This window comes from Mycobacterium simulans, assembly GCF_900232995.1.
GTDB lineage: Bacteria > Actinomycetota > Actinomycetes > Mycobacteriales > Mycobacteriaceae > Mycobacterium > Mycobacterium simulans.
The window spans coordinates 2292898-2349094 of the sequence record NZ_OCVX01000003.1 but is presented as its reverse complement, the minus strand read 5'-3'; the positions used below and the strand labels follow the sequence as shown (position 1 = coordinate 2349094).

Annotated in this window: 59 protein-coding genes and 1 pseudogene (1 of these 60 cut by a window edge); 35 read left to right on the top strand and 25 right to left on the bottom strand. The window is 63.3% G+C overall.

All coding sequences use genetic code 11. The features are described from left to right. Positions 1-942 carry the 5' portion of an acyl-CoA dehydrogenase family protein gene (locus MSIMFI_RS11395; protein ID WP_191497278.1) on the bottom strand. Its footprint begins 69 nt before the window's first position, so 942 of the gene's 1011 nt are visible here — the first part of the coding sequence; it begins with the start codon at positions 940-942; its stop codon lies off the left edge, out of view. A 112-nt stretch (positions 943-1054) separates the two neighbouring features. Here MSIMFI_RS11395 and MSIMFI_RS11390 point away from each other — a divergent pair, with 112 nt between their 5' ends. The 12 genes from MSIMFI_RS11390 to MSIMFI_RS11335 all read left to right on the top strand — a co-directional run bounded on the left by MSIMFI_RS11390 (position 1055) and on the right by MSIMFI_RS11335 (position 10827). After that, positions 1055-1552 (top strand): nuclear transport factor 2 family protein, encoded by a 498-nt coding sequence (locus MSIMFI_RS11390; RefSeq protein ID WP_191498145.1) that lies wholly within the window; start codon positions 1055-1057, stop codon positions 1550-1552. Then, positions 1549-2643: an NAD-dependent epimerase/dehydratase family protein gene (locus tag MSIMFI_RS11385; RefSeq protein WP_191497277.1), complete on the top strand. Its 1095-nt coding sequence runs from the start codon at positions 1549-1551 to the stop codon at positions 2641-2643. Before MSIMFI_RS11390 ends, MSIMFI_RS11385 begins: the two co-directional genes overlap by 4 nt. Beyond that, positions 2640-3635: an NAD-dependent epimerase/dehydratase family protein gene (locus MSIMFI_RS11380; protein WP_191497276.1), complete on the top strand. Its 996-nt coding sequence runs from the start codon at positions 2640-2642 to the stop codon at positions 3633-3635. The genes MSIMFI_RS11385 and MSIMFI_RS11380 overlap by 4 nt, the downstream gene beginning before the upstream one ends. Positions 3636-3812: 177 nt before the next feature. After that, positions 3813-4265: a DUF4189 domain-containing protein gene (locus tag MSIMFI_RS11375; protein ID WP_191498144.1), complete on the top strand. Its 453-nt coding sequence runs from the start codon at positions 3813-3815 to the stop codon at positions 4263-4265. 341 nt (positions 4266-4606) lie between these two features. Continuing rightward, positions 4607-4780 carry a hypothetical protein gene (locus MSIMFI_RS11370; protein WP_191497275.1) on the top strand — a complete coding sequence of 58 codons (174 nt, stop codon included), beginning with the start codon at positions 4607-4609 and terminating at the stop codon, positions 4778-4780. A 166-nt stretch (positions 4781-4946) separates the two neighbouring features. Further along, positions 4947-5354, top strand: coding sequence for a hypothetical protein (locus tag MSIMFI_RS11365; RefSeq protein WP_224770155.1), 408 nt, complete (start codon positions 4947-4949; stop codon positions 5352-5354). Positions 5355-5505: 151 nt separating this feature from the next. Beyond that, complete coding sequence (locus MSIMFI_RS11360; RefSeq protein WP_191497274.1) at positions 5506-5991, top strand: hypothetical protein; 486 nt, start codon at positions 5506-5508, stop codon at positions 5989-5991. A 154-nt stretch (positions 5992-6145) separates the two neighbouring features. Next, positions 6146-7042, top strand: a complete 897-nt coding sequence (locus MSIMFI_RS11355; RefSeq protein WP_191498142.1) for an aminoglycoside phosphotransferase family protein — start codon at positions 6146-6148, stop codon at positions 7040-7042. A gap of 255 nt (positions 7043-7297) precedes the next feature. Beyond that, entirely contained in the window at positions 7298-8389 is a 1092-nt protein-coding gene (locus MSIMFI_RS11350; RefSeq protein WP_191497273.1) for an amidohydrolase family protein, read from the top strand. Positions 8390-8422: 33 nt separating this feature from the next. Further along, positions 8423-9568: an amidohydrolase family protein gene (locus tag MSIMFI_RS11345; RefSeq protein WP_191497272.1), complete on the top strand. Its 1146-nt coding sequence runs from the start codon at positions 8423-8425 to the stop codon at positions 9566-9568. Further along, positions 9569-9961 (top strand): Rieske (2Fe-2S) protein, encoded by a 393-nt coding sequence (locus MSIMFI_RS11340; RefSeq protein ID WP_186244670.1) that lies wholly within the window; start codon positions 9569-9571, stop codon positions 9959-9961. It begins immediately after the preceding gene. Further along, complete coding sequence (locus MSIMFI_RS11335) at positions 9958-10827, top strand: alpha/beta fold hydrolase (protein ID WP_191497271.1); 870 nt, start codon at positions 9958-9960, stop codon at positions 10825-10827. The genes MSIMFI_RS11340 and MSIMFI_RS11335 overlap by 4 nt, the downstream gene beginning before the upstream one ends. 14 nt (positions 10828-10841) lie before the next feature. Here the strand turns inward: MSIMFI_RS11335 and MSIMFI_RS11330 are convergent, their stop codons facing one another. Next, positions 10842-11297: a hypothetical protein gene (locus tag MSIMFI_RS11330; protein WP_191497270.1), complete on the bottom strand. Its 456-nt coding sequence runs from the start codon at positions 11295-11297 to the stop codon at positions 10842-10844. 37 nt (positions 11298-11334) lie between these two features. Between MSIMFI_RS11330 and MSIMFI_RS11325 the strand changes: the two genes are divergently transcribed. The 4 genes from MSIMFI_RS11325 to MSIMFI_RS11310 are packed head-to-tail and all read left to right on the top strand — an operon-like array spanning position 11335 to position 14682. Then, positions 11335-12642 (top strand): NADH-ubiquinone oxidoreductase-F iron-sulfur binding region domain-containing protein, encoded by a 1308-nt coding sequence (locus tag MSIMFI_RS11325; RefSeq protein WP_191497269.1) that lies wholly within the window; start codon positions 11335-11337, stop codon positions 12640-12642. Next, positions 12639-12941 (top strand): ferredoxin, encoded by a 303-nt coding sequence (locus MSIMFI_RS11320; protein ID WP_191497268.1) that lies wholly within the window; start codon positions 12639-12641, stop codon positions 12939-12941. The genes MSIMFI_RS11325 and MSIMFI_RS11320 overlap by 4 nt, the downstream gene beginning before the upstream one ends. Positions 12942-12967: 26 nt before the next feature. Next, the gene (locus tag MSIMFI_RS11315; RefSeq protein WP_191498141.1) at positions 12968-13723 is read left to right on the top strand and encodes an SDR family NAD(P)-dependent oxidoreductase; all 756 of its coding nucleotides are present in this window, start codon (positions 12968-12970) and stop codon (positions 13721-13723) included. After that, positions 13711-14682: a phosphotransferase family protein gene (locus MSIMFI_RS11310; protein WP_191497267.1), complete on the top strand. Its 972-nt coding sequence runs from the start codon at positions 13711-13713 to the stop codon at positions 14680-14682. The genes MSIMFI_RS11315 and MSIMFI_RS11310 overlap by 13 nt, the downstream gene beginning before the upstream one ends. Here the strand turns inward: MSIMFI_RS11310 and MSIMFI_RS11305 are convergent. Further along, positions 14679-15974, bottom strand: a complete 1296-nt coding sequence (locus tag MSIMFI_RS11305) for an acyl-CoA dehydrogenase family protein (protein WP_191497266.1) — start codon at positions 15972-15974, stop codon at positions 14679-14681. The two genes, MSIMFI_RS11310 and MSIMFI_RS11305, sit on opposite strands and share 4 nt — an antisense overlap. A gap of 87 nt (positions 15975-16061) precedes the next feature. Then, complete coding sequence (locus tag MSIMFI_RS11300) at positions 16062-16838, bottom strand: enoyl-CoA hydratase/isomerase family protein (protein WP_191498140.1); 777 nt, start codon at positions 16836-16838, stop codon at positions 16062-16064. A 95-nt stretch (positions 16839-16933) separates the two neighbouring features. Here MSIMFI_RS11300 and MSIMFI_RS11295 point away from each other — a divergent pair, with 95 nt between their 5' ends. The 4 genes from MSIMFI_RS11295 (at position 16934) to MSIMFI_RS11280 (ending at position 21301) form a co-directional block, all read left to right on the top strand. After that, positions 16934-18589: a thiolase C-terminal domain-containing protein gene (locus MSIMFI_RS11295; protein ID WP_191497265.1), complete on the top strand. Its 1656-nt coding sequence runs from the start codon at positions 16934-16936 to the stop codon at positions 18587-18589. Between the two features lie 102 nt (positions 18590-18691). Further along, positions 18692-19588 (top strand): alpha/beta hydrolase, encoded by an 897-nt coding sequence (locus tag MSIMFI_RS11290; RefSeq protein ID WP_191497264.1) that lies wholly within the window; start codon positions 18692-18694, stop codon positions 19586-19588. Then, positions 19588-19989, top strand: coding sequence for an NAD-binding protein (locus tag MSIMFI_RS11285; protein WP_191497263.1), 402 nt, complete (start codon positions 19588-19590; stop codon positions 19987-19989). The genes MSIMFI_RS11290 and MSIMFI_RS11285 overlap by 1 nt, the downstream gene beginning before the upstream one ends. Positions 19990-20095: 106 nt before the next feature. Further along, positions 20096-21301, top strand: a complete 1206-nt coding sequence (locus tag MSIMFI_RS11280; protein WP_191497262.1) for a cytochrome P450 — start codon at positions 20096-20098, stop codon at positions 21299-21301. A gap of 15 nt (positions 21302-21316) precedes the next feature. On the opposite strand, the gene MSIMFI_RS11275 is transcribed toward MSIMFI_RS11280, so the two are convergent. The 5 genes from MSIMFI_RS11275 to MSIMFI_RS11255 form a co-directional block, all read right to left on the bottom strand. Next, positions 21317-21505, bottom strand: coding sequence for a ferredoxin (locus MSIMFI_RS11275; protein ID WP_191497261.1), 189 nt, complete (start codon positions 21503-21505; stop codon positions 21317-21319). After that, the gene (locus MSIMFI_RS11270) at positions 21502-22782 is read right to left on the bottom strand and encodes a cytochrome P450 (protein WP_191497260.1); all 1281 of its coding nucleotides are present in this window, start codon (positions 22780-22782) and stop codon (positions 21502-21504) included. Before MSIMFI_RS11270 ends, MSIMFI_RS11275 begins: the two co-directional genes overlap by 4 nt. Positions 22783-22919: 137 nt before the next feature. Beyond that, a complete protein-coding gene (locus tag MSIMFI_RS11265; protein ID WP_191497259.1) occupies positions 22920-23423 on the bottom strand; it encodes a hypothetical protein in 504 nt (167 codons plus the stop codon). After that, positions 23420-24034 (bottom strand): TetR/AcrR family transcriptional regulator, encoded by a 615-nt coding sequence (locus MSIMFI_RS11260; RefSeq protein ID WP_191497258.1) that lies wholly within the window; start codon positions 24032-24034, stop codon positions 23420-23422. The genes MSIMFI_RS11265 and MSIMFI_RS11260 overlap by 4 nt, the downstream gene beginning before the upstream one ends. Positions 24035-24120: 86 nt before the next feature. Beyond that, the gene (locus MSIMFI_RS11255; protein WP_191497257.1) at positions 24121-25278 is read right to left on the bottom strand and encodes a thiolase family protein; all 1158 of its coding nucleotides are present in this window, start codon (positions 25276-25278) and stop codon (positions 24121-24123) included. A gap of 175 nt (positions 25279-25453) precedes the next feature. Between MSIMFI_RS11255 and MSIMFI_RS11250 the strand changes: the two are divergent. Further along, positions 25454-25972 (top strand): annotated as a pseudogene (locus MSIMFI_RS11250) (PPE family protein); the annotation flags it as partial. A gap of 27 nt (positions 25973-25999) precedes the next feature. On the opposite strand, the gene MSIMFI_RS11245 reads toward MSIMFI_RS11250, so the two are convergent. Further along, a complete protein-coding gene (locus MSIMFI_RS11245; protein ID WP_191497255.1) occupies positions 26000-27166 on the bottom strand; it encodes an acyl-CoA dehydrogenase family protein in 1167 nt (388 codons plus the stop codon). 94 nt (positions 27167-27260) lie between these two features. Further along, entirely contained in the window at positions 27261-28559 is a 1299-nt protein-coding gene (locus tag MSIMFI_RS11240) for an amidohydrolase family protein (RefSeq protein WP_191497254.1), read from the bottom strand. A gap of 371 nt (positions 28560-28930) precedes the next feature. On the opposite strand from MSIMFI_RS11240, the gene MSIMFI_RS11235 reads away from it, so the two are divergent. Genes MSIMFI_RS11235 through MSIMFI_RS11205 form a run of 7 tightly spaced genes read left to right on the top strand, consistent with a single transcriptional unit; the run spans position 28931 to position 34600 of the window. Next, entirely contained in the window at positions 28931-29470 is a 540-nt protein-coding gene (locus MSIMFI_RS11235) for a carboxymuconolactone decarboxylase family protein (RefSeq protein ID WP_191497253.1), read from the top strand. A 17-nt stretch (positions 29471-29487) separates the two neighbouring features. Then, positions 29488-30768 carry an aromatic ring-hydroxylating oxygenase subunit alpha gene (locus MSIMFI_RS11230; protein WP_191497252.1) on the top strand — a complete coding sequence of 427 codons (1281 nt, stop codon included), beginning with the start codon at positions 29488-29490 and terminating at the stop codon, positions 30766-30768. Continuing rightward, positions 30752-31075: a hypothetical protein gene (locus MSIMFI_RS11225; RefSeq protein ID WP_191497251.1), complete on the top strand. Its 324-nt coding sequence runs from the start codon at positions 30752-30754 to the stop codon at positions 31073-31075. Before MSIMFI_RS11230 ends, MSIMFI_RS11225 begins: the two co-directional genes overlap by 17 nt. A 3-nt stretch (positions 31076-31078) precedes the next feature. Further along, positions 31079-32293, top strand: a complete 1215-nt coding sequence (locus MSIMFI_RS11220) for a metal-dependent hydrolase family protein (RefSeq protein ID WP_191497250.1) — start codon at positions 31079-31081, stop codon at positions 32291-32293. Then, positions 32277-32696 carry a nuclear transport factor 2 family protein gene (locus MSIMFI_RS11215; protein WP_186244691.1) on the top strand — a complete coding sequence of 140 codons (420 nt, stop codon included), beginning with the start codon at positions 32277-32279 and terminating at the stop codon, positions 32694-32696. Before MSIMFI_RS11220 ends, MSIMFI_RS11215 begins: the two co-directional genes overlap by 17 nt. Further along, entirely contained in the window at positions 32693-33793 is a 1101-nt protein-coding gene (locus MSIMFI_RS11210; RefSeq protein WP_191497249.1) for an acyl-CoA dehydrogenase family protein, read from the top strand. Before MSIMFI_RS11215 ends, MSIMFI_RS11210 begins: the two co-directional genes overlap by 4 nt. Positions 33794-33799: 6 nt before the next feature. Further along, positions 33800-34600 carry an acyl-CoA dehydrogenase family protein gene (locus MSIMFI_RS11205; protein WP_191497248.1) on the top strand — a complete coding sequence of 267 codons (801 nt, stop codon included), beginning with the start codon at positions 33800-33802 and terminating at the stop codon, positions 34598-34600. Between the two features lie 8 nt (positions 34601-34608). Here the strand turns inward: MSIMFI_RS11205 and MSIMFI_RS11200 are convergent, their stop codons facing one another. Further along, the gene (locus tag MSIMFI_RS11200; protein ID WP_191497247.1) at positions 34609-35784 is read right to left on the bottom strand and encodes an acyl-CoA dehydrogenase family protein; all 1176 of its coding nucleotides are present in this window, start codon (positions 35782-35784) and stop codon (positions 34609-34611) included. Positions 35785-35973: 189 nt separating this feature from the next. Between MSIMFI_RS11200 and MSIMFI_RS11195 the strand changes: the two genes are divergently transcribed. From MSIMFI_RS11195 to MSIMFI_RS11180, 4 genes are all read left to right on the top strand, one after another. Continuing rightward, a complete protein-coding gene (locus MSIMFI_RS11195) occupies positions 35974-36633 on the top strand; it encodes a TetR/AcrR family transcriptional regulator (RefSeq protein ID WP_191497246.1) in 660 nt (219 codons plus the stop codon). 179 nt (positions 36634-36812) lie between these two features. After that, the gene (locus MSIMFI_RS11190; RefSeq protein WP_191497245.1) at positions 36813-38015 is read left to right on the top strand and encodes a cytochrome P450; all 1203 of its coding nucleotides are present in this window, start codon (positions 36813-36815) and stop codon (positions 38013-38015) included. Positions 38016-38046: 31 nt separating this feature from the next. Continuing rightward, positions 38047-38886, top strand: a complete 840-nt coding sequence (locus MSIMFI_RS11185) for a mycofactocin-coupled SDR family oxidoreductase (RefSeq protein ID WP_186244697.1) — start codon at positions 38047-38049, stop codon at positions 38884-38886. A 12-nt stretch (positions 38887-38898) separates the two neighbouring features. Beyond that, positions 38899-39735 carry an SDR family NAD(P)-dependent oxidoreductase gene (locus MSIMFI_RS11180; RefSeq protein ID WP_191497244.1) on the top strand — a complete coding sequence of 279 codons (837 nt, stop codon included), beginning with the start codon at positions 38899-38901 and terminating at the stop codon, positions 39733-39735. A gap of 36 nt (positions 39736-39771) precedes the next feature. Here MSIMFI_RS11180 and MSIMFI_RS11175 read toward each other — a convergent pair whose 3' ends face one another. Both MSIMFI_RS11175 and MSIMFI_RS11170 read right to left on the bottom strand, forming a co-directional pair. Further along, positions 39772-43041 carry an SIR2 family protein gene (locus MSIMFI_RS11175; RefSeq protein ID WP_191497243.1) on the bottom strand — a complete coding sequence of 1090 codons (3270 nt, stop codon included), beginning with the start codon at positions 43039-43041 and terminating at the stop codon, positions 39772-39774. A 69-nt stretch (positions 43042-43110) separates the two neighbouring features. Then, on the bottom strand, positions 43111-43455 hold the full coding sequence (locus MSIMFI_RS11170; protein WP_191497242.1) for a hypothetical protein: 345 nt from the start codon (positions 43453-43455) through the stop codon (positions 43111-43113). Positions 43456-43669: 214 nt separating this feature from the next. Between MSIMFI_RS11170 and MSIMFI_RS11165 the strand changes: the two genes are divergently transcribed. The 3 genes from MSIMFI_RS11165 (at position 43670) to MSIMFI_RS11155 (ending at position 44773) form a co-directional block, all read left to right on the top strand. Further along, positions 43670-43906, top strand: a complete 237-nt coding sequence (locus tag MSIMFI_RS11165) for an antitoxin (RefSeq protein ID WP_186244701.1) — start codon at positions 43670-43672, stop codon at positions 43904-43906. Then, entirely contained in the window at positions 43899-44249 is a 351-nt protein-coding gene (locus MSIMFI_RS11160) for a type II toxin-antitoxin system PemK/MazF family toxin (protein ID WP_186244702.1), read from the top strand. Before MSIMFI_RS11165 ends, MSIMFI_RS11160 begins: the two co-directional genes overlap by 8 nt. 83 nt (positions 44250-44332) lie before the next feature. Beyond that, entirely contained in the window at positions 44333-44773 is a 441-nt protein-coding gene (locus MSIMFI_RS11155; protein ID WP_186244703.1) for a DUF5990 family protein, read from the top strand. Positions 44774-44930: 157 nt separating this feature from the next. On the opposite strand, the gene MSIMFI_RS11150 is transcribed toward MSIMFI_RS11155, so the two are convergent. The 11 genes from MSIMFI_RS11150 to MSIMFI_RS11105 all read right to left on the bottom strand — a co-directional run bounded on the left by MSIMFI_RS11150 (position 44931) and on the right by MSIMFI_RS11105 (position 55992). Then, positions 44931-45830 (bottom strand): PE family protein, encoded by a 900-nt coding sequence (locus MSIMFI_RS11150; protein ID WP_191497241.1) that lies wholly within the window; start codon positions 45828-45830, stop codon positions 44931-44933. A gap of 241 nt (positions 45831-46071) precedes the next feature. Continuing rightward, complete coding sequence (locus tag MSIMFI_RS11145) at positions 46072-46878, bottom strand: SDR family NAD(P)-dependent oxidoreductase (RefSeq protein WP_191497240.1); 807 nt, start codon at positions 46876-46878, stop codon at positions 46072-46074. A 4-nt stretch (positions 46879-46882) separates the two neighbouring features. Beyond that, a complete protein-coding gene (locus MSIMFI_RS11140) occupies positions 46883-49294 on the bottom strand; it encodes a CaiB/BaiF CoA-transferase family protein (protein ID WP_224770154.1) in 2412 nt (803 codons plus the stop codon). Further along, a complete protein-coding gene (locus tag MSIMFI_RS28915) occupies positions 49294-49422 on the bottom strand; it encodes a hypothetical protein (protein ID WP_263597419.1) in 129 nt (42 codons plus the stop codon). The genes MSIMFI_RS11140 and MSIMFI_RS28915 overlap by 1 nt, the downstream gene beginning before the upstream one ends. Positions 49423-49424: 2 nt before the next feature. After that, positions 49425-50549 (bottom strand): M24 family metallopeptidase, encoded by a 1125-nt coding sequence (locus MSIMFI_RS11135; protein ID WP_191497238.1) that lies wholly within the window; start codon positions 50547-50549, stop codon positions 49425-49427. After that, complete coding sequence (locus tag MSIMFI_RS11130) at positions 50539-51708, bottom strand: M24 family metallopeptidase (protein ID WP_191498139.1); 1170 nt, start codon at positions 51706-51708, stop codon at positions 50539-50541. The genes MSIMFI_RS11135 and MSIMFI_RS11130 overlap by 11 nt, the downstream gene beginning before the upstream one ends. Positions 51709-51752: 44 nt before the next feature. After that, the gene (locus MSIMFI_RS11125; protein ID WP_191498138.1) at positions 51753-52814 is read right to left on the bottom strand and encodes an amidohydrolase family protein; all 1062 of its coding nucleotides are present in this window, start codon (positions 52812-52814) and stop codon (positions 51753-51755) included. Positions 52815-52957: 143 nt separating this feature from the next. Further along, a complete protein-coding gene (locus tag MSIMFI_RS11120; protein WP_191498137.1) occupies positions 52958-54151 on the bottom strand; it encodes a cytochrome P450 in 1194 nt (397 codons plus the stop codon). A 62-nt stretch (positions 54152-54213) separates the two neighbouring features. Next, positions 54214-54411: a ferredoxin gene (locus tag MSIMFI_RS11115; protein WP_191497237.1), complete on the bottom strand. Its 198-nt coding sequence runs from the start codon at positions 54409-54411 to the stop codon at positions 54214-54216. 10 nt (positions 54412-54421) lie between these two features. Further along, the gene (locus MSIMFI_RS11110; RefSeq protein WP_191497236.1) at positions 54422-55078 is read right to left on the bottom strand and encodes a TetR/AcrR family transcriptional regulator; all 657 of its coding nucleotides are present in this window, start codon (positions 55076-55078) and stop codon (positions 54422-54424) included. Positions 55079-55164: 86 nt separating this feature from the next. Then, positions 55165-55992, bottom strand: a complete 828-nt coding sequence (locus MSIMFI_RS11105) for an SDR family NAD(P)-dependent oxidoreductase (protein WP_191497235.1) — start codon at positions 55990-55992, stop codon at positions 55165-55167. Between the last annotated feature and the right edge of the window lie 205 nt (positions 55993-56197).

Here is a 56197-nt window from a genome sequence, read left to right as displayed (position 1 = left end):
CTCGCCCGCTTTGGCTCTCTTCAGCGCGAATTGCAGGTCGTTCTCCCACGTGAATCCCATTGCGCCGTGCAGTTGTAAGCCATGACGAAACACCAGCGACTGGCACTCCCCCGCCGATGCCTTGGCCATCGCGGCCGCCAGCCGGCGCCGGGGGTCGTCGGCCGCGATGGTCAACGCGGCGAAGTACGCGAGTGCCCGAGCGCGTTCCACCGCGACGTGCATATCAGCAGCCTTGTGTTGGACCGCTTGGAATGAGCCGATCGGTACCCCGAATTGATGACGGCTGCGGACATGCTCGAGCACCAGATCGAGGATGCGTTGGCAGGCGCCGACCATCGTCATGGCCATGCCCGTCAGCGCGATCTGACGCGCCCGCTCGCGGTCCACGGTCACCCGGGCACTGTCGGGCACCCGCACCTCGCCGAACGTCAAGTCGGCGACATGCAACACCGGGTCGAAAATGGATTCGCGCCGCTTGAAAACCGCACCGGCCACCTGACTGGCTTCGACGAGGAAAACCCCGGCCTCCGTTGCCACCGCCAGCCGGTCCGCACGATCGCCGTCGAGGACATGGCGGGCCGTCCCGTCCAACACCCAACCGTCGGCGTCCCGGCGCGCGGTCACCCCGCCGTAGACGGCGGTACCCGACACGTGCGGGTCGAATCGATCCCCGGCCAACGGCGCGAACTGGCTCATCGTGGCTAGGAACGGCGTGGGATCGGTCGCGTGACCCAGCTCTTCGAGTACGATTGCCAACTCCACCGCACGGGCTGGGTCGTTCAGCTCGGTCCAGCCAAGGTCCAGATAGACCTTCCATAGCGGGCTCGGGTCGACGCCATTCTCGGCCACACCTCGCACCAACGACGGCGGACATTGCTTAGCGACCACATCGCGAACCGTTTGCTGCCATAGCCGCTGATCAGCATCGAACTCCAACAACATCGCAGGCTGCCTCCCGTCGTCACCGTTCTCAGCGAGAATAACATTCTCTATAGCGGAAGTAGTAATCTCTCAATCTGGCTATGAGGTGCAGATTGACCATGAAGGGACCGCGATGCTGGATGCCGCCACACTGTGTGAGATCGAGGCGATCAAGCAGCTCAAGGCCCGATACTGCCGCTACCTGGACACCAAACGGTGGGACGACTGGCGGCAGCTATTCACCGACGATTTCGTGAGCGATACCTCGCCGTCCGGCGGGCAACTCATCCGCGGCGCCGACGAGTTTGTGTCCTATGTGCGCAACGCCCTGGGGAAGCCATCACAACCGACGGTGCATCAGGTGCACGCGCCCGAGATCGAGCTGACGTCCGCGACGACCGCGACCGGGATCTGGGCGCTGCAGGACGTGGTGCGCTTGGCACCGGGCGTCAACCTCAACGGGCAAGGTCACTACCACGAGACCTACGAGAAGGTCGACGGTCGCTGGCTGATCAAGACCTCCACGCTGACCCGGTTACGTGAGGACATCTTCAATCCTCTTTTCTCGGTGCGCATTTCGCCGCGGCTGCGTGACGCGGGTGCCGCCCTGACGCGCAGGTTGGGTCGATGACAGGGCACACGATTCTTGTCACCGGCGCTTTCGGCCAGGTGGGCAAGCTGTGCACCGAGATCCTGCTGCGCCGGGGCCACACCGTGATCGCGATGGACGTAACCAACGACAATTCGGCTGCGATCGTCACGTGCCCCGGCGCGCTGATACCGACGCACACCGATCTCACGGACGCTGACGCCGTCGTCACCGTGGTGGCCCGCCATCAACCGGTCGCGATCGTTCACCTGGCGGCGATCGTCGCGCCTCCCTCATATCGCAATCCCGGGTTGGCACGCAGAGTTAACGTGGACGGAACCCGAAACCTGGTGAAGGCGGCGCAAACATTAGGCGATCCACCGTTTGTCGTGTTCGCCTCCAGCGCCGCGGTCTACGGCGCCCGTAACCCGCACCGCTATCCCGAACGCATCACCGGTGATACCCCAGTGAATCCGATCGATCAGTACGGTGAGGACAAGATTCTGGCCGAGGCCGCCATCGCGGAAATCGGTCTGCCGCATGCCATATTGCGGCTGGGTGCGATCGTCTCGCCCGACGGCGCTGCCAATCTGGACGCCGACTACCTGCTGCTGGTGCGGGCTACCCCAACAGACAACCGCATGCACGCCGTCGATGCCCGCGATGTCGCGCTGGCCTTCGCCAACGCCGTCGACCGTCGGGCCATCATCGATGGGAAGGTGCTCGTGGTTGCCGGCAATGAAACCTACGTCCAGCTGATGAGCGACCTGCAGGACGACATGATGGCCGCCGTCGGCATTGGCCGCCTCGGCCCGTCGGCCGGGCTGCCCGGTGATCCCGACGACGACCGCGGTTGGGCCTTCGCCGGCTGGTTCGATACCGCCGAATCCCAAGCACTACTTGGCTATCAGGAACATGACTGGCCAGGCACCGTCGCCTGGATCACGGAATCGATGGGCCGGCGCCGCATTCTGCTCAAGGCGCTCGGCCCGGTGGTCCGCCCGACGATGCGCGCACTACTGCTCCTACAACGCCGGCTCGAACATCGCGGTCCTTACGCCGACCCGTGGACCCTCATTGGCAACAAGTTTGGCCCTGAAGCGCTCGCACCCACGACCCGCGAACGTCAATGACCACTGCACGGGCGAAGAAGCTGGTCATCGGCGCCAGCGGCTTCCTGGGTTCGCATGTCACCCGCCAACTCGTGGCGGCCGGCGAAGACGTGCGGGTCATGGTGCGGCACACCAGTTCTACCAAGGGCATCGACGACCTCGACGTCGAACGCTGCTACGGCGACATCTTCGACGATGCGGCGCTGCGTGCTGCGATGGCAGGCTGCGACGTCGTCTACTACTGCGTGCTCGACGCACGGATGTGGCTGCGCGACCCCACCCCCTTGTTTCGCACCAACGTCGAAGGCCTCCGGCATGTGCTCGATGCGGCGGTTGCCGCTGATCTACGAAAGTTTGTATTCACCAGCAGCACAGGCACACTGGCGATCAACGACCATCGCGCTGTTACCGAAGACGATCCACATAACTGGACCGACGGCGGTGCCTACATCGAATCACGGGTTCTGGCTGAGGATTTGGTCATGCGTTACGCCCGGGACGAAGGGCTTCCAACGGTCGCCCTGTGTGTCTCGACCACCTACGGGCCCCGGGATTGGGCGCCGACGCCACACGGGTCGCTCATCGCCCGAGTCGCCACCGGACGGTTCCCGTTCTATCTCGGGTTCTCCTCCGAGGTCGTCGGCATCGAAGATGCTGCCCGCGCAATGCTTCTCGCGGCCGATCGGGGTCGCGACGGTCACCGCTATATCATCTCCGATCGCTACATGAGCACCCGCGAGATCCACGCCATAACGGCTCGCGCCGTCGGTCGACGCCCGCCGCGCATCCCGATTCCACTGTCCGTTTTGCGTGCCGTAGCGCGCCTCAACGATCTCGCCGCCCGGGTGTTACGTCGCGACCTGCCGTTTGCTTATGTCGGCATCCGCATGGCGGAACTGATGTCGCCGCTCGACCACGGCAAGGCCGAACGCGAACTCGGCTGGACACCCGAGCCCGTCGAAGAATCCATCCGTAAGGCCGCCCGGTTCTTCGCCGCGCGCCCAGCCGAGTAGCGCTTCGCCCGACTGGTCCCAGACCGCGAGTCAATCACCGGACGCCCAAACCTCACGGGGGCGCTCGTGGACTTAGAAGCCGGTAATATAGAAGATGATTTTTTCGAACACGTAAATATTGGGTTTCGTGCGGCTTCGCCCCACATCCATCGGCGGATCGAACATGAGGCAATGAAGATGTTGAGGTTGTACAGGGGTCATCACACGACAACAAAGCTTCGGCATCGCGTCGCGCTTGCGGTCGCCGCCCTAGCCGGTGCCGGCTTGGTCCTGCCATTGCATTCGGCGGAGGCCCACACCCACAAACCAGTCGCGCATGCGGACAAGGGTTCGATCGCCGTTGTGCGGCCTGTCCCTCCGTCCACCCGTTACGGCGCGATTGCCGTTGCCGATAACGGCGCAATAGGCAAAGCGTGGCGCCATCGAAGCCGCGCAGATGCGGATCAAGCCGCATTGAGACAATGTGGCAGCCCTGGCTGCAAGGTGGTCAGCAGGTTCATCGGCTGCGGCGCCGTCGCGCACGACGGTTCGCTCTACCACGGTGGAATCGGCCCGACCCGTCCGTCCGCAGAACAGAACGCCATGACCAGGCTCGGCGGCGGGTGGATCGTCACCTGGGCGTGCAACTAAACGTCTTTGCTCCTGCATCGCCGACCCGCGGGCCGACGCGCCGCCGGGACATGTTGTTCTGATGCTACGAACGGAAGTTGGTCCAGGATGCCAGCTCCCCGCAATCTTCCGTGCGGGCACCACGAGCCGAAGGGGCGTCAAGGCCGGCCTGAATCCCAGCGTGCTGATCGACGTGCTCGACGCGAGTTTGAGCGGGACAAGCACAAGCCGCGACAAGTGCTGCAGACGATTCGGTCACGCACGTTCGAATACGGCTTTACCGCCGGACTGTTGGTCAACATTTACGGTTCTGCGTCGAGGAAGCTAAACGCTTGGCTCACAATCGAAGTCGCTGGACATTGATGACTCCAACGACCACCGGTCTGAAGGCGGTGCGCAGCAGCGGATGCTCCAACACCGGCGGGCTATCGGTCTGGGCGCAATACTGCACCTACATCGCTGGCTGCGGCAACTCGGGTAAGGGCGGTCTGATTCAGCACAATGTGTTCGCCGAATCGGCTACGCGAGCGCACTGAGCAACGACATTGAGCTGCTCAGCAACACTGTGCACCACGCATTCCTGGCCACCATTCGAGACACGCGCTAAAGACGACCAGGGAAGGCGGGATCATCTCGACGCCCTAATGCGCTGAGGCCTTACTCCACATCAGCAACGGGTCAGGGGCGGCTTAACATCACAACATGCCTCAGACTGAAGGGCAGCCAGTGGACAGTCCTGCGATTGACAGGAGTACGCGGCCACATTGGTTGCGGACTGGATACAAGTTTTTTCCTTTTGCCGCGCCGCAGTCCGGTCAGTGGTGGGTGCTGCGAATTAACCACGGATTCCCGGAGCACGACCTGTACACCTTGTTCGTCGACGGTAGGCCCGTTGCCGACGTCACGGGCAAACCCGACGACCGATCCCCATTGGTCTCCAGCGTGGCGGCACTTAAGCCGTACAACCACACGGCCGCCGAGCCGGCGCTTGATGCCGATATGGCGGCAGCGGTGGTGAGTACCGTCTCGCGCTACGCCAACTACGGCAGCGAATACGACGAACCGTGCATCTTCTGCTCCGATAACTACGACGGAATGGCCCGCATCTAGGCGAGAATCGTCGTCAATATCAACGAGGGCCGGCTTAGCGTCCCTGACGGGGGACAGAAGGGCCTTATATCGATGTATCCCCGCCAAGGAGGGAGCGGAGTGGTCGTACTCGGACCCGACTGGACCTGGACGCCGCCCTGGGTGAATAACTATGTCCCCATCAACTGAGCCCACCGAATCCCAGCGCGAATTCGCTGCCGATGTGCTGCAAAACCTCTTGCGGCGCATAGCAGAGAACAACAACGGCGGCCGTTATACGTTCCTGGTCTCGCACGCCTGGGCTGAAGGTTCGACGATATTTCTCGTGTACACGGCACCGCCATCAGACATCACCTGGGGACTCGTGCGTGACACCAGAGAATCCCTCATCGACCCCGGCCCGTGGAACGCCGCCGACGATCCTGCCCTGTACTACTACCTTCTCGACCTTGAAGGCATCCAGCCGACCGGGTCCTCGTCCCACCCGGGAGAGCCGGACACTATCGCGTGGCTCGGCGATCAACGCGAAGGTCTCCCAGAGCGCTTGTCGGACATTCCCGAGTCCTACCGGCACACACCGCCGCCGATATCCGCGGCGGAAACACGGCAGGAAACCCCGCCGGTTATCGAACCCCGCTGGTACGCGAACCCCCTATAGGCGCCCACCGTCTACGCCCAACCGGCTGAGACAGAATCCGGTCACTCCTGAATCTCTAGGAACCAAACATCTTCTCGGAGCGAGATTGTCGGATCCTGGCCCTGAAATCCAGTTGTCCGGTAAGCCTGGGCGTGTAACGCTGCGGATCGTGCAGATGCATCCCGGCCAGTTGTCCGTTCGAATCCTGACGGTTCGCACGCTGGTCGCTGAGCAGTTCCCCCAATGGCGGCATCTGCGTGTTCACGCTGTACAGAGTCCGGGCACGGTAAACGCGATCTTCCGCGTTGGCGATCAGATGGTGGCGCGCTTTTCGCTGGAACCCGATGACGTGGCAACCACACGCGAACGACTTCAGCTTGAGGCGGCAGCCGCCGAGGAACTATTCAACCGGTCACCATTCCCCACACCGCGACCGATCGCCATCGGTGAACCTGGTGTCGGCTACCCACTGCCGTGGTCGATCTTCACCTGGCTTCCCGGTGATACCGCGACTGCCGACAATTGTCGTGAATCCGCTACGTTCGCAATTGATTTGGGCAGGTTCATCTCTGCCGTGCGGGCAATAGACACGCGCCAGCGAGCCTATGACGGCAAGGGGCGCGGCGGCGACCTGCTCTCCCACGACGAATGGATGCAGGAATGCTTGACCCGTAGTGAAGGCCTACTCGACGTCGCTACGTTTCGAGCAATCTGGACCGAGATGTGCAGCATTCCCCGCGGCGACAACCCGGACCTCATGAACCACGGCGACCTCATTCCCCCGAACATATTGACGGCTGGCGGGCACATTATTGGCGTGCTCGATGTCGGGGGCCTTCGAGCAGCCGATCCCGCACTCGATTTGGTGAGCGCCTGGCATCTCCTGGACACCAGACGCCGCCATCTGCTTAGGGACTACCTCGGCTGCGACGACGCGGAATGGCAGCGGGGACGAGCCTGGGCCTTCGAGCAGGCGATGGGCGCGGTCTGGTACTACGTCGAAACCAATCCAACTATGAGCATGGGCTGCCGGCGCACCCTTGAACGCATCGTCACCGATATGCGGGCCTGAGCCCGCGCCGCTACTCGCTCGAGGTGCCGGTCGGCGTCGCGAACCAGTCATCAGCTCTATCGGTTGACGAGTAGGAGAATGATATTATACCTATTGAAGAACAACACTTGCGAATGTGCCGGCGCTAGCCGCGCCTAGCAGGACAAATGGTTAACCGAAATGCTTAGCGTTGATCGGCGGACTGGAAATGTCAGGTGATCTATTAGTTGATCGGGCGAGGCTCGCCATAGCTGCCAACGCCGGAGGATCCCCGTCGTGATCGAACATGCAGACGGAACGCGTACGCCAGTCATCGACGCCAGCGTGCACATCTTCTTTCCGTCCAACAAAGACTTGCGCTCCTTCCTGCGGGAGCCGTTCAAGAGCCGCGGCTTCCCCGACTATGAGATGGATTGGTACGGAGCACCGGGCAGCGAGTACGCGCCGAACACCGAGGGACCAAACCGCCGCTACCCCGGTTCGGACCCGGAATTCGTTGGCAATGAACTGTTTTCGAAGCGCGGCGTCGACGTGGCGATCCTGCATCCGATGGGACGCGGCATCATGCCGGACCGTCACCTCGGCAGCGCACTGCATGCCGCGCACAACGAGATGATGGTTTCGCGTTGGCTGGAACACGACGAACTCGGCGACCGGTTCCGCGGCACCATCCGAGTGAACCCCGACGACATTGCTGGCGCGCTGCGCGAAGTCGCGAAGTGGCGTGAGCATCCGCGGGTGGTCCAAATCGGCGTCCCGCTGCAGTCCCGCGAGCTCTACGGCAAACCCCAGTTCTGGCCACTATGGGAAGCAGCCGCCGCCGCGAACCTGCCGGTGGCGGTACACATCGAGTCGGGTGAAGGCATCGGATTTCCCCCGACGCCGTCCGGGCACACCTTGACGTATGAGCAATACGTCAGCTTCATGGCGCTGAACTACCTGTACCACCTCATGAACATGATTGCCGAAGGAGTATTTGAACGGTTTCCCACGCTGAAGTTCGTCTGGGCCGACGGCGCGGCGGACTTCGTGACGCCATTCATCTGGCGGATGGACGTTTTTGGACGGCCACACCTCGAACAGACACCCTGGGCGCCGCGGATACCCAGTGACTATTTGCCCGGCCACGTGTATTTCGTGCAGGGCGCAATGGACGGTCCCGGCGACGTCGAGTTCGCCGGGGAGTGGTTCGGCTTCACCGGCAAGGACGACATGGTGATGTACGGCTCCAGCTATCCGCACTGGCAGTGCGGTGATATCAGCAAACTGCCCAGAGCGCTGTCGACCGAGCAGCGCGAGAAGGTGTGCTGGCGTAACGCGGCTCAGCTCTACGGGATCGACATTTCTGTCGACCTGGCAAGTGGGTAGTCGCAGAATGGACTGTGAACAAGGGAGATCACGATGACGTTGACACACACGCAGGAACGTGTTCCTGCCGTCGAGCGCATAGCTGTCCGGTGCGTCGACTCAGATGTCCACCCGGTGCCCAAGCGCGGCGAGATTACCCAGTACATCCCAGAACCGTGGCGTAGCAAGTTCTTCCTCGACCACAAGGTCGGCGAGCTGATCTACTACGACGCCCCCGACTACGCGCACAGCTTCGCGATGCGCGTGGATACCTTCCCAGCCGACGGCGAATTCCCAGGCAGCGACCCGGATATGGCGTTCCGCCAGGCGATCCTGGAAGCTGGCTCGGACATCGCAATCCTGGAGCCCGGCGGTCGCACGCCGCGTCTGGGCGAAGCGCACCAGGCGTACTCGTCGGCACTTAACCAGTGGCAGGCCAATCACTGGCTGGACAGCCACAACAACTGGCACCAGCGCTGGCGAGGATCGATCTGCGCGGCCGTCGAAGATCCCGACGGCGCCGCACGCGAGATTGAAAAGTGGGCCGGACACCCATATATGGCACAGGTTCTGATCAAGGCCGAGCCGCGGCCATCATGGGGCCACCCGAAGTACGACCCGGTATGGGCGGCAGCCACCAAGCACGACATCACCGTGAGCTGTCACCTGTCGCGCAGCAATTACGAGATGTTGCCAACACCGCCGGTCGGCTTCCCCAGCTACAACCACGACTTCATGGTGACGTACTCGCTGCTGGCCGCAAACCAGGTGATGAGCCTGATCTTCGATGGCGTTTTCGACCGGTTCCCGACCCTGCGGATCGTGTTCGTCGAGCACGCGTTCACCTGGATCCTGCCGCTGATGTGGCGTATGGACGCGATTTACGAAGCACGTAAGTCCCGGATGGATATCAAGCGCAAGCCGTCGGAGTACGTCAAGGAACACATCAAGTTCACCACGCAACCGCTGGACTACCCGGAAGACAAGACCGAGTTGACTCGCGCGCTGGAGTGGATGGAGTGCGACAAGATCCTGCTCTACTCGTCGGACTACCCGCATTGGACTTTCGACAACCCGCGGTGGTTGGTCAAGCACCTTCCCAAGGCAGCGAGAGAAGCCGTGATGTTCAAGAACGGCATCGCGACCTATCACCTGCCGGAGACGGTTCCGGTCCTCGAGGGTCAAACCCGGGTGTTCTAAATGCCGAAGGAGACTACGCGACCCCGCCTCGCCCAGGGCCGCGAGCATATCGTCGCGACAGTGGACGAAATTCCGCCCGGCACACACAAGCTGGTGCCGATCGGACGCCACGGCGTTGGCGTCTACAACGTCAACGGCACGTTTTACGCGATCGCGAATTACTGTCCGCACCAGGGCGGCCCGCTGTGCTCCGGGCGTGCCCGCGGTCGCACCATCGTGGACGAAAGCGCCGCTGGAGACGCCGTCATGGTGCGCGATTTGGAGTACATCTACTGCCCATGGCATCAATGGGGTTTCGAGTTGGCGACCGGCACCACCGCGGTCAAGCCGGAGTGGAGCATTCGCACCTATCCGGTGCGGGTGGTTGGTAAAGACGTGCTGGTGATGGCATGACACCCGTTATCGAGGTGAACGGCGGCAACGTCGTCTACGAAATCCTCGGCGAATCAGGCGATCTCATCGTGCTGACACCGGGCGGCAGGTTCAGCAAGGATGTCCCCGGCCTGCGTCCGCTGGCTGAGGCACTCGTTGACGGCGGCTACCGCGTGCTGCTGTGGGACCGGCCAAATTGCGGCGCATCCGATGTGCAGTTCTACGGGCAAAGCGAGTCGCACATGCGCGCCGAAACCTTGCACGGACTGCTGAGCGCACTTGGTGTCGAGCGGTGCATCCTCGCCGGCGGCTCTGGTGGAGCAAGGGATTCCATGCTGACCACCATGCTCTATCCAGAGCTGGTCACCAAGCTAGTGGTCTGGAACATCGTGGGCGGCATCTACGGCACGTTCGTGTTGGGTTCCTACTATGTGGTGCCGAGCATCCTCGCGGTGCGCGGAACGGGAATCGAGGGACTGCTCAAGGTCCCCGAGTGGCGCGAGCGTATTGAGGAGAACCCGAACAACAAGCAACGATTCCTCGACCTCGACCGCGACGAGTTCCTCAAGGTGATGTTGCGCTGGCTCAACGCATTTGTGTCGAAGCCTGGTCAGACCATCCCCGGCGTCGAGGACGAAATGTTCGAACGCATCACGGTGCCCACCCTCATCATCCGTGGCGGTGAGAACGACTGGGATCACCCCAAACGCACGTCGCTAGAAGTGAGCTGCTTGATCAAAGGATCATCGCTCATTGACCCACCCTGGCCCGAGGATGCGTGGGAGCGAGCGGCGGAGGAGCGGGCAGCCGGCAAAGTGAAGCACTTCAACATGTTCGACACCTGGGTGCAGGCGGCACCGGCGATACTGGAATTCCTGGACTCATGATGACTCAACATGCACTACTCAGTGCGAATGTGGACCTCGCAGTTCAGCGACGCCTCAAGCGCCGTGTGGATGCGGCTTTCCGGGACGCGTTCGAGGTCGGCTTCGCGCAACGTCACGTAGACGACGTCAAATCCATCGTCGCCAGGAACGCGGACAATCTCGCCGCTGAGCCCAAATGCGGACAACACACCGCGGGCATCGTCGTCAGTTCCCCTGCTGACGAAGGTGACCACGCCGGCCACCGGGGAGGTATTGAACGCGTTGCTGCACAAGTCAATTGCGGCCTGCTTGGCCGCATCGGCATTGTCACACTCGATGAGCAGTTGCACGTCGCGGCCACGGTCGCTTTCGACGACGTTGGCGCCAGTTTCTCCGGTGAGCCCAAGGAGCGCAGCCATGCCCTCGCGTAACTGTGCCGGGGTGAGCACACCGGTCGGGTCGACGTTGACGCGCACCACCGCAGTCCGCATGCCGGCTAGCCTAACTGCTAGGACCGCGGGATAGCCCATGGAGACCACGGCACCAGTCCTCACCGTCGCCGCGTGGCCGGGGTGCACACCCCGACTACTGGGCGTGGCCGGTCACGGGCGGGAAGACTTCGCGGCGTATCGGGCGCTCGGTGGTTACCACCCGTTGGCTAGCGTCAAGGACTTGCTTGACGAAGTCGAAACCAGTGGACTGCTCGGCCGCGGCGGCGCCGGCTTTCCGCTGGCGATCAAACTGCGTTCGGTGCACGACAATGGGCGGGTCGCCGGCGGCTGCGGCGTCGTCGCCAATGGCGAAGAGGGAGAACCGGCTTCGATCAAGGACCGCTGGCTGCTGCGCAATCGGCCGCACATGGTTCTGGACGGACTGCGCTTGGCCGCGGCGATCGTGGCCGCCGAGCGAGCCTACGTCTATGTGTCCGACCAGGAATCCGCGCGCAGCGTCGAAGCCGCGCTGAGCGAACTCGACTCCAGCTCCCTGGGCATCGGCGTCGACCTATGGACGGTGCAGCCGGGATATGTGGCGGGTGAGGAGACCGCGGCCGTTCGCGCAATCAACGGCGGCCCGGCCAAGCCGACCGACAAGCCGCCGCGCCCCCTCGAGTTGGGCGGCGGCGATCGCCCGACGCTGGTGAGCAATGTCGAGACCCTGGCCACCCTGCCCTTCCTGCAACGCCACGGCTCCGCGGCGTTCCGCTCGCAAGGCACCACGCTGTCCCCCGGTACGTTCCTGGCGACTATCACCGGCGCCGGACGCGCGGCGGGGCTCTACGAGCTGCCACATGGGTTGCCGTTCACCGAACTGCTTGCTCTGCACGGCATTTCGTCAGAGCAGGTGCGTGGCGCGCTGCTGGGCGGCTACTTCGCCGGCTTACTCAACCGGACCGTGCTGGATACCACCTTGGACCATGAGACGATGCGGCGGTTCGGCAGCGGGCTAGGGTGCGGTGCCGTTTCGGTGATCACCGACGATTGCCCGGTTGCGGTGGCGGCGTCGGTGCTGGCCTACTTCGACCGCGAAAACGCCGGGCAGTGCGGATCGTGTTTTAACGGCACGGCGGCGATGGCGGCCGTTGCTGGGGCGCTTCGCGATTCGGTCGCGACGACGAAGGATCTCGATCGGCTGCGCCGCTGGTCGGTGGTGTTACGCGGGCGCGGAGCGTGCGCGACACTGGACGCCGCCACCAACGTCGCCGCCAGCCTGCTCAACCAGTTTCCCGACGAAGTGGCACGCCATCTCGCCGGCGCGTGCGTGGACTGCCTAAGCAGAACGGGTGGCGCATTTCGCGCCGACCGTCCCTACGAGGCCGAGGCGGTGGGGCAGGTATGAAAATCCGCCTCGACCGCACCGTGTGCGATGGCTTCGGCGTGTGCGCCAAGCACGCGCCCCGCTACTTCTCGCTCGACGACTGGGGATACGCGTCCCTGGTTGGGGACGGCACCGTCCCGGACGAAGACCGCGACGCGGTCATGCGGGCCCTGCTGGACTGCCCGGTGCACGCCATTACCGAGATGGGTGACCGACGGCCCCGCCAGTCTGCCCAGCCGAGCACCCCCGCCAGCTCCGAAGATCCCGCCGAGAACGTCAAAACCGAGTCGAACGAAGCGCAGTGGGGGTTCACGCGTTGACCAAACGGTGCGCCGGGCTCGTTGCCATGGTGACCGGAAGCAGCAGGGGTCTGGGCAAGGCGATCGCCCAGAGATTGGCCGACGAGGGCGCCACCGTCGCCCTCACCGCCCGCACCATGGAGCCCGATCCCAAATACCTGGGATCCCTGCAACAGACACTTGCCGAGATCACGTCCAGCGGCGGTTCGGCGATTGCGGTGCAGGCGGACCTCTCCAAACCCGAGGAACGGGAACGGCTTTTCGCCGCGGTCGTCGACCGTATCGGCGCACCGGACATCCTCGTCAACAACGCGGCCGTCACGTTCTTGCGGCCGCTCGATGAGTTCCCCGAACGGCGGGTGCGCCTCATGATGGAGATGCATGTGCTCGCGCCGCTACACCTCACCCAGCTGGCAGTACCGGCGATGCGGGAGCGTCGTCGCGGCTGGGTAGTGAATGTGACCTCGGTCGGCGGAGATCTTCCCGACGGTCCGCCTTTTGCCGAGTTCGACCGCAGCGCGGGATTCGGGATATACGGCACGGTCAAGGCCGCACTGAATCGGCTCACGAAAAGCCTTGCAGCGGAACTGTATGACGACGGCATAGCCGTCAACGCCGCCGCCCCGTCAAATCCGGTCGCCACACCCGGCGCGGGCACCCTCGATCTGGCCAAGACCGACACCGAGGGTATCGAGCTGATCACGCAGACGGCGCTTGAACTGTGCACCTGTGACCCGAAATCGATGACCGGACGGATCGCTCACACGCAACCCTTCCTGCGTGAACTTGGATGGTTGAGCTGACCGAACTTTCCCTCAATCAGATGTGCAGCCGACTTCCCCACATCGAGGGTCTGCGCCCGCTGACCGGCGGCGCATCGAGCCTCACCTACGCCGGGCAGCTGGCGGGAGCGCGCGTAGTGGTGAAGGTCGCCCCACCCGGACTGGCACCGACTCGGCATCGAGATGTGTTGCGTCAGTGCCGCATCATCAAGGCACTCGGTCCCACGCCGGTGCCCGTCCCGGCAGTGTTGTGGGAGGACGCGGGCAACCCGCCCGAAGAGCCCCCGCTGTTCGTGATGTCCTGGGTCGATGGGAGTTCGCTAGAGCCGCTGTTCGATCTCGACTACGCGGGTGACAAGAAACCCATTGTGGCCGAGCGGTTTCGGCGCGCCGCGGCCATAATGGCCCAGCTGCACCGGATCCCACCCGCCGCCATCGGGCTGGAAACCGAACCGGTGACTACCGCCGAGGCTGAAATCGACCGCTGGTGTCAAGCATTGGAGACGGTGGATCAAGCGCTGACGCCGGGATGGTCGGACGTCGGCATCGCGCTGCGCGCTTCGGTGCCGTCCCCGTTGTCCCCGGCCGTCGTCCACGGGGACTTTCGGCTTGGCAATCTGCTCGCCGTCGATGACAGTATTACCGGGGTTATCGACTGGGAGATTTGGTCCGTGGGTGACCCGCGTATCGACGCCGGATGGTTTCTCATCAATAGCGATCCGCAAACGTATCGACGTGTCACGCCGTACGTTGGCGCAACGCCGAGTCCAGCCGAACTGGCATCGATATACCGCGATTCGGTCGGACATGCCATGCCCTATCTCGACTGGTTTCAGGCGCTGGCCTGCTTCAAGTCGGTGGCGACCTGGTCGCTGATCGTCAAGCACAACCGTCGGCGCGCCCGGCCCGACGCAGGGGTGGAAGCGATGTCGAAAGTACTGCCCCACTTGCTCTCCCGCGCGACGGCATTGCTCGGCTAGGAGCGCGGAATACCGGCAAGCCGTGCGGCGTACTTAGCCTCCGCGGCCTGCCGCAGCCGCAACAGGTGCTCGGATGGAAACATGTCCGGAGCGGCCTTGCGGTCTTTGAGGAGCAGCCGGGCCAGTGTGGTCTTGTGCACCTCGGTCGGACCGTCGGCCAGCCCGAGCACAAACGACTCCACCAGATGCTGGACGAATGGCATCTCGTGGGTGGTGCCCAGCGAACCGTGCACCTGCAACGCGCGTGCCGACACGTCGTGCAGGACCTTCTGCATCATCGCCTTGACCGCCGAGATGTCGGCACGGACGGCTTTGTAGTCGTTGTGCTGGTCGATCTTCCACGCGGTCTGCAGCGTTAGCAGGCGGAATGCCTCGATCTCCATCCACGAATCGGCGATCATCTCCTGCACCAGCTGCTTATCGCCGAGCATCTCGCCTTGGGTACGCCGGGAAACCGCCCGCTCGCACAGCATGCCGAAGATTCGACGAGCCAAGCCCACGGTGCGCATGGCGTGGTGGATGCGCCCGCCGCCGAGCCGAGTTTGGGCCACCACAAAGGCCCCGCCCCGCGGGCCGAGCATGTGGTCGGCCGGAACCCGGACGTTCTCGTACCGCACATAGCACTCGCGCCCACCGCCGATTGGCTGATAACCCAGGCCCACTTCGCGCACGACGTTGATCCCCGGCGTCTCCGCGGGAACCACGAACATCGAATGCCGCTCGTAGGGCGCGGCTTCCGGATCCGTTACGGCCATGACGATCAGGAACGACGCCAGCGACGCAAAGGAGGAAAACCATTTCTCGCCGTTGATGATCCAGTGGTCGCAGTCTTGCGCGGCCGTCGTCGTGAATACCTTTGGGTCGGAGCCACCTTGGGGTTCTGTCATCGAGAAGCACGACACAATCCGGTTATCCAGCAGCGGTTCCAGATAGCGCTTCTTGAGTTCGGGGGTTCCGTAGTGGGCGAGGATTTCACTGTTGCCCGAATCGGGTGCCTGAGAACCGAAAACAATGGGTGCGCATTCGGATCGGCCGAGGATTTCATTGAGCAACGCCAGTTTCAACTGCCCGTACCCGGGCCCACCCAGATGCGGGCCGAGATGCGTAGCCCACAGGCCGCGCTCTTTCACGATTTTCTGCAGCGGCGGGATCAGCGCCTGGCGGACCGGGTCACCGAGGTCATGGGATTCCTTGACGAGGAGATCGACGGGCTCGCATTCGCTGCGCACAAAGTCGTCGACCCACGCCAGCTGCGCCGCCCACTCAGGGTCCGTGGAAAAGTCCCACGCCATAATGGTCCTCTCTGCATCGAGCCTGCACTCAGATCGCGTTTTTTCCAGAAATCGCGCCGTGAGCGCGGTTTCGGCGCTGACTCGAACTCATTGCGACCACTTCTGACGAAGCGCGGCGGCCTCCTCGGTCGCATGACTAATCACCTGGTTGCGGTTCTCCAGTTCGATCGCCGGAGCAAACCCCGCGGCGTCCGTATTCACTTGCAGCGCACGCTTTGTCAACTGAACGCCAAGCGGCGCGAGATCGGCGATGCGCCCGGCCAACTCGAGCGCGCAGTCGATAAGCCGCTCGGGTTCTACAAGTTGGCTTATCAGTCCGCGGCGGTCGGCCTCCTCGGCGGACACGGTGCGGCCGGTCAGCATCCAGTCCGCGGCGACGCTGGTTCCCACGACGCGGGGCAGGTGGTAGCTCATGCCCATCTCCGCGCCTGATAGGCCCAACAGGACCGCGGCGTTGCCGAATGTCGCAGCCGTCGAGCAAATCCGGATGTCCGCGGCCAGACACAAAGACAGTCCAGCACCAACGCAGGGCCCGTTGACCGCGGCGATAACCGGCTGCGGCAGGTCTCGGATCGCCTGTGGCACCGCCGCCATAGCCTCCTGGAAACGCAATCGCTCAATGGCCGGATCGGTGGCCTCCAGCATGCCGGTCCCAAAGTTGTGCACATCTATGCCAGAACAGAATCCGCGGCCCGCACCGGTGACAACTAGGACATGCACCGAAGTGTCAGCGGCCAGCGCGGCGAACGTTCGGTGGAACTCCGCCAGCATTGCGTCATTTATTGCGTTCAGCCGCTCCGGGCGGTTGAGCCGGATCACCACAACACCAGGACGCGGCGTCTCCTGGACCAACGTTTCCGTCACATCAGACCCCTGCTCGTCCCTGCTCAAGGATGATAACGTAATTCTCGGTTTCGCATAATGGTCGTACCACCGAATGCTCGACTCCCGGAGGTGACGTGTCAGCAGCACCCGGACGCCCGCTGCCCCTGGTCACCGATGAGAACGAGTTTTTCTGGACCTCGGGTGCCGACGGCAAGTTGCGCTTTCAGGAATGCAGGGCATGCAAAGCGCTCATTCATCCGCCCGCCCCGGTGTGCCGCTACTGCCGGTCCCGCAAAATCGGAGTTCGGGCCGTTTCGGGCAAGGCGACCCTGGCGGGATTCACGGTGAACCATCGCTTCAGCCTGCCCGGGATGCCGGCGCCCTATGTCATCGCGCAGGTGGCGATCGTCGAAGACCCGCGAGTCCGGCTGACCACCAACATCGTGGAGAACGATCCCGAGCAGCTCCAACTCGGTCAGCCGATGGAGGTCGTCTTCGAGCAGATCGAGGACGTGTGGCTGCCCCTGTTTCGGTCGATCCCGGATACCCAGCCCGGTCCCCTACCCGACGACGAGATCGCCCCCGAGCGCTTTGGCGAATACGTGCGCCCCATGCTGACCACAGAGAAGTTCGAGGATAAGGTCGCGCTCACCGGCATCGGCATGTCACCGATCGGCCGCCGGTTGATGGTTCCGCCGCTGTCGCTGACGGTGCAGGCGTGCGAGGCCGCGATTGCCGATGCGGGGCTGACGTTCGCCGACATCGACGGGCTGTCGACATACCCCGGCGGCGGGAATCTCGGCGGGTTCGGCGAGGGCGGCGTGACCGCGCTGGAGGCGGCGCTGGGCATCCGGCCGACATGGCACAACGGCGGCATCGAGACTTTCGGCCCGGGCGGATCTGTGATCGCGGCGATGCTCGCGATCGCCGGCGGTCTGGCTCGTCACGTGCTCTGTTTCCGGACGCTGTGGGAAGCCACCTACAACGAGCTGATGAAGCAGGGCAAGATCACGCCGAGCATGGGGCGCACCACCAGTTGGCAGTTCCCGTTCGGCGCCACGTCCGCCGCGCACACCTTGGCGATCAACGCGCAGCGGCACTTTCATCGTTACGGCACGACGAAAGAGACGCTGGGCTGGATCGCGTTGAACCAGCGCTCCAATGCCGAACTCAACCCGACCGCGGTCTATCGGTCACCGATGACCATGGATGACTATCTGAACGCGCGGCCCATCACAACACCTTTCGGCCTCTACGACTGCGACGTGCCGTGCGACGGCGCCATAGCCGTCGTCGTCTCTGCGGTCGACGCCGCCCGCGACCTGGCCAAACCACCGGTGCTGGTGGAGGCGGTGGGAACACAGATCATCGAGCGAATCGATTGGGACCAAAGCACTCTCACTCATGAACCGCAGGTGCTGGGCCAGGCAGCGCACGTGTGGACGCGTACCTCGCTTCGGCCCGCAGACGTCGACGTCGCCGAGCTTTATGACGGGTTCACCATGAACTGCCTGTCCTGGATCGAGGCGCTGGGGTTCTGCGGGATCGGCGAGGCCAAGGAGTTTCTGGACGGCGGCAAGAACATTGCCCGCGACGGTCTGTTGCCCCTGAATACCCATGGCGGCCAGCTCTCGCACGGCCGCACCCACGGCATGGGTCTGCTGCATGAAGCCGTCAGCCAATTGCGCGGTGAGGCCGGCGCACGCCAGGTCGCCGATGCCCGGGTCGGTGTGGTCAGCAGCGGCGGCCTCACTCCCAGCGGCGTGCTCTTGCTCAGGGCCGACGCATGAGCACCGCGCCGGCGACGATGCAGAGCGAAGCGATGAGGAGGAGCGGCGCATGAGCGCCGCGCCGGCGACGATGCAGAGCGAAGCGATGAGGAGGAGCGGCGCATGAGCGCCGCGGCAGTTCGCCCCAGGGTGGTGATCGTCGATGGCGTGCCGATGTCTGGCCTAGTTGCGGAGGCCGAGTCCCCCGAAAACCCCAAAGCCGTCGTCCTGGCCATCCACGGCGGCGGCACCACGGCGGTCTACTTTGACTGCCCTGGACATCCGCATTTGTCGTTGCTGCGGTTGGGCGCCACACTCGGGTTCACCGTCATCGCGCTCGACCGGCCCGGCTACGGCAGCTCGGCACCGTACCCGGAGGCGATGCAACGGCCGGAGCAACGCGTCGATCTTGCGTTCGGCGCCGTCGAACGCATCCTCGACCAGCGGCCGCAGGGGGCCGGGTTGTTTGTGATGGGTCATTCGGGCGGCTGCGAGCTGGCAGTGCGCATGGCGGCCAGCCCACGGGGCGTCGACCTACTCGGCCTCGAATTGGGCGGTACCGGAAGGCGATATCAACCCGCCGCCAAGGAAGTCATGAAAGCAGCCGCCCTACAGGATCGCCCACCCGGGGTGCGGGAGCTGCTGTGGGAACCGATGCGGCTGTATCCAGCCGACATCCCGCGAGGGATCACGAATTCTTCGACGGCGCCGCACTACGAACGCGCCATGGCGTTGAACTGGCCGCACCAGGACTTTCCGGCGTTGGCGCCCGGGGTGCAGGTCCCGGTTCGCTTCAGCGTCGGTGAGCACGACAACGTATATCGTGCCGACGCGACCGCACTGGCCGAAATCACCGATATGTTCTCCGCAACAACACGTTTCGTCAGCAACCTGGAACCAGACGCCGGCCACAATCTCAGCCTCGGACACACCGCGGCCGACTACCACCGCAACGTCTTTGCCTTCGTCGAGGAATGTGCGGCGGCAGGCTCAGCGACCGAAGATTTGGAGGCCGGTTGATGCGGGTCGGCTTCATCGGGTTGGGCAGTCAGGGCGGCCCCATGGCGCGGCGGATCGTCGAGGCCGGCCATCCGACGACGCTGTGGGCACGCAGGCCAGCAACCCTCGAGCCGTTCGCCGCCAATCTGGGAACCGCGGCGACCGCTCTTTCGCTAGGAAAGGCTCTCGGCGTCTCCCCGCAGCGCCTCACCGAAGTCGTCGCCCGCAGCAGCGGTAACAGCTTCGCGCTCAACGCCATAGGCGATACCGGCAACCTGGACCGGCTGGCCCGCGTTGCCGGAGGACTGCTGCGAAAGGACGTGCGATTGGTCGTCGACCTCGCCGAGGCGGCCGCGGCTCGCGGTGGGGCGGTTCTGGCTGCCGCCGATGCCGCCCTGACTCTGATGGAACACCCCCGATGATCGAGCCCTTTTCCGCTCGCCACGAAGCCACTACCGTTAGCACTACAGTGAGGCATTCTGTTGGTGCCAGTCCCAGCCCTTAGGTCACCGTCGAGGAGGATGCGCAATGACCAAACCGAAGGTCGTCTTCGATCCGTTTTCCGAGGACTTCTTCAATGGCGCATGGGATACGTATCGGCGCATGCAGGAGGAGACGCCGGTCTACTACAGCGAGGAATACGACTTCTATGCGTTGACCCGCCATGAGGACGTGGCCGCGGGGCTGAAGGATTTCGAACAGTATTCGTCGGCCTACGGCATTGACCTGTCGATGGTGCGGACCGGAAAGCCGACGGAGCAACGGTCGATCATTTTTATGGATCCCCCTGACCACCGGCACATGCGCAGCTTGCTCAACAGAGTCTTCACACCGCGCGCTATCCAATCGCAGAAGCAGATGGTTGCCGCCAAGATCGACAAGTACCTCGGCAACGCCAATCCCGATCGGTTCGATGTGGTGCATGACTTCTCCGGTCCGTTTCCCGTCGAGGTGATCACGACAATGCTGGGCGTGCCGGAGGAGCACGCCCAACGGGTGCGCCACCTGATCGACGAGTCGCTGCACCGCGAACCCGGACAGGTCGAGGTCGGCGAGCGTGGCATGCAAGCCAACATCGAAACCGGGATGTTGTATTACGAACTCCTACAGCAGCGCCGAGCCGAGCCGCGCGACGACCTGTTCACCAAGCTGATCAACGCCGAGATTGAACGTGAGGACGGCGGGAAGACCAAGCTGGACGACATCGAAATCGCCGGATTTGCAACCCTATTGGGCGGCGCCGGGGCCGAGACCGTGACCAAGCTCGTCGGCAACGCGCCGGTGGTGTTCGCGCGGTTCCCCGAGCAGTGGCAGAAGCTACTCGACGACCGCAGCAAGATTCCCGCGGCCGTCGAAGAGCTACTACGGTATGAGGCGCCGTCCCAATATCAGGTTCGTTGTTCGACCAAAGATATAGAGCTGCATGGCGTTACGATTCCGGCCATGAAGCCGGTGTTCCTGATCAACGCCGCGGCCAACCGCGACCCCGAAGCGTGGACGGACCCCGACAACTTCGACATCGACCGCGACCGACACGAGGCGCTGAACCTCGGATTTGGTTACGGAATTCACAGTTGCCTCGGCGCGGCGCTGGCCCGCATGGAAAGCGCGATCGCCTTGGAGAAGCTGCTCGACTTCATGCCGCACTACGAGGTGGACTGGGCGGGCTGCAATCGCGTTCATATGCAAAACGTTGCGGGCTGGAAGAACGTACCGGTCAAGGTTCTGCCATGAGAGTCGAAGTCCCGGTCAGCGCTCGCTAATGGCCTGCTCCGGGCAGCATTCGATGGCTTCGCGGGCAGCGGCCTCCAATTCCGTTGGCACATCGGATGTTATGGCCACCGAATAGCCGTCATCGGTCAGGCTGAAGACCTCCGGGCACAACGTGACACACACGCCGTGACCCCGACAGCACTGGTCGTCGACCGTAACTTTCATACCGGCGTGAACTCCAGGTGTAGCTCGGTCAGTCCGCGCAAGATGTAGGTCGGAACATATTGGTAGCGACGGTCATTCGCCGAACCGTGGACGCGCTCGTCGATCCTGATTTCCGACGTCCGGTCGAGCAGCCGCTCGATGGCGACCCGGGTTTCGGCGCGTGCCAGCGGCGCGCCCGGGCAACTGTGGATCCCCCGCCCGAACGAGAGGTGTTGCCGGGCATTCTTGCGCGCGGGATCGAACGTGGTGGGGTCGTCGAACCGGCGCGGATCCCGGTTGGCGGCCGCCTGCAGCACCATCACGGTGGTGCCCGCCGGCAGGTCGACACCGCCCACGGTCACCGGCACCCGGGACAAGCGGAAGTCGCCCTTGACCGGGCTTTCGATGCGTAGCGCTTCCTCAATGAAATTGGGAATCAGGCTGCGGTCCTTGCGCAACTGTTCCTGAATATCGGGGCGCTCACCCATGGTCTGCAATGCCGCACCCAACAGCCGCACGGTCGTTTCCTGGCCCGCCGAGAAGACGTTGCACGCAACCCGGGCCACGTCCTCGACGTCGGGGATGGAACCGTCGGGGAAGGTCGCGGTGGCCAGGCCGGTGAGCACATCGTCGCGGGGCTCGCGGCGGCGGTCGCGAACGTAGTCGGAGAAGGTGCCGTAAAGGAACTCCAGCGGGTTGTGCGCCAACGCTTCCTTACCGGTGCCCCCGACACCGCCGCCGGAGTGCTGGCGGATGTTGCTGACGAAGGTGTCTCGGTCCTCTTCGGGTACACCCAGCAGGTCGGCGATGACCAGCAGCGTGAAGGGACCCGCGAAGCCCTTGATGAATTCACCATGACCCGGTGCCAGGAACCCGTCGAGCACGCGGTCGGCGAGCACCCACATGGCGTCCTCGTTCTCCTTGAGGCGCTTTGGGGTGATCAGCCGCATCAGCAGGGAGCGATGGTTGGTGTGGGTGGGCGGGTCGAGCGTGGGCAGCTGGTCGCTAAACGGGAGCTCGTCGCGATGCTGCTCGATCAGCTCGGTCACGTCACTGCTTTCCAATCCGTCCAGGGATACCGGAAAACCAGGAAACGGGCCGGTCACCGAGATGCAGGAGGAGAACGTCTCGGCATCGTTCAAGACACCAACCGCCTCTTCCCAGCCGGTGATCATGGTGACACCGTGGCGGTCTTCGCGGGTGACCGGGCATTGCTGCCGCAGGGCCTCGTAGTAGGGGTACGGGTCCTCGACAAGCCGGCTGTCACGGAAGAAATCCATCTCGGTGAAGTCGTTCATGAGAACCTCCCTCTCACAGATGAGTATGACATTTCCACGGGAGGGTCGCCAATCGCAAACGTTGGCGTGGGCTCCGAGGGTGAAATACCCGACGCGACACGCCGCTATGGCGTCGCGAGATTCACGGTCGAGGCAGCTTAGGCGGGCACCAAATCCGCCGCAACCGACGGGCAGGCCATCAGCCCGCTGCGGAACATTTCGGTCGATGCGATGGAAGCCTGGGGCAGCGCGGCCGCGGCCATCGCCTGGGCCTTGAACGTTCGGGCGGCCATGCTCAGCTGATGCGCTACCTGGCCGACGCTGTCGTCCAGCTCGGCCGGCCAGGTCTGGCCCCACAGCGTGACTTCGGTGACGCCGTGATCGAGGGCCTGCAGCACGCCACGCCGCACCCGCGGGTCGCATCCGAGAAGATCCGCCGCCGCCGCTAAGGCCTGTGGGCGGGGCCGAGTACTCACCGATGCCAAGGCGTCTTCGAGGTCGAGTGTCTGGACTCCGAGGATCTGCACCGGCCGGTTGTCAGTGTGGTCAGCGACAAGGACGGTGACGTCCCAGCCCGCCATGGCGCGGTCGAACAGCCCCCCGCCGGCGAACTGCACCACGTCGGCGACGGTGGCGGCGACGACGTCGAGGCGATACCTCATGTCTTCCGGGACGTCCTGGGCGGGGCGAAGTCCCGTGCCAATGACTCCGCGTATTCCTTGAACACCGCGGTCAGGGGTATCGAAGGATTGAGCAACCATATCGTTTCCATTCCGTGGACGAAGGCGAGAATCTCCACTGCCTTGACGGACGGGTCTATCTCGGTGCGATACCGGCCGTCGGCCTGACCGCGCCGGATGAGTTCGGCGACGATGTCGATCGCTTCCCGCTGCCGGTCCAGCATGCGGTCGTGCAACGGGGCGTCGGGAAGGATATTTTCGACCAGCAGCACGGTGAACGTGCCGACCAGTTCGGGTGCCCGGTTGAAGCGATCGGCAACCCGTGCGATCTCGACGAGGAGATCACCGGTCCGGTCGGCATGAGAATCGTCATCGAGGTCACGCGCGTCCAGCACCGCGTGCAGCAGCTGTTCCTTGGATTCGAAGTGATGCAACAGTCCCGCCGGGCTGACCCCGGCTTCCCCGGCAATCTGGGCCAATGTCGTATTGCGCCAACCATTACGCGTCAACAGCCGCTGCGCGACCTCAAGGATCCGCTGCTTGCGGTCCTCACCCTTGGCGAGAAGCGTGTTGTACGGCCGTGCGTCTGGCACCGCACTCCTTCGTCTCACGAGGAAACCTACTGAACACACAGTAGGTTGGTGGGCCCACGCTGACAAGAGGCGACGTGCGCACTCCGTTAAGCGACGAGTTCTACCAGCGTGGCGTTGGCCGTCCCGCCGCCCTCGCACATGGTCTGCAGCCCGTAGCGAATCCCGTTGTCGCGCATGTGATGCACCATTCGCGTCATCAACACCGCGCCGGACGCGCCCAGCGGGTGGCCCAGCGCGATGGCTCCACCCAACGGATTTAGCCGATCCGGATCCGCTCCGGTTTCGGCGAGCCATGCCAGCGGCACCGGCGCGAACGCTTCGTTCACCTCGAAGACGCCAACCTCCGATAGCGAGACACCTGACTTGCGCAGCACCTTCTCGGTCGCCGGAATCGGACCGGTGAGCATGAGCACCGGGTCGGCCCCGGTGACCGCACCCGCTCGGTAGCGCACTATCGGCGTCAACCCCAGCTCCAGCGCCATCGCCGACGTGGTCACCAACAGCGCGGCAGCGCCGTCGGAGATTTGGGAGGAATTGCCCGCGTGGATGACACCGTCGTCGACGAATGCCGGCTTGAGCGCAGCCAGTTTCTCGACGCTGGTCCCGCGCCGCACCCCCTCGTCGGCGAGCACGACGGGACCGTCGGCCCCTTCGTCCGGAAAAACCGGCACGATCTGACCGATGAAGGCCCCGCCGTCCTGGGCCGCGGCGGCCCGCTCATGGGACAAGACGGAGTATTCGTCGAGCTGGCCGCGGGAGAACCCCCACTTCTTGGCGATCATCTCAGCCGACAGTCCCTGGTTGAACGAGAAATCGCCATAGCGGGCAAGGACTTTCGGCCCATAGGGCATCCCGGTAGCCCTGGCCGCCCCGAGCGGAACGCGGCTCATGACTTCGACGCCACCGGCCACTACGACGTCTTGCTGACCCGACATCACCGCTTGCACTGCAAAGTCGAGAGCCTGCTGGCTGGAACCGCACGCCCGGTTAACGGTGGTTCCGGGGATGCTCTCCGGCCAGCCGGCGGCCAGCACCGCGTAGCGGCCGATGTTGCTGGACTGGTCACCGACCTGGGAGACACAGCCCCAGATCACGTCGTCGATGACCTCGGGCCTGACGCCCGTGCGTTCCAGCAGTTCGTTGAGGACGACGGCGGACAGGTCGGCGGCGTGCATGCCGGACAAGCCGCCGTTGCGCTTTCCCACCGCGGTACGCACGGCCTCGACGATCACTGTTTCACGCACGGTCTGCTCCGATCCCGATCTCGATACCCAACGACCAGTAAACGACGGGTCCAGTTCTGCGATGACGGCGGCATGCGCTTCACGGGGGCTTCAACACCGGAACGCTGCAGTCGGGTTTCTTCCACTAACGGATCGGGTACCTCCCTAGCTAGACAAGCGACGGGGGGATATGAGGGTGAACTTTTCGGTGTTGCCGCCCGAGATCAATTCTGGGCGGATGTTTTCCGGTGTCGGTTCGGCGCCGATGTTGAAAGCGTCGGTGGCCTGGGACGGCGTTGCCGCGCAACTGGGTTCGGCAGCGGAATCCTTTGCGTCGATGACCTCGGGCCTAACGGGTCAGGCGTGGCAGGGTCCGGCGGCGGCGGCGATGACGGCAGCCGCGGCTCCGTATGTGGGCTGGTTGAGTGCGGCCGCGACGCGCGCCGCGACGGCCTCGACTCAGGCCAAGACGGTAGCCAGCGCTTTTGAAGCCGCGCGAGCGGCGACGGTTCATCCTGCAGCGGTGACCGCCAACCGCAATGTGCTCGTGCAGCTGGTGTTGTCGAACTTCTTTGGACAGAATGCGCCTGCGATCGCGGCTACCGAGGGCGTCTACGAGGAGATGTGGGCCGCCGACGTGACGGCGATGGTCGGATATCACTCGGGGGCGTCAGCAGTGGCCGCGCAATTGCCGTCCTGGCGGCAGGGCATGGAGGTTCTGCCACGGCTCGGGCAATAGCGCTCAGTAACTTCTGGGTAGCTTGAGCGCGTGCGTACCAAGGAAATTCAGAATCATCTCCTGACTGATCGGCGCGATCTTCATCAGCCGGGCCTCGCGGAAGTAGCGGGCGACGTGATATTCCTCCGCGTAGCCCATGCCGCCGTGGGTTTGCAAAGCCCGGTCCGCGGCGGCAAAGCCGGCATCGGCGCAGAGGTATTTGGCGGTATTCGCTTCGCGCCCACAGGGTTTGCCGTTGTCATAGAGCCACGTGGCCTTGCGGAGCATCAGCTCGGCAGCGTCCAGCCGGGCCAGTGCGTCGGCCAGCGGGAACTGGATGCCTTGATTCATGCCGATCGGCCGGCCGAAGACCTCGCGTTCGTTGGCGTACTTGACCGCTTTGTCGAGTGCGACCCTGCCGATCCCTAACGCTTCGGCCGCGATCAGCATCCGCTCCGGGTTCAGTCCGTCGAGTATGTACTGAAAACCCTTGCCTTCTTCTCCAATTCGATCTTCGACGGGGATCTCCAAGTTGTCGATGAACAGCTCGTTGGAGCTGACGGCGTTGCGTCCCATCTTGGGAATCGGGCGGATGTCGACCCGGCTGCGGTCGAGGTCGGTGAGGAACAGCGTCATCCCATCGGTCTTTTTGGTGACCTCGTCATAGCTCTTTGTGCGTGTTAGCAGCAGGATCTTGTTGGACTCCATCGCTTTGGAGATCCACACCTTGCGGCCGTTGACCACATAGCGATCGCCGTCGCGTTTGGCGAATGTGGTGATGCGTGACGTGTCAAGCCCGGCACCGGGTTCGGTCACGCCGAAGCAGACATGCACCTCGCCGGTGGCGACGGGGGGCAACGTGCGCGCCTTGAGTTCCTCGGAGCCGTGCACCACCACGGGTTGCATACCGAAGATGGACAGGTGAATCGAGCTGGCGGCATTCATGGCGCCGCCGGATTTGGCGACCTCCTCGAGCAGGATCGTTGCTTCGGTGATGCCCAGGCCATGGCCGCCGTACTCGGTCGGGATCGTCATCCCCAGCCAGCCGCCGTCGGCTATGGCCCGGTAGAACTCCGTCGGAAACTCGTGCGCCTGATCCTTGTCCATCCAATAGTGGTCGTCGAACTTCCGCGCCAACTCGGCGACCGAGCGGCGAATCAGCTCCTGGTCTTCGGTGAGCTCAAACTCCATAGCGCGCACCTCCCTTCAGCGCGAGCAGACGCAGAATCGCATGATTTGCGCCCCAACAATGCGATTCTGCGTCTGCTCGCCGGCATTAGGTGCGTCAGTCCTGGTTGCCGGTGAGCTCTTTCGCGCTAGCCGCAAACTCCGCGAACGACGACCCCGCCCGCTCGTCCTTGTGGTGACTCAGCGCCCGAATGGACACGTCGTGTCCCTCGGCGGCCTTGCGCAGCGCGCCGACGGTCGCCTGCTCCGGTGTGATGTGGGTGAACGGGTCGAACGAATACCAGCGCATCGCGTTCTGGTGAGTCATCTTCTTGATCTCGTCGTCGGGCACGTTGTTGAGCGACAGAACGTCCCACAGCTCCTCGGGTGCGCCCGGCCACATGGAGTCGCTGTGCGGGTAATCGGCCTCCCAACAGATGTTGTCGATGCCGATCATGTTGCGCAGCGCAACGCCGACCTTGTCGCTGATGAAGCAGGTCAGGAAGTGGTCGCGGAAGACGTCGGACGGCAGCTTGTTGCCGAAGTTCTGGTGCGTCCACGTCGAGTGCATCTCGTACGTCCGGTCCGCGCGCTCCAGGAAGTAGGGAATCCATCCGGTCCCACCCTCCGACAGCGCGATCTTCAGACCCGGGTACTCCTTGATTGGCCGCGACCAGAGCAGATCGGCGGCGGCCTGCACGATGTTCATCGGCTGCAGCGTGATCATGACGTCCATCGGCGCATCCGGCGCGGTGATCGCGAGCCGCCCCGAGGACCCGATGTGGATGTTCATCACGGTGTTGGTGTCGCACAACGCCTTCCACAGCGGGTTCCAGTACTCGTTGTGGAAGCTGGGGTAGCCCATCGCGGCCGGGTTCTCGGTGAAGGTCAGCGCGTGCACACCCTTCTTCGAGACCCGCCGCACCTCGGCGGCGCACGCCTCGGCGTCCCAGATCACCGGTATCGCCATCGGGATGAACCGCGCCGGGTACGCCCCGCACCACTCGTCGATGTGCCAGTCGTTGTAGGCCTGCACCAGGGCCACCGAGAAATCGGGATCCTCGGTGGCGAACAGGCGCCCGGCAAAACCCGGGAAGGACGGGAAGCAGATCGAGGCCAGGATGCCCCCGGCGTTCATGTCCTTGATGCGCTCGTCGACGTTGTAGCAACCCGGCCGGATCTCATCCAGACCCGTGGGCTCGATGCCGTACTCCTCCTTGGGCCGGCCCGCAACCGCGTTGAGCGCAACATTCGGGATCACCGTGTCGCGGAACTTCCACATGTCCGAGCCGTCAGGATTGTGCACCAGCCGCGGCGCGTCGTCCAGGTACTTCGACGACAGGTGGTTCTTGAACATGTTTGGCGGCTCGACGGTGTGGTCGTCGACGCTGATCAGGATCATGTCCTCTTTGTTCATTGCCGGTTCCTCTCCCATTGAGTCCCATTGAGTCCATTTGAGTCCATTTGAGTCCATCTGGGTACGCCCGGTCCCGCCCGTTTAGGGCACCGTCATCGGACGAGCCGCCGCATCCGCCAAGCTCCCTACTATTGAAAACTATCTTCTCTTGAAGTGAGAATCAACATTCAGGAAGCTTGCGACGGACCGGCGCGTGTGCAACGACTAGGGCAAATCGGCTCCTTGGGAGCGATATTGGGCCAGCCGGCGCCGCAGCGCGACGGCCAGCTCAACGGGTCCGGACGCGTCAGCATTGACCGCGAGACCGAATCGTGCAAGTCTATTGGTTGTAAATGAGAATCTAATTCTCTCTTTTGAGAGGGGAGTGCCGGATGCGCCTGCCGCCGCTGCCCGCTGACCAATGGGACGAGGCTGTCCAACGGTCGCTGGCCGGCATGCTGTCCGCGGAGCGTCGCAACCCGCGGGACGCCGGTAACGCGCTGTCGACCTTTGTCCACCACCCCGCGCTGGCCAAAGCGTTTCTCGGGTTCAATATCCACCTCCTCTTCGCGTCCACGTTGTCGCCTCGGATTCGAGAGTTGACCATCTTGCGGATCGCGCATCGTCGCGACTCCGCGTACGAGTGGACCCATCACGTCGCCTTGGCCAAACGAGCCGGGTTGACCGATGACGAGATAGCCGCGGTTCGCCAGGGCCCCGATGGTTGGACGGCCGGCGACTTCGAACGGGCGGTGCTTACCGGGGTCGACGAACTCGATCAAGAATCCCAGATATCCGACGAGACCTGGGCCGCGCTCGGCGAACGCTTGGACGACCGCCAGCGCATGGATTTCGTCTTCACGGTCGGCTGTTACGCGCTGCTGGCCATGGCCTTCAACACCTTTGGCGTTGAGGTCGAGAAGGCCGACTAGGACAGGAAGGTAGAACGTTGCCCCACTTCACGAAGCCGGCCGCGGGAAGTTGGACGGAAAATTACCCCGAATTGGGCACCGCACCAGTCGATTACACCGACTCGGTCGATCCGACGTTCTTCGAAGCCGAGCGCGAGGCAATCTTCAAGCGGACTTGGCTCAACGTCGGTCGTGTCGAGCGACTGCCGCGCACCGGCAGCTATTTCACCAAAGAGCTGCCGTCGGCCGGTAAGGGCATGTCCGTCATCATCGTCAAAACGAAGGACGGGTCAATCAAGGCGTTTCACAACATCTGCCGCCACCGCGGAAACAAGCTGGTGTGGAACGATTACCCGCACGAAGAAACGTCAGGCGCCTGCCGGCAGTTCACGTGTAAGTATCACGCCTGGCGGTACAGCATCGACGGCGATTTGACCTTCATCCAACAGGAGGATGAGTTCTTCAACGTCGACAAGAGCCAGTACGGATTGGTGGGGGTCCGCTGCGAGGTGTGGGAAGGGTTCATCTTTGTCAACCTCGACCAAAACGCGAAGCCCCTCGTGGATTACCTGGGACCATTGGCCAAGGGCATCGAAGGCTACCCGTTCCACGAAATGACCGAGGTCTACTCCTACAAGGCCGAGGTGGGCAGCAACTGGAAGTTGTTCATAGACGCATTCGCCGAGTTCTACCACGCCCCGGTGCTCCACCAAAAGCAATACACCGCAGAAGAAGCCGCCAAGATCCAGAAGCACGGCTTTGAGGCGCTGTACTACGAGCTGGCGAGCCCACACGGGATGATCTCCACCTGGGGCGGCCAATCGCCGCCGGTTGATCTGAACATGGTCAAGCCCATGGACCGTCTCCTGCGTAGCGGACTATTCGGGCCCTGGGACCGGCCGGAGGTCATTGAGAAGCTCGAAAACCTGCCCCCGGGTGTCAACCCGGCGAAAGCCAAGCAGTGGGGCATCGATTCGTGGCACTTCTTCCCGAACTTTATGTTGTTGATCTGGGCGCCAGGCTGGTACCTGACCTATCACTACTGGCCGACCGCCGTCGACAAGCACATCTTCGAAACCACACTGTATTTCGTCCCGCCGAGAAACGCGCGGGAGCGGTTGGCCCAAGAATTGGCCGCGGTGACGTTCAAAGAGTATGCGCTACAGGATGCCAACACCCTGGAGGCGACGCAGACCATGATTGGCACCCGGGTGGTCAGAGATTTTCCGCTGTGCGATCAGGAAATACTTCTCCGCCATCTACACAAGGTGACCGGGGATTACGTCAAGGAGTACCAGAAGAATGGCGCTGCACACTGAATTCTCAGACCTGGAACCATTTCTGGACTGGGATCTGGCAACCGAACCCGAGCGCTACGCCAAGCGCCTGGCCTCCACGATGACCGAGATGCAGGCGTTCTATGACGCGGCATTCCCCCGCATGAACGACGTCATCGCCTACTGCGAAAAGTACCCGCTTGACGATCTGCCCGACGACGCACAGACCCTGATGCACATGATGCAATCGCTGATCATGGTGTCGTTTCCGGTGGAGGCCTGGAAACAGCCGCGGGTCCCCGACAGCGGCGCCGCCTGGGTGGAGCTGATCAAAGAGCCGGTGATCTAAGAGGTGCTGACGCTCAAGGCGGCTGGGCTGCTCGATGTCGACGCCGGGAAGATCGTCCGGCCCGGAATCGTGCGGATCGAAGGCGACCGAATCGCCGGAGTGAGCGGAGACGTCGAGGGCGAGCTGATCGATCTAGGCGACCAGATCCTGCTGCCCGGGTTGATGGATATGGAAGTCAACCTCCTGATGGGCGGACGCGGTGAGAAGCCCGGCCTGTCACAGGTTCAGGACGACCCGCCCACGCGGCTGTTGCGCGCGGTCGGCAATGCTCGTCGGACGCTGCGGGCCGGTTTCACCACGGTGCGCACCCTCGGTCTGTTCGTCAAGACCGGCGGCTATCTGCTTGATGTCGCGCTGGGCAAGGCCATTGATGCGGGCTGGATCGAGGGGCCCCGGATAGTTCCTGCCGGACATGCCATTACGCCAACCGGCGGACATCTCGACCCTACGATGTTCGCCGCCTTTGCGCCGCACGTACTCGACTTGACGGTCGAGGAAGGCATCGCTAACGGCGTCGACGAGATTCGCCGCGCCGTCCGCTACCAGATCAAGCACGGCGCCCAGCTGATCAAGGTCTGCTGCTCGGGCGGCGTCATGTCACTGACGGGTCCGCCTGGCGCCCAACATTATTCGGACGAGGAGCTGCGTGCGATCGTCGACGAGGCACACCGTCGCGGGTTGCGAGTTGCCGCGCACACGCACGGCGCCGACGCGGTCAAACATGCGGTCGCAGCCGGCATCGACTGCATCGAGCACGGCTTCCTGGTCGACGATGAGGCGATCGCGATGATGGTCGAGCACGGCACCTACCTGGTGACCACCCGGCGCCTGGCGGAGGCGATGGACGTCTCGCACGCTGAGCCCGAACTGCAGGCCAAGGCCGCCGAGATGTTCCCAAGGTCGCGGAAATCGTTACTGGCGGCATACGAAGCCGGGGTGAAGATTGCGGTCGGCACCGACGCGCCGGCTATACCGCACGGCCGGAACGCCGACGAGCTTGTCACCCTTGCCGATTGGGGCCTGCCACCGCTTGCAGTGCTGCGGGCAGCCACGGTAATCGCCGCCGAGCTCATCGACGCCACCGACCGCGGACGGCTCGCCGAGGGCCAGCTGGCCGATGTCATCGCGGTGCCGGGAAACCCTTTGGAAGACATCGCGGTTACCCGAAACGTCAGCTTTGTCATGAAAGGCGGCAAGGTGTATGCCAACCAGAACTGACGACTTGGTGGAGATCCAACAACTGCTCGCGCGGTACGCGGTCACCATCACCCAGGAAGACATCAAGGGACTGGTCGGCGTCTTCACGCCCGATGGGACCTACAGCGCGTTCGGTGACACCTACGGCCTGGACCGGTTTCCGGACTTGGTGGCCGCCGCGCCAAAGGGCCTATTTCTCACCGGAACTGCGGTGGTGGAGTTGGATGGCGATTCGGCAAGCGGCACGCAGCCATTGTGCTTCATCGAACACGCGACTCATGACATGCGAATCGGCTACTACCGTGACACCTACTCCCGAACTGCAGACGGCTGGCGGCTGAAAACCCGTGCCATGACGTTCATCCGGCGTAGTGGCGTGCACGACTCGGGACGTCCACATGCGGTCGGCCGTCCGGCGCCGTGAACGTTGAGCAGTTCCGGGCGGACTTGCGCGCGTGGCTCGACGATCACGACCTGACCCCCGGACCAGGCGACTCGCTACCCGGCCACATGAAGCAACTCGCCCGCGTGCATTCCGCGCTGTACGAAGCCGGGTGGATGCGCTACGGCTGGCCGGTTGCGGTTGGCGGCTTGGGCGGGCCCGCGCTGTTGCGCGCAATCGTCGGCGAGGAGGTGGTCGGCCGCCGTCTCGCCGAACCGGGGCCGTACTCAATGGTCGAAGTCCTTGCGCCTACGATGATCGATTACGCGCCAGCAGAACTCGCGGCGGAGATGGTGCCGCGGCTGCTCAGCGGACGCGAGCAATGGTGTCAGGGCTTTTCCGAGCCGGGATCGGGCAGCGACCTGGCGTCGCTAGCCACCCGCGCCGTGCCCCGGGGCGACGACTGGATTGTCAATGGGCAGAAGGTCTGGACCAGCTTCGCCCAGTTCTCCACCCGCTGCATCCTGCTCGCCCGCACCGCGCCGGGCAATTCCAGCCCCCATGACGGAATTACCGCGTTTTTCGTTGATTTGGACACCCCGGGGATTAGCATTCGGCCGCTTCGCACCATGCACGGTGTCGACGAATTCTGCGAGGTCTACTACGACGACGTGGTGGTCCCGAGCAGCCGGATGCTCGGCAAGCCCGGGGAAGGCTGGCGGCTCGCGATGGACCTGCTGCCCTATGAGCGCTCGACCTGCTTCTGGCAGCGAATCGCCTACTTGTACTCACGATTTGATGAGCTCATAGCCCAGGCTCCGGATCCTGACGAATTCGACCTCGGTGCAGCGTATCTCGCGCTGCACATGCTGCGCTGCCGGTCACGTGCCACCCAGCACCGGTTGGCCGACGGGGCGCGCCTTGGGCCGGAGACCTCCATCGACAAGGTGCTGCTGGCCACCGCCGAGCAACGGCTTTACGATGCCGTTCACGACCTGCTGCCCGGAGCAGTGGAGCTCGACCAGACACCATGGCGTTCGGAGTATCTGTACTCCCGCGCGGCGACCATCTACGGCGGTACCGCGGAAGTGCAGCGCAATATCATCGCCCGGCGACTGCTCGACCTCGGCAAGGATTGACCCGAGATGACGACCGGCCCCGAATTGCAGCTGCTGACCGACTCACTGCGAACGACGATGGCGGCCGCTACGGGCGCCAAGCTCGATGCGGCGCTTGCCGAGCTCGGCTGGCTCGACATGCTCGACGAAATCCCGGACATCGCAATTCCGTTGGTGTTCCGGATGCTCGGCGAGACCGGCGCGCACGCACCTGTCGTCAACGACGTCGTACTGCGGGCGACCGGGCGTGCGGGCGGCGCTACCGTGCCACTGCCCTACGCCGGCCACTCCTGGGTGGTTTGGGAACGCACCGATCAGGCCGGTACGACGCTAGACCCCGAGCTCCCGATACGCCGGGTGGCAGCGGGTGATCCGGTGACCTCCATTTCGAACGCGGCCGGGCAGCGGGCTTTGGGCTGGTGGCTGGTCGGCACCGGCCGTGCGATGTTGTCCCTGGCACGCCAGCACGCCCTGGATCGCGTTCAGTTCGGCCAGCCCATCGCATCTTTCCAGGCGATCCGGCACCGGTTGGCCGAGACGCTTGTCGCTATCGAAGGCGCCGAGGCAACGCTGCAGGCAACCGATGAATCCGATGAGTTCGCTTGCCTGCTGGCCAAAGCCGGGGCCGGTCAAGCGGCGCTGACCGCCGCACGGCACTGTCAGCAGGTGCTCGGTGGCATCGGCTTCACCGCCGAACACCAGCTGCATCGCCACGTCAAACGATCGCTGATGCTGGACGGACTGCTCGGCAGTTCCCGTGAGCTGATCCGCGAGGCCGGCGCTATCTTGCGGGACAAGGGATTTGCGCCGCGGCTGGTCAACCTGTAACCGGCGAGCTAATTGCGCGGCAACCCGAGGATGCGTTCGGCGATGATGTTTCGCTGGATTTCCGAAGTGCCGCCGGCGATGGTCGCGGCAAAGCTGCGCGCGTACCGGTCGAATCGGCTGCCGTAGTGGCTATCCAGATTCAGCGGCGCGAACAACGAGGTGATCGCGGGATGCACGAGCCCGTCGGCACCCGCCGCGTTCAGCGTGTCCTCGGCGCCGCGTTGCAGTGCTTCGGAACCGAGCAGTTTGAGCACGGATTGGGCGGGAACGTCCTCCTCTCCGCGAGCCGCACGTGCCAGAGCCGACGAGCCCAATAGCCGCAGCGCCTGAGCATCCATCACCAACGTGGCGTAGCGATCTCGTTCGAGTGCTCCCGATGGGCTGAAATCGACCGTCAGCTGTTGCAACAGGTTGGCGTAATCCATCCACAGCATGGTGCGTTCGTGTCCCAGGGAGCCGTTAGCCACCCGCCAGCCTTCGTTGAGCTTTCCTACGAGGTTTTCGGCCGGCACAAGCACGTCGGTGAAGAAGACCTCGTTGAAGTCGACATCGTCGTAACCACATACCGACGCGAACGGACGGCGCACCACACCGGGAGTATCGGTTGGAATCAGCAACACGCTGATGCCCTTGTGTTTTGGGGCCTTAGGATCGGTGCGCACGAACGTCAGCACGACGTCGGCATCATGGGCACCCGAAGTCCACACCTTCTGACCGTTGACCACGAAGTGATCGCCTTGTAGCAGCGCCCGCGTTTTCAGCGACGCTAGATCCGAGCCCGCGCCGGGCTCGCTCATGCCCAGCGACGCCGTGATCTCGGCCCGCAGAATCGGTATCGCCCAGCGCCGCTTTTGCTCCGGCGTTCCGAACGTCAACAATGACGCCGCAATGATGCCGATACCCTGCGGATTGAAACTCGGATAAATTCTCCGGCGCGACAACTCCTCTAGGTGCACGTATTGCTGCAGCAGTGAGGCGTTGCGGCCACCAAACTCCGGCGGATTGCCGGGCAGCAGCCACCCATTATCGAAAAGCAGCCGCTGCCACCGGCGCGCCCACTCCGGGACATGTGAGCAAGACCGCGGCCGCTCGAACCCTTCGTCCTCGTCCGGCAAATGCCGATCAAGAAATGCCACGAATTCGGCTCGGAATGCCTCGACGTCCGCATCAAACGTCAGCTGCACGGGGTTCCTCCGGGCTTACTCTCTCGAATCCGCTTCCCAAACACACGTTCAAGAGAATAGTATTCTCGTCATGAGGAAGTTACAATCTCCAAAACGTCGTCCGTAAGGAGGTCGAGCGCAGCGATGGCACGGCGTTCTCCGGTACAGTCCAACCATGTTCTCTCCTCGCGGCAATCACCTGAGGCGCCCGTGACCAATCCCAGCGAAGAGCCGGCCTGGAAGCAGCGCGCCGTCGAGCGGTCCATCAAGACCGCGAAACTGCGGGCAGCGCAGCGCGTTCAGCGATTCCTGGATGCGGCGCAGGCCATCATCATCGAGAAGGGCAGCACAGACTTTACCGTCCAGGAGGTTGTGGATCGTTCCCGCCAGTCGTTGCGGAGCTTCTACCTGCAGTTCGACGGCAAACACGAGCTACTGCTCGCATTGTTCGAAGACGCCCTGAGTCGATCAGCCGACCAAATCCGCGCCGCCACGGAAAGCCACACCGATCCGCTGGAGCGCCTGAAGGTGGCCGTCGAACTGTTGTATGAGGCGTCACGCCCCGACCCGACGGCTAAGCGGCCGCTGTTCACAGACTTTGCACCGAGGTTGCTGGTGACGCATCCGGCCGAGGTCAAAACGGCGCACGCACCGCTACTGGCGTTGCTCACCGAACTAATGGAAGCCGCGGGAGAAGCCGGCGAGTTGCGCGCCGAAATCAATCCCAAGCGGGTCGCGGCCATGACCATGCAGACGGTCATGTTCATCGCGCAGTCCAGCGGCGGATCCGACGACGCCACGATCCATCCCATCACCGCCGACGAGGTGTGGGACTTCTGCTCACACGGATTCGCCACCTCCCGAGCGTGAGCGTCTCCTAGTCAACGCTCCACATGCTGAGCGAATATCGCACCCGGCCTCCAAGTGCGAGAACGCTATTCTTAAATATCGAGAGCCACAACTAGCTAAAGCGTATTTGGCGTTGACACTCATCGGTGGGTGATGACAGAGTTCAGTTGCGGCACGGTTCCGGCGAGAGGCGATATCCCGTGGCAGTCACTGCGGCCAGCGACGTCTATTTCGACCCGTATGACGTGCGGCTCAACGCCGACCCCTACCCGGTGTTCCGGCGGCTGCGCGACGAGGCGCCGCTGTACTACAACGAACAGCACGACTTCTATGCGCTCAGCCGGTACGCCGACGTGGACGCCGCGATCGTTGACTACCAGACGTTCAGCTCGGCCAGGGGCGCAATTCTCGAAATCATCCGGGCGAACATCGAGATGCCGCCAGGCGTCCTGATTTTCGAGGACCCACCAATCCACGACATCCACCGCAAGTTGTTGTCTCGAATGTTCACCCCGCGCAAGATCAGCCAACTTGAACCCCAAATCCGCGAATTCTGCGCCCGCAGTTTGGATCCGCTGATCGGAGTCGACGGGTTTGACTTCGTGGCAGACCTCGGGGCGCAAATGCCGATGCGGGTTATTGGCATGCTGCTCGGGGTTCCCGAGGAGGATCAAGAAGCCGCAAGGGATTTCGCGAATGCGCAGATGCGCACCGAGGTCGGCAAGCCGATGAAGACCTCGCCCGAAGACATGCTGAATGGTGAATTCTTCGGCCATTACATCGACTGGCGCGCTGAGCATCCCTCCGATGACATCATGACCGAGCTGCTGAACGTGGAGTTTGCGGACGAAACTGGGACCGTTCGTCGGCTTACCCGCGACGAACTGCTGACCTATGTCACCGTCGTGTCCGGTGCGGGCAACGAGACCACGACCCGGCTGATCGGCTGGGCCGGCAAGGTATTGGCCGAGCATCCCGATCAGCGTCGCGCGCTGGTCGCGGACCCGTCATTGATTCCTCAGGCGGTTGAAGAGCTGCTGCGTTACGAGCCACCGGCTCCGCACGTGGCCAGGTATGTCACCCGCGACGTCGAGTACTACGGCCAGCGGGTGCCCCAGGGCAGCATCATGATGTTACTGATTGGGGCGGCCAACCGTGACCACCGCCAATTCCCGCCGGACGGTGATGTTTTCGACATTCAGCGCGAGCCGCATCAACATCTGACGTTCAGTGTCGGCACCCACTACTGTCTCGGCTCGGCGCTGGCGCGCCTCGAGGGGCGGATCGCGCTGGAGGAGATCCTCAAGCGCTTCCCCGAGTGGGATGTCGATCTCACCGACGCCAAGCTGTCCCCGACGTCGACGGTTCGGGGCTGGGAGACCATGCCGGCCGTTCTCGGCTGAATCACAAGGAGATGCAGGAAACGAGGTAACCATGACTGGACGTGTTGAGGGCAAAGTCGCTTTCATCACCGGGGCGGCGCGCGGTCAGGGCCGCAGCCATGCGGTGCGATTGGCGGAAGAGGGCGCCGACATCATCGCCGTTGACGTCTGTAAGCCAATCGTGAAAAACACCACCATCCCGGCGTCGACGCCCGAGGATCTGGCCGAGACCGCCGATCTGGTCAAGGGCCTTAACCGCAGAATCTTTACGGCCGAAGTCGATGTACGCGATTACGACGCCACAAAAGCCGCGGTGGATAGCGGCGTGGAGCAGTTGGGCCGGCTCGACATCATCGTGGCCAACGCGGGCATCGGCAATGGCGGCGACACACTGGACAAGACCAGCGAATACGACTGGCAGGAGATGGTCGACGTAAACTTGTCGAGCGTCTGGAAGTCGGTGAAAGCCGGTGTGCCACATATGATCGCTGGCGGCAGGGGCGGTTCGATCATTTTGACTAGCTCGGTGGGCGGGCTGAAAGCCTACCCGCATTGCGGCAGCTATGTCGCGGCCAAGCACGGTGTGGTGGGCATCATGCGATCCTTCGCAGTGGAGTTGGGGCAACACATGATTCGCGTCAACACCGTCAATCCCACGCATGTCAGCACCCCGATGATCATGAACGAAGGGACCTGGAAGTTGTTCCGGCCGGATCTGGAGAATCCAGGTCCCGACGACATGGCCCCGATCTGTCAGATGTTCCATACGCTGCCCATTCCATGGGTGGAGCCAAAGGACATTAGCAACGCGGTGCTGTTCTTCGCCTCCGACGAGTCCCGATACATCACGGGTGTCACCCTGCCCGTCGACGCGGGTAGCTGCTTGAAATAGTGTTTGGAGTCTATGGACGGATTCGAGGGGCGCGGAGCGGTAATCACTGGCGGCGCGAACGGCATCGGTTTGGCGACCGCCGAGGAGTTCGCCCGCCGCGGCGCCAAAGTGGTGCTCGCAGACGTCGACCAACCGGGGCTGGACCAGGCGGTTGCCCGGCTATCCGCCGAGGGGTACGAGGCGCACGGCGTGATCTGCGACGTCCGACATCTCGAAGAGGTCGTTCACCTCGCGGATGAGGCTTTCCGGCTTCTGGGCCATGTCGACGTCGTCTTCAGCAACGCAGGCATTGTCCTGGCGGGTCCAATCGCGGAGATGACTCACGACGACTGGCACTGGGTGATCGATATCGACCTGTGGGGCAACATTCATGCCGTCGAGGCATTCCTGCCGAGGTTGCTCGAACAGGGCACGGGCGGTCACATCGCCTTTACCGCGTCCTTCGCCGGCCTGGTGCCCAACGCCGGCCTTGGGACCTATGGTGTTGCCAAGTATGGCGTTGTCGGCCTGGCGGAGACGCTGGCCCGTGAAGTCAAGAACAACGGCATCGGGGTATCGGTGCTCTGTCCGATGGTGATCGAAACCAAGCTGGTCTCCAACTCTGAAAGAATCCGCGGCGCCGATTGCGGCCTGTCGTCAGCACCCGATGTGACGGGCTCGCTGGGTTCGCTCCCGTCACAGGACGACACCGTCGGCGTCGACGACGTTGCCCGCCTGACCGCCGACGCGATTCTGGCCAACCGGCTGTATGTCCTTCCGCACGAGGCCGCCCGCGCCTCGGTTCGCCGCAGGTGCGAGCGCATCGACCGCACGTTTGACGAACAAGCCGGCGAGGGCTGGCGCCACTAGCCTCGATTTTCGTGAACCTCGGCGTCTGACGGTGCATTATGTCGGTATGTCGTCGCGTACCGCACCTGCTGGGTCAGCTGTGCGGCCGGCGGCTTGAGCTCGTAAGTCATGTTCGCTCAACGCTAGTCGACTCAAGAGGGTTCTCACCGCTTCCGCCTCGTCAGACTGCCCCTCAAGTCGCTTGACCCAATCCACCGCGACCGTAGAAACATTGACCGACGCTAAAAGGGAATCAAATAGGTCAGGGTCGGCGCGGTCCACCGCCTCGACAAACGACGGAAGGCCGTGGCCGCTGGGATGCGCACGAAGTGCGAGTTCCGCTGTGATCAGATCTCGGTTCGTCTCAACCAGAGGTCGAATAGCTGATATATCAACGGCTGCAACCGATTCAATGATCTTGGCGCACTCCGTCCAATCGAACGAATAGCCTTCCTGGCCCAAGTGGACCTGCCCGGCGGAGAGCTTGCTGACCGCGATTTCCGGAATGATGCGGATTGTCCATGGAGGTAGCTGCGTGAGTTCGGCCTGATGGCGCAATAGCAACGTCCGGGCCGGCTCCATGTCGGTCGAAGCTGACAACGTCACGATGGCCTCACGTAGCCGCCAAATACTGTCGCCCCAGTAGTGCTCAGTGCGTGCATCGAATGAGTCGATATCGACGCTATGGCACATCAGGTCTAGTTTCGCTTGATCAACGGATCGGAGCATGTGGGTAAGTAGCGAAAAGTTGTGGAAGGCCTCAGGGTGAGTGCTGGACAGGGCGCGGCCGACCTTCGACCAGTCACTATCGTTAATCCACCGCAGCATGAGCTCGCGATAGCAAGCTACGTCGTCCGCATACTCGGCATCTTCGTCGTCGCCGGCACCGCGGTCAACGACAAGCACGAGGAATCCGAAGTACCACCTGAAGATTTCACTGTTCGCTTCGACAGGATTTCTCTCAAGACCTTCAACCAATCTCGGCGATATCTGCTCGACGATTGCCTCAACCATTTCGCGCGAGTAGTGCCAGAGAACCTGCGCCAAGTCCGCCCAGCCCCTCAGGTTGCGCGACTCGGTCACTTCCCGAGCAACCCAAGACCGGAACTCGGCGATGGGCACATCCCGTTGGACGGCCGAAGCCCAGCCCTGAAGTATTGGCCAGTTAACCTGACTCAACTCAGCGATCAGGCTCTCCCAATTGCCTACGTAGTGTCCTGTCGCGGTCTCGACCATGCGGTTCAGGAGCGCAGGCATCCCGACGGTGATGCAGACCGTTTCATGGGACGTTGAGTTCTTGCCCCGGAGTCCATTCAATAGCCAATGGAGGCCGTACGCAGATTCGTTGGTCGCAGTAAGTATCCATGCCGGGAGCTGCTCGCCGATCTGATCCCAGACAGGTTCAGGTAGTTTTCGCCACCAGAAGTCAAGCGTCCAAAGCAGAGTCGCTTGAAGGCCCAGTTCGTCAGGGTTGGATTTGAAGAACTGATCAGTCATGTGCTGCTGGATTGCATCGTCCACCAACAGCCCCGAGTAGCGCAGAGCCTTGAGGCGAATGGAATCAAGAAGCCAGAGCCGTCCGCGATTCTGAACTTCAGGAGACAGCAGCGCGCTTCGCGACAACTGGAGAATTGCCGGTGCCGGGGCTACTGTCGGCGTCCTCAGCACTTCTATTAAAACTTGTATGGCAAAACGGATATGCGGCGTACGCAGCCGGCCGTCTCGGCCGAAGACGAGTCGACGTCGTTCGAGCTCCGGCAGACCTGTCGCCACCCGATCGGGATTGAGTCCGACCTCGCTGGCGCCACGTGCGAGCTCGTCAGCCGAACATCCTTCGTCGGTTGAAATCACCTGCTGGAGAGCGACTATCGAGAGCAGAGCGTCAAGGTCAGCAGACCTGAGCTCTTCGAAGACTTCGTTCAACCGCCGTTCTCCACCCGAGAGGATATGCATGAACTGCCAGGGGACGTCAGCTGCGCTCGCCACCTGGATGCGGCGCTCGATTGGTTCCTTACCAAGACCCCAACCGAGACTGTCGTCGATCGGTACGATCATGGCGGCAACATCCTCTGCATGGGTAAAGCAGAAGCTCGCCATCGCTTCCACCGCCCGTTTTGCAACAAGCTGCACTTGTTCTGCAGGCGACCCCCATGAAGTGGTACAGAGAATCACCGCGTGATCGTCGGAAACGGCTCGTTCGAACTCTCGAACAATTGCCGCGTCGATCGACTGCGCATCGTCCACCACTGCAATTACTGGCCCTGGAGCAGCCGCAAATTCCTGCACCGAATCTTGGTCAGCTGTCCCCGGATTGACGAGTTCCAGTACGCTCCATCCTTCTTGATTGAGATGATGTGCTGCCTGGAATGCCGAGATGGATTTGCCGGAACCGCTGACCCCAGTGATCGCCACGAACCGCGCTGCCTTGATCCTCGACACAATCCCGCCAACGCCTGGCAACTCGGGGCAGCTGTTCACGTCGTTTGGCCCGAGGCGGTATCCCACCAGCGCGGCTCTGAGACTACGTTGCCCGTGGAAGGTCACCACTCTCCAGGCTCGGGTCTGGGCCTCCCCGGGTGTCAACTCCCGAACCAGCGCGGGCAGAACCTCATCAGCAGTCCCCTGAACTGCCTCGTCACCAGTGCAATTCGGCCCAATCCTGATGACAGGCCATCTGCCCTCCATGGGTGAGAGGAGATCAGCTACGACAGAAGGATCGGACCCTGAGTAACCAACGATCATGAAGACCCGTGGGTGGCCCGCTGCCATTTCGTTGACCCGGCTTGTCACCGAGCCCGGTACAACGCCCGTTTGATGCGGCAGCACCCATTGGGTATCTGTCTGGTTCGCGTCACCATGAGGCTTCACTAACATTCCTGCCGGAATCGAAACTCCATAAAGTTGCTCATACGCCCGTTCCAAGGCCGTGTCCCAGTTGAATGAGATTACGTACTCAACGATTCCGGCCCGGATCAACCGCGCGAGTGCGACATGAGCGGGTGCCGGGTCGCGCTCCAGATCGAGATCAGCGAAGGCCCTCTGAAAGGCCTGGCGTGCCGGCAGCGAATCTGCGATCTCGCTCCACGCGATTTCCAGCGGGTCGGCATTTGATCCGACTAATGTCTTGCCACTGCCATCTGGCTTTTCGACGCGCTGCGCGACCCTGGCTCGGGTTTCGGGGTTCGCGTCTAGTGCTGCCCACACGAGCGGCGGAGTCTGCGCCGTCATCGGGTAGCAAGAAGCGGAGAGACCCGCTCCCAGAACAGCAACCGCGTGGTGGCTACGTACCTGACTCGCCGCGTTAAGGATCTGATCAGTGATATCCACACTCATCCTTGCGGATAGGGATGTTTCGCCATTGTCTAGCGCGTCTTTGACTTATGACCTTGTGGGACATCATTCGTGTTGCGAACCTGAACCAGCAGGAATATCAGCGAACGACTTCCAACCTTTTCCTCCGTTGGCGATTGCTGTGGTCATCCGATCGTTGATTCGCACCCGGAAAATATCGCGGGCTTTGGGATGCAAAACCCCCTGGTCGGCCAATTCGCTGACCGTTCCGCCGGATTCAAACGCGGGGTTGGGCGCGAGCCAGGGCTGAGGCCACAGCAGGCCGTCCTGGATTTCTTTCTCAACCTCGTCCCGAACCCGCTCGTCCTGGATATCCAGGAATGCATTCACGTACGACTCGTAGTCGCCGAGCACCTCGTCGAAGACACCGAACGCGTCCACCAAATCCACCGCCGCAGCCAATACGCAAATAACTGACGCTGCAGACCATACTCACAGCGACCGACATGTGGACCGCTTCGGCGCAGGTCAATCCTGATCACCGAACCGCTCGAGCAGGTGCCACGCCAGACGCGGTGCGGGGCCGTCACGACACTAGCTGGACAAACCAGTAACGACGAGAGGCGTTAGCGCTAATTGGCGTCTACCAACTAGACTACTGGTCATGTCTACATCAACGACAACGATCCGGGTTCCGGTTCAGACTCGTGACCGGCTGGCCGTCCAGGCCCGTGAGCGAGGAGTCTCCATTGCCGCTCTGCTCACGGAGCTGGCCACCCGTGCCGAACAGGAGGCGATCTTCCGAGCCGAACGCGACGCCACCCGCGCCGAGGCGGCGCTGCAAGCCGTACGCGACGAGAACCGCGACTGGGACAGCACAGTCGACGACGGCCTTGCCTGAACCGCAGCGCGGCGACCTCTGGCTCGTTGCCCTCGGAGCAGCCCGCGCCGGCGAACCCGGCAAACACCGCCCTGCTGTCGTCGTCTCCGTCGACGACATCCTCACGGGCCTTGGTGACGAACTCATCGTCGTGGTACCTGTGTCTAGCTCACTCACGCACAGCGCATTGCGGCCTCACATCGCTGCCGCCGAAGGCGTGGATGCCGAAAGCGTCGCCGTCTGCCGCGGGATCCGCGCCGTCGCTCGCACCCGCCTACTGGAGCGACTCGGCACCCTGGCACCCGACACGATGCACCAAATCGAACATGCCCTCGCGCTGATTCTGGGCATCCAGATCGCCTGAGCCGATGCTGCATTCGGCAACTTGAATGGAAGAGGACACCGCTCGCTGACTTGGGGCCAACCGCATGACGTCAGGAGGAATCAGTGCAAATCAGGATTGTCGGAACGCAGTTGCCGGGTCGCGAATGTGGACCGGGCGCCGGCTTCCCCGGCTATAGAAACATCCACGTCGGAGTGCAACGAAAGAACCGCCGAGATGAGTTGTTGGATCTCCATGCGGGCGACGCACCGACAGCGGTGTGGACCCTTGACTGCGTGGTCGATGGCACCGATGTTCGTGGGCCGTATGTTCAGGGGACGCCGGGCGGACGGTTCATCTACTTGAATTGGGGCTCCGTGGATAGTGCCGGCCACTTCACGCAGTTTCGGCGCGCGAAGCTCATGCTCGCGGATGTGCCGGTCGGCGTCCTGGAATCGGCAGCGGCGTCTGGGCTGTTGGTCGGCAGGCTGGGTCTAACCGATGCAAAAGGCCATCCTGTGTGCGCCCGAGTGCAGCCACCGCTGATCAGTTGGACGGCAGAGTAGCCGGCAGTCTGATGGCAAGCTAACTGGGCCCGAGCTGGTATTCCCCGGTCTGCGGGTTGTGACGCCAGCCGCTGGCAGCGTGCGACTGCTGCACCTGCGTTTTCGTCGACATGACCGGTAAGCGTGATATCCGGAGCCAGCGCATTGAACGGGCTTCCTACGGCGTCAGTGCCGCCGGCGGAGTCGGGATCGGTGGTGCCGGGTAGAAATTGAGCACCCAATTTATCTCGGTCTGGATGAACTGCGTCGTTGACGTAGAGGTTGCCGACCACAGGTTGCTCAGCCCTTGGTTGAGGGTGACTGCCCCATCCAGAACGTCGATCGTGTTGAAAAGCGCACTCTGGAAGATGGGTTCGGCAAGGTAATAGGCGAAATTGATTTGTGGCCCCAGCAGGTAGGCCCCTTGGGTACCGGTGAGACTACCGAATAGTCCCGCGTAGTACGCGACGACCGCGGTCCAGTTGACGCCGTACTCCACCCATGGCTCGACCTCGTTGTAGAAATTCTTGATCGAAGGCCCGATCGACCCGATGCTGAATTCCGCCGGCGCGCCCGCCGCACTGGCCACCGGCCGCAGCCCGGCGCCGTTGCCCCACAAACCGGCAATTCCCGCGGTAGCACGCTGGGCCAGCGCACCCGTGCCGGGCAGCGCCAAAGCAGTCCCGCCGAGCAAGCTGGAGCCGCCGGTGCCCAATAAGGTCGGGATGCCGGCCACCCGTTCGACAAACTTCTCGGCCGGCGCGAGCGCATCCGCCCCGCTGGCGAGCGTCCGGGCGACGTTGGCCTCGCCCGTCGCGTACGCCGCGGCCGCTTTGTTCATGGCCAGGACGAATTGGTCCTGAAACGCGGCCACTTGAGCGCTGAGTTGCTGGTAGCTCTGGGCGTGCGAAGAAAACAACGCGGCGACCTGGGCGGAGACGTCATCGGCCCCGGCCGCGAGTACCCCGACTGTCGGGACGGCCGCGCTTGCGCTGGCCGCGTTGATGTTCGAACCCACTGCGGCCAGATCGGCGGCCGCAGCCAGCAACGCCTCCGGCGCCGCAACAAAAAATGACATCCCTACTCTTCGTGCCGAATCCAAATTGACGATCACGCATATTCATTCACGTGAATCTCGGACGCAAGCTAACACGTTTATCAGTTCGTCGTTGAGGTTTTCGTCAAGCTGCTTACCTGCCCAAGCGCCCAGCCGACGTGCGGCGATAATGCGCTCCTACGTTGAATTTGACGCCGAATAGTATGTCGAGAATTGCCGCGCGTGCCATTGTCCCGAAAATGATTTTCCGCATGCCTGCTACTTAGCGCGGGCCGAGTTGGTATTCCCCTGTTTGCGGGTTGTGGTGCCAACCGGCGGCGGCGTGCGTGCCACCGTCGACGTGAATGGTCTGACCGGTGATGTAGTTGGCCATCGTCGAAGCGAGGAAGACCGCGGTGCCGGCGATCTCGTCGACATGTCCGGGGCGTCCCATCGGTACGACGCTGCCGATCCCGGCCGTCGTGTCGTCGCCGCTGAGCTGTGCCAGCCCCTCGGTGAGGGTGATGTCGGGCGCCAGCGCATTGACCCGGATTCCGTGCGGCGCCAGTTCCAGCGCCGCGGTCTTGGTGTAATTGATGACACCGGCCTTGGCCGCGGCGTATGCCGCGTAACCCGGTGCGGCGCGGACGCCTTCGATCGACGTCAGGCTGATGATGCTGCCAGGCAGCTCGGCGGCAATCAGCTGCCGAGCCACGCGCTGGGTGCACAGCAGGACATGGCGAAGGTTGGCTCGGTACAAGGCATCCCAGCCGTTCTCGCTGGTTTCCAGCAGCGGTGACGAGAACACGCCGCCGGCGTTGTTGACCAGGATCGTCACCGGGCCCAGTTCGGCGGTGGTGCGTTGCAGGGCGGTGTCGACCTGGGCGCTGTCGCGCACATCGGTGACGATGCCCAGTGCGCCAATGGATTCGGCGGCGTGCGCGCAGGTGTCCAGGTCGCGTTCCCAGATGGCCACCGACGCGCCGAAAGCCGCCATGCCGGCCGCGATCCCGCGCCCGATACCCGCTCCCCCGCCGGTGACCACCGCCACCCGCCCGGTAAGCAGAATGTCCGCCGGATCGATTGCCATGTAGTCAGGTCACCGTGGACATCGCCGGCGCCCGGCCGATGACGCCATCGGCTTCTAGCTCGGCGATCTGCGAGTCGGTCAGACCGAGTTCGGCAAGTACCTCATGGTTGTGCTGTCCCAGCAGTGGTGCGGGCCGGGTGTGGAACCGGCATGGCCCGCCGGACAATCTCATCGGCACGGTGCTGAGCCTAGCCGGGCCGTTCACCGGGTGATCGACGACTTCGAAAAACCCGCGAAATGTCAGTTGAGCCAGCTCGGTCTGGCGGTGCGGCTGCATGACCTTGGCCACCGGAACATCGGCGCCCCACAGGGTCGCGACGATGTCGTCGCCGCTGCGGTGTTCGCACCATGCGGACAGGCCTTTGTCGATCAGGTCCTCGTGCGCACGCCGGGCGGCCACGGTGGACAACACCGGATCCATTGCCCACGAAGGTGATCCAAGCGCAACGCGCAGCCGTTGCCATTGTTCGTCGGTGGCCACCGCGATGGCCACCCAACTGTCCAGCCGACCGAATTCATCGACATCGGCCGTGCGATAGAGATTCTGTGGCGCCGCAGTTGGTCCCCTGTTGCCGGTCCGCTCCAGCACTGCCCCATACGCGGAATACTCGATGATCTGCTCGGCGGAAATGTTAAGTGCCGCATCCACCATCGCCGCTTCCACGAAGACGCCCTGGCCGGTACGGCGGCGATGCTCCAAAGCCAGCAGCAGGGCATTGAGTGCATGCACTCCCGCATTGGGATCGCCGGCGGAGTAGGGCTCGTAGGGAGGGCGATCGGGGTAGCCGGTCAACCAGCTGACGCCAGATGCGGACTCGATGACGTACGCAAACACCGGGTTGTCGCGCCATGGCCCGTCGAGGCCGAACCCGGGCATGCACAGCAGGATGGCATCGGGCCGGACCGATTGCACCGCAGCAAAATCCAGTCCGATCTGATCCAGCACTCGGGGAGTGAAGTTCTCCGCGATCACATCGCAGGTGGCAATGAGCCGGTGCAGCAGCTCCCGTCCGCGTGGATTCTGCAGGTCCAGCGTTAAGCCCTTCTTGTTGGTGTTCAGAGCCGCAAAGATCGGCGACTTCTCCCACCACTGGTCTTCGGTCACCGGCACACCGGCGATGAGCCGGGTTCCGTCGGGACGGCGGGCTGATTCGAGGTGAATCACCTCGGCGCCGAGCATGGCCAGAAAGTGTGTGCAGCACGGGCCCGCCCAGAATGTGGTCATGTCTAGCACCCGAAGTCCGCTGAGCGGCAACGCCGTTGCCGGATCCGACGTCGGGGGCGCCGGGCGGGCGTTCAGGCTCGCTGCCTGGTACAGCGCGGTGTGCTCGCCCAGCCTCGGCGCCAGCCCCGGCTCGCGAAGTTGTGCGGGCCGCATCCGGTACGGGTAGCCGGGTTGCTGGAATCCGTCGCGCGCGTTGCACACAAATGAGCCGCGTTCCCGGAAGTGGTCCAGCGACGCGATATTGGCGCCGTTGGCGACAGGCGCATTGGGAATCCGGAACGCCGTTGCGCGCTCCCGGATCTCGTCGACCGGGTGGCTGCGTACCCATGCATAGATCTCGTCTGCGCAGAGATTGGCCAGCTCGGTAATCGACAGCGGGGAGTCCTCGTCGATCCACTCCGGGTGGCCCACCATGGCACACAGGTCAAACCACTGCTGCGCTGTGCCACAGCCGAGGTCGACCAGGCCGTCAGCCGCGGGCGCAACGCCGGGCACCGTGAGCCGCCGGGCGTCGCGCCATGGCCGGCCGAGCGTTTCGAAATAGGTCACGGGATAGTAGGTCAAGCACAGGATTTGCGTTTCCAGCATCGAAAGATCGATGAGTTCGCCGGCGTTGCGGTACCGCGAGACCAGCGTTGCCGCGCTCGCGTATGCGCCAGCCAGATACTCCCCGACCTGTCCACCGACGAACACCGGCGCCCGCTCGGGCGCACCGCGTCCCAATCCGATGATTCCGCCCGACCATGCTTGCAGCGTGAACTCGGTCGCGGCGCGGTCGCGCCACGGGCCCTGCAGCCCGAAGGGCGTGATCGACGTGACGGTGAGATGGGGATGGCGGCGATAGATTTCTCCTGGCGTAAAAGTTTGGTGTTCAGCAACTTTCGACCCACCAGACCAGACCGCCGCGTCAGCGGCCGCCAGCAGCCGATCAACTAACTCGATATCGTCGCCACTTTTGGGGTCTGCGACGACGCTGTGCTTTGACCCGGCCAGAAAATTGAACAACGCTCCGTCGACGCCGGGCCGGATCATGGCACCCGAGGCCGACCAGAAGCGCAGCGGATCGCCCTCTGGTGGTTCGACTTTGACGACGTCGGCGCCGCCGTCGGCGAGCAGTTTGGTGCAGTAGGCACCCGCGATTCCGGTGGAGAGGTCGACGACCGTGTAGCCGGCCAGTGGCGGCTCGGCCACTAACCTTGCCTCTTCTTTTTGCGATCCTTCTTGCTTAGCCGCCATTCCGGTGGGAACTTGCTGTCGTTGTCTTTGACCACGTCGCCCAGTCCGTGCGCCGGGCCCGAAATCTCCGACTTGGCGGTCACGGCTAGGCCTGCCAGAACGGGCTGGACGTCAGCACCTCGGGTTCGTTGTCGGTGATCAGCACGGCTTCGCGGCCGAAGACCGCACCGATTCCCGGTTCCCAGACGTAGCCCGTCATTGCGAGAACCATTCCCGGCTCCAGGCGTTCGTCGGCGGCCGTCTGCGGTAACTCCGGTGAGATGACGGGCGGGTCGAAGCCCATCCCCAGACCCCGAGCCACCGGCATTGGCGGCGGCGGCTCCCCCGCTGCGCCGTAGGCGGCCAGCAACGCGCTGGCCGGCGCCTCCGGCTGACATGCCGCTAACAAGCCGGCCCACAACCTATCCCAACGACGGTAAAGCTCGGCGTGTGCCGTTCCACCTACCGGCCAGGTCCTGCCAACTTCACCGATGTAGCCACCCGCCAACACGCCCGCGGAGAAGGCCACCAAATCGCCGGCCTGAACGCGGCCGTCGGAACCAGCCCGCCGCCACGGGTGATCGCGCGAAGTCACCCACGCGACATCCTGATTCGACGGGGTGCTCACTCCTCCCGCAGCCACTGCCTCTAACAACACCCCGGCGAGAGTCTGTTCGCTTACCCCGGGCCGCAGTTCGGAAATCGCTGCGGCTAAGCCTTTTTCGGCCACCGTGATGGCCTCGCGCAGCGACCCGACTTCCTCCTCGGTCTTGATTCGCCGGGCCGCACGCATGGCCAGCTCGCCGTCGACCAGCTCGGCGTTGGGGAATGCCGTCGGCAGCAGCTGCGCGAAAACCGGTGACATTGCATCGGTTCCGACGCGCCTGGCGCTGGCCGCACCAGCGATACGTTGCAGCGCCGCGATAGTGTTGGCCGGGTTCCACGAGATTCCGTACAGGTTCTCGTGGGGGATGTCGTCGGGAACTCCTTCGTCCCAGGTGCTGAGTAGGTGAATGGCGCCGCTGTCTCGCACCAGTACACAGGTCGGGCCGAACGGCCTGGTTCCGGCAACCCACAGCTGCGGCGCGCCTGTGACGTAGCGGACGTTGGCCTGTCGGCCGAGGACCAGCACATCGAGATCGTGGGCCGCCATTTGGGCCAGAGCGCGCTTGCGCCGACCCGATCGCAAGGCGCGATCGTCGGGGCAAACTTCAACTGACTTAGGGGCCATAAGGGTCATAGGGGTAGTCGGTCAACCGTGTCGAACCTTCCTCGGTAATCACCAGGACCTCTTCACTGCGGTAGCCGCCGGTGCCGTCCTCCCAGACCACCGGCTCCAGCACCAGCACCATGCCGGTTTGCAGCACAAAGTTCTCGTCGAACTCGTCACCGAGATCGGTTCCAATCATCGGCATTTCAGCCGCATTCACCCCGATGCCGTGGCCCAGGTAGAAGTGCGGCAACCAGGGCCGGGATCCGCCGTTGGCGGCGATCGCGGCGCGACCCAGATCGGCGGCGGTCACGCCGGCGCGGGCCACGCCCAGCACGGCGGTCATGATCTGATGCCATCTGTCGAACTGCGCCTGCTGCCGCGGAGTCGGGTCCCGCCCGACGATCCACGTCCGACCGAAGTCCGAGCAATAGCCACGGTAGGTGATGCTGACGTCGGTCCACAGCACGTCGCCTTCGGCGAGTTCGCGCTCGGTGGTCAGCAGCGGCAGCGCCAGGTCGCCATGCGTTGTCCACACGCCCTCGGCCTTGCTGTGCGGCATCACCTGCCAGATCGGTTCGAGCATGCTGGCCGTGGCCCCCAACTCAAAGGCTCGGCGCAGAAAGCTTGCGGACAGGTCGATCTGACGAATACCGGGCGCCAGCGCCTTGTGGACTTCCACCATCGCCTCGTCGGTAATCCGGATGGCCGTGCGCAGGCAGGCCAGTTCGTCGGGCGTCTTGACTACCTTGGCCGCACTGACAACGGCTGCCGCGTCAACGGGAGCGCAGTTGCCAAACAACAGCTTTCGCGCACGCGCCATGGCGCCGGTGAGCTCGTCGACAGCGAGCACCGCTCCGGCCGGAATCAGATCGGCCAGCACGCGGGCGAAACCCTGGACGCCTTCGTCGAATTCGAGGTAGACCGGGCCGTGCAGATGATCGGCGGGCAGGTCCGTCTCCTGCGAGACGCCCTCGCGAAACGGTAGAAACAGGTGCGGCCACTCATCGCCGGCGAGCACCACGGCTACGGGCCGCTCGACGTGGGACAGCCCGGCATCGCCTAGCGGCCAACTGGTTCCGGTGGCATAGACGACCGCGTTGTTGCCCAGCAGGATCATCGCGTCGACGCCGCGTTCGGTCATCGCCGACCGGAGCCGCGCGCCTGTCTCCCGGCGCATCCGGGTCAGATCGGGCGTTTCCGGAATCGCCTGTGCCAGCGTGGTCACAAGCCCAGGAATTCCGTGATGTTGCCGCTAACAATCCGGGCGGCGTGCTCCGGCCCGACGGCAGCAACTACGGCCGCCAAGGATTTTTCGGAATAGCCGTATGTGCTTTCGTTGTGCGGATAATCCGACGACCACATGACCTTGTTGACTCCGATGCGATCGATCAACTCGAGCCCCAGCGGATCGAGCATGAACGACGCGCTCATGTGCTTGTCCCAGTAGTACCGCACGTCGTGCTCCAGCGGCCGGTTGAACATGTGCTGATACGACGCCACCAGATGCTCCGCATCTTGCAGCGCCCATGGCACCCAAGCGATTCCGCCTTCGAACCAACCTATGCGCAACCCCGGATGCCGGTCGAGGATTCCACCGAAGATGTACTTGGCAAACGTTTCCCGGAAGCCGTCGATGTTGATCATCATTCCGACGACTACGCTGTTGAACTCGCACGGACTCTTCGGTGGGGTTTCCCCGATGTGATGGGTTAGCGGCATGCCGGATGCTTCGATCTCGTCCCAGACCGCGCTCATGGTGGTGCTCGCATAGTCGATCGGGTTGCCGTCGTCGTCCTTGCCCGGGTTGAGCGGCATCAGAAACGTCTTGAGCCCCAATGCCTTCAGTTCTTCCAGCGTTCGCCGAGTCCCGTGCGGATCCCACCAGTTGATCAGCCCCGCACCGTAGAAGTGGCCGTTGGAACGCTCCTGGAGTTCCGCGATGTATTCGTTGTAGATCCGGAACGAGAGTTCGCGAAGCTTCTTGTCCGGGTAGTGGAATAGCGCGAGGATCGCGTTGGGGAAGGCGAGTTCCTTCTCGACGCCGTCATCGTGCAACTCCTGGATGCGGGCCTCGATGTTGGTGCTGGCGGCGCCCGGCAGGTCGTCGTACTGCATCAGTACCGCGCTGAAGTCGCCCGGCAGGAACGACTGACCCTTGCGCCCGACTTGATAGGCACCGTCCTCGTACCAGATGCGCGGGGCCTTCTCCTTGAGGTCTTCCGGGAACCGCTCGTAGAAGATGTCGGCAGCCAAGGAGATGTGGTTGTCCGCGGAGAAAACCACGGTCCCTTCCGGCAAACCCACATCGCTGCCGTTGGCGTGGCCATGGCGATCCTTCGGTGCGCCAAAGCCTCCGGGCGGGTAGAGCGAAACGGTCGGCGTCGACATGACGGACCCTCCATTCGGATCGGCAATTTCGAGAGTACTCACCAGGTGACCGGTAGTTCGTAGACTCCGTAGGCCAGCCGGTCGTGCTTGAACGGGATGTCGGAGACCGGGACGGCCAATGCCAGCGTCGGAACCCGGCGTAACAGCGTTCGGTACACGATCTGCAGCTCTGCGCGGGCCAGCTGCTGACCAACGCATTGGTGCCTGCCGTAACCAAAGGCGACGTTGCGGTCGGCCCCCGAGCGATGCAGGTACAGCCGATCGGGTTCGGAGAAGGCCTGGGGATCCCAATTGGCCGGTGCCAGGTCGATGATGATGCCTTCGCCGGCGCGGATGACCTCTCCGGCGATGTTGATGTCTTCGAGAGCGATGCGGCGCTGGCCATTTTGAATGATGCTGAGGTAGCGCAGCATTTCCTCCACCGCGTTGGCGATGACCTTGGGGTCTTCGGCTTCGCGCAGGATTGCCGCCTGGTCCGGGTTTTCCAGCAGTGCAAGCACACCGATGCCGATCATGTTCGCGGTGGTCTCATGCCCGGCGATCAGCAAGCCGGTACCCAATTGCGCGGCCTCTTTTACGCTGAGCTCGCCGGCCTTGACCCGTTCGGCCAGATCCGAAACCGCATCCTGTGATTCTTTTGGGGGGTTTTCCATCTTGGCCTCGACCAGCTGGGCCAAGTATTTGTGCAGGCTCACAGCGCCTTTGACGGTTTCCGCACCGGTCGCGTATCGCGCCAGACCGATGTTGGCGTGGCGCTGAAACATCTCGGAGTCCTCGTAAGGCACCCCTAGCAGTTGGCTAATCACCAGCGACGGGACCGGCAGCGCCAGCGCGGTGACTATATCGGCGGGCTGCGGTCCGGCCAGCATCGCGTCGATGTGATCGTCGGTGATCTGCTGGATGGCCGGGCGCAGGCCCTCAACCCGCTTGAACGTGAACGGTTTCGACAACATTCGCCGAAATCGAGTGTGCTCCTCACCATCGGAGGTGAAGACCGACCGCGGGCGTTTGTGCACCGTGGACAACATCCCCGCATTCCAGTGCGGAAACCCGGGCGCCCGGTCATCAACGCTGACACGGGAATCGGAGAACAGCTCCCGGCATTCCTCGTATCCCGTGATCAGCCACGGTGTGCTGCCATCCCAGATCCGGACCCGCGACAACGGCTTTCGTTCCGCCAGCGCCATGACGTCCGGCGGTGGGGCGAACGGACAGCGCGCTGCCCTGGCCATCGGGTACTCAGGTATGTCGGTCCCCCAATCCTGCGGCGTGGTTGCCAGTGCGTCGGACACCGTCACTCCTCGATGATCTGGATTGCCAGTGCCGGGCAACAGGCGGCAGCTTTGCGAGCGCCCTCGGCGAGCTCGGCCGGTGGGTGCTCGTTGAGCAGCACGACGACGCCGTCCTCATCGCGTTGATCGAAAATTTCCGGCGCGTTCATGACGCAGTTGCCCGATGAAGCACAAATGCCTTGGTCAACAATCACTTTCATTGCGTTCTCTTCACTCGTGCGGAGTCACGGGCGCAAGCCACAGGCCCACGATCGCATCGATGAGGCCCGTCGCGGCCGCCCGCCAGGAATGCCGGGGCATCGATGTGCCCGCAGCGAGCGCGCGCTCAAGATCGGCGCAGGTGTGCATCAATAGGTTGCGGGCCATGATGTTTCGTTCGAAGCGCACGTCGACGGGCAGATCGGGAAGGCAGCTGTTGATGCCGTCGATGACCTGAACCAGCGACGGAGAACTGAGCGCGTCCTTGACGATGATGTTGTGGTAGGCGGGATCGGTCATTGCCTGCGCGGCGAAGCGGGCGTACCACGTGGGATTGCCAAGGGCTTCCAAGTGCTCGGTGAGCGGTTGCACCAGGCAGGCCACCCAGTTCCGCATTCCCGCGGAATCATCAAGGGCGGCCACCATTTGCTCCCGCAGCTGCTCGACGGGCCCGCGATGCTTCTGCTCGATCGCGCGAACCAGGTCGGCTTTGGTGCCGAAGTGATAGCCGACCGCGGCATTGTTGCCCTGACCGGCAGCCTCGCTGACCTGCCTGTTGGAAACCGCGAAGACGCCGTGCTCGGCGAACAGTCGCTCGGCCGCCTCCAGGATTGCCTCCTGCGTGGAACTGGCCCGCTCAGCACGAACCGACCTGCCGACTGTGGTCATTTCCCCAGTCAACCGCGCGCGCGGGCATTAAGTCAAGCGATTGATTTAAACCGCCCGGGCGTCGCTGCGCGACCAGTCCGGCACTTCTAGCGCGCCTGGCGTTGGAAACGTGCCGCCATCGGTGCGACGATGCGCTGGTAGCCAACCGGAGCCATCCGGACAAGAAAGTCCAGGGCCTTGGCGTCCGGACCCACCTCCACCCGGCCCTTTTTCTTGCGGACCGCCTTCAGGATGGAACGCGCCGCACGTTCGGCACTGGTGATGGCGACCTTCTCGAAGATCCTGACGCCGACTTCCTTGTCAACGCCCGCAGCATGTCCGGCGTTGCGCGCGATCGCGGTCTTGACATATCCGGGATGCACCGCCGTCACCGCGACCGGGTGACCCGCCAATGCCATCTCTTGGCGCAGCGCCTCAGTAAAGCCACGAACCGCGAACTTCGCCGAGTTGTACGCGGCCTGACCCGGTACACCGTACAAGCCGAACATGCTCGACATGTTGACAATATGGCCGTCACCAGACGCGATGAGGTGCGGCAAGAATGCCTTCGTTCCGTTGACTACACCCCAATAGTCGACATCCATGACCTTCTCAATGTCCTTGAACTGACTGACCTCGATATCACCCAAGAACGCGATACCGGCAATGTTGTAGATCTGGTTGACCGTGCCGAAGTGGTCCTTGACGGTGTCTGCGTAGGCGAGGACCGCCGCGCGCTCGGTAACGTCGAGCCGGTCAGCCCGCACTTCCGCGCGGATCTGGTTGATGAGTGCCTCGGTCCGCGCAAGGCCGTCCGCGTCGGAGTCGCTGATCGCCAGCCGCGCGCCGGATCGAGCTAGTTCTACCGCCAGAGCCCGGCCGATACCCGAGCCCGCGCCAGTGACTACGGCAACCTTTCCGCCGAATCCGCCCATTGCCTGGCTCCTTTGAGTCCTTATCTGTGTTGGGGACCCCCGCAAAGGTGGGGATCCGTTGGATCGTTGTTTTGTTGGTTTGCCTCGTTTCCCATCCCCGACATTGGTCGGTGGAGCGGAGTCGGGGTCAAGGTGGAGCGCCCGAAGCGCAGCGAGGACGAACGACCTTGAGGCCGAGGAGGATCCGCCGCATACTCCCGGTCGG

Excerpts from the sequence above, each read along its gene's own strand:
- MSIMFI_RS11390 (WP_191498145.1), top strand. The coding sequence starts at position 1,055 with ATGCTGGATGCCGCCACACTGTGTGAGATCGAGGCGATCAAGCAGCTC.
- MSIMFI_RS11385 (WP_191497277.1), top strand. The coding sequence starts at position 1,549 with ATGACAGGGCACACGATTCTTGTCACCGGCGCTTTCGGCCAGGTGGGC.
- MSIMFI_RS11380 (WP_191497276.1), top strand. The coding sequence starts at position 2,640 with ATGACCACTGCACGGGCGAAGAAGCTGGTCATCGGCGCCAGCGGCTTC.
- MSIMFI_RS11375 (WP_191498144.1), top strand. The coding sequence starts at position 3,813 with ATGTTGAGGTTGTACAGGGGTCATCACACGACAACAAAGCTTCGGCAT.
- MSIMFI_RS11370 (WP_191497275.1), top strand. The coding sequence starts at position 4,607 with ATGACTCCAACGACCACCGGTCTGAAGGCGGTGCGCAGCAGCGGATGC.
- MSIMFI_RS11365 (WP_224770155.1), top strand. The coding sequence starts at position 4,947 with ATGCCTCAGACTGAAGGGCAGCCAGTGGACAGTCCTGCGATTGACAGG.
- MSIMFI_RS11360 (WP_191497274.1), top strand. The coding sequence starts at position 5,506 with ATGTCCCCATCAACTGAGCCCACCGAATCCCAGCGCGAATTCGCTGCC.
- MSIMFI_RS11355 (WP_191498142.1), top strand. The coding sequence starts at position 6,146 with ATGCATCCCGGCCAGTTGTCCGTTCGAATCCTGACGGTTCGCACGCTG.
- MSIMFI_RS11345 (WP_191497272.1), top strand. The coding sequence starts at position 8,423 with ATGACGTTGACACACACGCAGGAACGTGTTCCTGCCGTCGAGCGCATA.
- MSIMFI_RS11340 (WP_186244670.1), top strand. The coding sequence starts at position 9,569 with ATGCCGAAGGAGACTACGCGACCCCGCCTCGCCCAGGGCCGCGAGCAT.
- MSIMFI_RS11335 (WP_191497271.1), top strand. The coding sequence starts at position 9,958 with ATGACACCCGTTATCGAGGTGAACGGCGGCAACGTCGTCTACGAAATC.
- MSIMFI_RS11330 (WP_191497270.1), bottom strand. The coding sequence starts at position 11,297 with ATGCGGACTGCGGTGGTGCGCGTCAACGTCGACCCGACCGGTGTGCTC.
- MSIMFI_RS11325 (WP_191497269.1), top strand. The coding sequence starts at position 11,335 with ATGGAGACCACGGCACCAGTCCTCACCGTCGCCGCGTGGCCGGGGTGC.
- MSIMFI_RS11320 (WP_191497268.1), top strand. The coding sequence starts at position 12,639 with ATGAAAATCCGCCTCGACCGCACCGTGTGCGATGGCTTCGGCGTGTGC.
- MSIMFI_RS11315 (WP_191498141.1), top strand. The coding sequence starts at position 12,968 with ATGGTGACCGGAAGCAGCAGGGGTCTGGGCAAGGCGATCGCCCAGAGA.
- MSIMFI_RS11310 (WP_191497267.1), top strand. The coding sequence starts at position 13,711 with ATGGTTGAGCTGACCGAACTTTCCCTCAATCAGATGTGCAGCCGACTT.
- MSIMFI_RS11305 (WP_191497266.1), bottom strand. The coding sequence starts at position 15,974 with ATGGCGTGGGACTTTTCCACGGACCCTGAGTGGGCGGCGCAGCTGGCG.
- MSIMFI_RS11290 (WP_191497264.1), top strand. The coding sequence starts at position 18,692 with ATGAGCGCCGCGGCAGTTCGCCCCAGGGTGGTGATCGTCGATGGCGTG.
- MSIMFI_RS11285 (WP_191497263.1), top strand. The coding sequence starts at position 19,588 with ATGCGGGTCGGCTTCATCGGGTTGGGCAGTCAGGGCGGCCCCATGGCG.
- MSIMFI_RS11280 (WP_191497262.1), top strand. The coding sequence starts at position 20,096 with ATGACCAAACCGAAGGTCGTCTTCGATCCGTTTTCCGAGGACTTCTTC.
- MSIMFI_RS11275 (WP_191497261.1), bottom strand. The coding sequence starts at position 21,505 with ATGAAAGTTACGGTCGACGACCAGTGCTGTCGGGGTCACGGCGTGTGT.
- MSIMFI_RS11270 (WP_191497260.1), bottom strand. The coding sequence starts at position 22,782 with ATGAACGACTTCACCGAGATGGATTTCTTCCGTGACAGCCGGCTTGTC.
- MSIMFI_RS11265 (WP_191497259.1), bottom strand. The coding sequence starts at position 23,423 with ATGAGGTATCGCCTCGACGTCGTCGCCGCCACCGTCGCCGACGTGGTG.
- MSIMFI_RS11245 (WP_191497255.1), bottom strand. The coding sequence starts at position 27,166 with ATGGAGTTTGAGCTCACCGAAGACCAGGAGCTGATTCGCCGCTCGGTC.
- MSIMFI_RS11240 (WP_191497254.1), bottom strand. The coding sequence starts at position 28,559 with ATGAACAAAGAGGACATGATCCTGATCAGCGTCGACGACCACACCGTC.
- MSIMFI_RS11235 (WP_191497253.1), top strand. The coding sequence starts at position 28,931 with ATGCGCCTGCCGCCGCTGCCCGCTGACCAATGGGACGAGGCTGTCCAA.
- MSIMFI_RS11225 (WP_191497251.1), top strand. The coding sequence starts at position 30,752 with ATGGCGCTGCACACTGAATTCTCAGACCTGGAACCATTTCTGGACTGG.
- MSIMFI_RS11215 (WP_186244691.1), top strand. The coding sequence starts at position 32,277 with ATGCCAACCAGAACTGACGACTTGGTGGAGATCCAACAACTGCTCGCG.
- MSIMFI_RS11205 (WP_191497248.1), top strand. The coding sequence starts at position 33,800 with ATGACGACCGGCCCCGAATTGCAGCTGCTGACCGACTCACTGCGAACG.
- MSIMFI_RS11185 (WP_186244697.1), top strand. The coding sequence starts at position 38,047 with ATGACTGGACGTGTTGAGGGCAAAGTCGCTTTCATCACCGGGGCGGCG.
- MSIMFI_RS11180 (WP_191497244.1), top strand. The coding sequence starts at position 38,899 with ATGGACGGATTCGAGGGGCGCGGAGCGGTAATCACTGGCGGCGCGAAC.
- MSIMFI_RS11165 (WP_186244701.1), top strand. The coding sequence starts at position 43,670 with ATGTCTACATCAACGACAACGATCCGGGTTCCGGTTCAGACTCGTGAC.
- MSIMFI_RS11150 (WP_191497241.1), bottom strand. The coding sequence starts at position 45,830 with ATGTCATTTTTTGTTGCGGCGCCGGAGGCGTTGCTGGCTGCGGCCGCC.
- MSIMFI_RS11145 (WP_191497240.1), bottom strand. The coding sequence starts at position 46,878 with ATGGCAATCGATCCGGCGGACATTCTGCTTACCGGGCGGGTGGCGGTG.
- MSIMFI_RS11135 (WP_191497238.1), bottom strand. The coding sequence starts at position 50,549 with ATGGCCCCTAAGTCAGTTGAAGTTTGCCCCGACGATCGCGCCTTGCGA.
- MSIMFI_RS11130 (WP_191498139.1), bottom strand. The coding sequence starts at position 51,708 with ATGCGCCGGGAGACAGGCGCGCGGCTCCGGTCGGCGATGACCGAACGC.
- MSIMFI_RS11120 (WP_191498137.1), bottom strand. The coding sequence starts at position 54,151 with ATGGCCAGGGCAGCGCGCTGTCCGTTCGCCCCACCGCCGGACGTCATG.
- MSIMFI_RS11115 (WP_191497237.1), bottom strand. The coding sequence starts at position 54,411 with ATGAAAGTGATTGTTGACCAAGGCATTTGTGCTTCATCGGGCAACTGC.
- MSIMFI_RS11110 (WP_191497236.1), bottom strand. The coding sequence starts at position 55,078 with ATGACCACAGTCGGCAGGTCGGTTCGTGCTGAGCGGGCCAGTTCCACG.
- MSIMFI_RS11105 (WP_191497235.1), bottom strand. The coding sequence starts at position 55,992 with ATGGGCGGATTCGGCGGAAAGGTTGCCGTAGTCACTGGCGCGGGCTCG.